Here is a 57671-nt window from a genome sequence, read left to right as displayed (position 1 = left end):
CCGGTGTAGCTCGCTTGCCATCGGCCGGATGGCAGCTTGCGCAGCGCGCCGAACGCTCGGCGGGACCGCTTCCTTGCCATGCGCATCCCCTCAGATCGTGCAACTTCGGTGCAAGGAACTATTGCACACAGGGGTATTGCTGTCTACGTGTGGGTAGGTCTATAGTCCAAGTCATCGCAGGTCACGAGCATGAATCCCCTGGTCGGGGCGCATGCAACGTGGAGCGCATTCCATAGGTTCGAATCCTACTGGGGGCGCCACGGCGCCGAAGGCCCGTCTCCTGCCGCGGCAGGAGACGGGCCTTCGTCATACGTCGGGCAGGTCGCCGGGGGCCGCTCCGCCGTCCGAGTGCACCCCTGAGGGCGCTTCGCCACTTTAAGTAGTTGAAAACTACTCTGCGTCGTGAACTCACGATCGGAGCCCCCGTGCCTGCCTCCACCCCCCGCCGTGTCCTGAGCGTCCTCGCGCTCCCCCTCGCCACGCTGCTCGCCGTCGCCGGCCCGGGGACGCCCGGTCCCGCGGAGGCGAGCCCCCGCCCGCAGCCGGCCCGGTCGACCGCGCCGACGCCGTCGGCCGCGACCCTGGACCCCGCCGGGTTCTACCTCGTCACCATGGCCGCGCCCCCCGCCGCCACCGCGCCCGCCACCCGGCCCGCCACGAGCCAGCGGCTCCAGGTCCACGCCGCCGCCACCCAGGCCTACGCCCGCGACCAGCTGGGCCGCCAGCGCGCCGCCGCCGCCCGGGCGCACGCGACGATCTCCCGGCAGCTCACGCTCGCCACGAACGGCTTCACCGCCGCGCTGGACCCCGCCCAGGTCACGGCCCTGCGCAAGGACCCCGCCGTCGCCCGGGTGCAGCCAGTCCGTGCCCGCCGGGCCGCGGTCTACCGCACGCCCGACACGCTCGGCCTGACCGGGGCCACGGGCGTGTGGAGCCAGGTCGCCCCCGCCCCGACCGCGCCCCTGACCGCCGGCCAGGGAGTGGTCGTCGGCGTGCTCGACACCGGCGTCTGGCCGGAGAACCCGGCCTTCCGCGGCGCCGCCGTCGCCACCAGCGCGAGCAGCACGCCCGGGACGGCCTGGAGCACCGACGGCAACGCGACCGTCACCGTGCCCAAGGTCGGCGGCGGTACCTTCACCGGCAGCTGCACGGGTGCCGTCCCCGGGCAGGTCACCGAGGCCTGGCAGCCGACCCTGTGCAACCAGAAGCTCGTGTCCGCGCGCGCCTTCCCGACCCACTACCCGTCCTACGCGAAGTCCCCCGCGACCAGCACCACCGCCCCGGACTACTGGTCACCGCGGGACAACGACGGCCACGGCTCGCACACCGCCTCCACCGCCGCGGGGGCCGATGCCGACATGGGCTCGGCCTACGGCCGCAGCGCCGGGATCGCCCCCGGTGCCTCCCTCGCGGTCTACAAGGTCTGCTGGGACTTCGCCGGGACCGATGCCGACGGTGACGGCGCCACCGACAACTACTGCCTGGACGACTCCACGGTCGCCGCCGTGGACCAGGCGGTCGCCGACGGGGTCGACGTCATCTCCTACTCGGTCTCCGGGGCCACCGACGAGGTGACCGACCCGGTGTCCGAGGCCTTCCGCGCGGCCGACGCCGCCGGCGTCAGCGTGGTCGCGGCGGCGGGGAACTCGGGCTCGGCCGCCGGGAGCGTCAACCACGTCGCGCCCTGGGTGACGACGGTGGGCGCCTCGGCCTACACCGCGCCGTACGCCGTGCAGGGCTTCTCCGGTCGCGGGCCCACGCCGGTCGCCGAGGGCGGGCTGCTGAAGCCGGACCTGACCGCGCCGGGGGCCGCGGTCGTGGCCGCCACGGTGCCTCCGGACTGGTCCCCGACCGCGGCCCCCGCCTGGCAGACCCAGTGGGGCACCTCGATGGCGACCCCGCACGTGTCCGGGCTGACGGCCCTGCTGCGGGCACGGCACGCGGGCGACCCCGCGTGGACGACCAGCGCGATCCGCTCGGCGCTGATGCTCACCGCGCGGGCCACCTCCACCCCCGACCCCTTCGCCCAGGGAGCGGGCTACGTCAACCCCGTCGACGCGCTCGACCCCGGCCTGCTGCTGGACGTCACCCCCGAGGAGCTGGCGGGCTTCGCGGCCACCCAGGGGACGGTCACCGGGCGCACCCCGGTCGCGGCCACCGACCTCAACCTCGCCTCCATCGCGGTGGCCCGGCAGGGCGGCCCCGTCACCGTGCGGCGGACCTTCCGCGCCACACGACCCGGCACCTGGACGGTCAGCGGCAGCCTGGCCGGCTACCGCGTCACCGTCCCCGCGAGCATCACCGCCGCCGCAGCCGGGGCCCTGGCCCCCCTCGACGTGACCCTGCAGCCCGCGGGCGCCACCCCCGGCTCCTGGGCCAAGGGGACGCTGACGCTCACCCCCACCAGCGGCCCCACCCTGCACCTGCCCCTCGTCTCGCGCCCCGGCTTCGTGCAGCCGCGGGAGCTGCGGGCGAGCGGCCGCAGCGGCCGGGTGCCGCTGCGGGTCGCCAGCCCCACGGCCGGCCGGTTCACCCCGACCGTCGGCCTGGCCACGGGCGTCACCGGCACCGCCCAGGTGGCCGACGGCGCCTGGTGGACCGGCCCGACCTTCACGGTGCCCGCCGGGACCCCGCACCTGCGCGTCGTCGTGGACGGGGTCCCCGAGGAGGACCTGGACCTCTACCTCCAGGTCCTCGACGCCACCGGGACCTGGACGGACGTGGCGTCCTCTGCCGGCACCGGCGCGCACGAGCAGGTCACCGTGAGCAGCCCGACCCCGGGCAGCTACCGTTACCGGGTCGCGGGCTACGCCGTCGGCAGCAGGGGGACCTTCACCCACAGCCGGTATGTCGTGACGACCACGCCGCTGCCGGCTCCTGCCGTCGCGACCTTCACCGTCAACCCGCGCACCTCGCTGCTGCAGGGGGGCCTGACCTCGACGCCGTGGGCGGTGTGGAACGGCCTCGAGCCGGGCCGCAGCTACCTCGGCTACGTGCTCTATCCCACGTCCGTGGCCGCGACCACCATCGTGATCACCACCTGATCCCGGGTGGCGCCCCGAGCCCGTCAACGAGGCAGGTGGGTCCGCGGCGCCATCCGGGCACCCCGCCGGGGCCGCCCGCCCCGCGTCGCCAGCACCAGCCGCACCACCCGGTGGCGGTGACCGGCATACGGGCGCAGCAGCTCTGCCAGCCCGTGGTCGTCCAGCTCGCGACCCAGCACCGCCCACCCCACGTCCTTGGCCACGTGGTAGTCCCCGAAGCTCACGGCGTCCGGGTCGCCCAGCGCCCGCTGGCGCACCTCCGCCGCGGTCCACGCCCCGATGCCCGGGACCGTCCGCAGCCGCCGGTGGGCCTCGCGCAGGTCGAGCCCGGTGATCTCCTCCAGGCGGGGCGCGACGGCGAGCGCCCGTACGACGGTGTCGGAGCGGGCGGCGTCCACACCCGCCCGCAGCCAGACCCAGGACGGCAGCTGCCGCCATACCGCGACCGAGGGGGCCACCACCAGCCCCAGGTCGGCGCCCGGCCCCGGCGCCGGCTCGCCGTGGGACCGGACCAGCCGGCGGTAGCCGCCGAAGGCATCCTGCCCGGTCACCCGTTGCTCGATGATCGCGGGCACGAGGGCCTCCACGACCAGGCCGGTGCGCCCGATCCGCAGCCCCGGGGCGCTGCGCACGGCGTGGGCCACCACGTCGTGGACGGGTTCGAGGCCGGAGGCGTCGTCGTGCTCACCGACGAGGGCAGGCAGGGCGTCCAGCACCCAGGCCGCGCCCGGCCCCCAGGCCTCGCCGAGGACCTCCGGGCCGACCCGGCGCACGTGCAGCGTCGCCGGGCCGTCCGGGGTGCGCAGGGCCCGCCACCAGCCACCGGCTCCACGTCGGCCGGTGGGATCCCCTCCACCCCGCTGCAGGACCCCCAGGGTGGCGTCCAGGTCCAGGGGGCGGTCGAGCCGGATCCGGCGCACTCACCGCCGCCGGAAGGTCAGGCGAAGCAGGGCATAGGGACCGTCCGCGTCCGGACCCCCGTCGCGGGCGACCCGCGCCAGGTGCGCCAGCCGGTGCCCGAGCTCGCCGTCGAGGTCGCCGACGAGCACCAGGCCGAGGTCGTGGGCCCGGGCGACCAGGGCGCGCAGGTCGGCCCGCCCCAGCGCGCCGTCCGCACCGTCGTCACCGACCGGCACCGTGGTCACCACCGCGCCCCCGGGACGCAGGACCGCGGACGCCCGCTCGAGCAGGTCGTCGACGTCGTCGGCGCGCACCCGCGCCGGGTGCACCCGGACGACCAGGTCGGCACCGCCCGCCTCGGCCGGGAGCTCGCGCGCCACGGGGAAGCCCACGGCCCGGCACCAGCGCGAGACCGCCGAGCGCGGCGCCCCCAGGTCCACGACCAGGCTGGTGCGGCTGCCGGTGTCGACCAGCCGGACCGCGGCCGCCAGGACACCGAGCGCGGCCCAGGCGTCCAGCTCGTCGAGCACCATCGGCAGCCCCAGGTCGTCGGCGAGGCGGGTGTGCTCGTGGGCCTGGTCGACCGAGGAGAGCAGATCGGTGGGCAGCACCCACTCGGGCAGCGCGGCACCGGTCAGCCTCACCCGAGGGCCCGCCTCGGCCCGGGACTGGAGCAGATGGGCCGCCCCCGCCACCACCACCGCGCTCGCCGCGACCCCCGCCGCACGCCCGAACAACCGCGCCCGTCCTGCGTCCATCGACCGTCCTCCTCGCTGCTGGCGCCACCCTAGCCCGGTCTGGCTAGGGTGGCACCGTGCCGACCCTCGCCGACGCCGTCCAGGTCCTGCAGTCCGGGGACACCAGCCAGCCCGCGATCACGTGCTACGACCGCAGCGGGGGCCCCACCGACGGCGAGCGGATCGAGCTCAGCGGGCGGGTGCTGCTGACCTGGGCCGCCAAGGCCGCCGGTGCGCTCCAGGACGAGCTGCTGGTCGAGCCCGGCACCACGGTGGGGCTGGCGCTGCCGCCCCACTGGCGGGTCGGCTACTGGGCGCTGGCGACCTGGTGGGTGGGCGCGACGCTGGTCACGGGCCCACAGGCCGCCACCGCGGACGTGCTGGTCACCGACGACGTCGCGCTGGCCGCCGACCACCACGGGGAGCAGGTGCTGGTGACGCTCGCCGGGCTCGCGCGGTCGCACCCGGGCCCGGTCCCGGCCGGGGTCATGGACGAGGCGCGCGAGCTGGCGTCCTGTCCCGACCGCTTCGTGCCGCTGCTGCGGCCCGCAGGGGCCGACCTGGCGTGGCGGGCCACCGACCGCGCCAGGACGTATGCCGAGGAGCTGCCGGGCCGCACGGGGCGCGCGCTGGTGGTGGCGAGCGGGGCCGAGACCGAGAGCTGCCTGCGGTCCATGGTCGAGCACTGGGCGGGCGGAGGTTCCGTCGTGCTGGTGCGCTCGGCGGACGCGGTCGTCCCGGCCGCCGACGTGGCGGCGATCCGGGTGGCCGAGCGCGTCACCGACTAGTCATCTCGGGCCACCCACCTGCGGGTCTCCTGGTCACCAGGGCGTCGGCTGCCACCGCCCGGGTGCGAGGCCGGGGTGGCCTCGGCGTCACACGAACCTCACCAACCCCCTGGACCTCACGAGTCACATGCCTGTCATTAGTCCAAAGGCGGCATCGCGGCATCAACGGGTTCCACATCACGTCATGGTGTGATCAGATACTCTCCGTAGTCATTCAGTCACTAAAAGTAGTAATGACTCCGGGGCGTACCAGCCACCCACCCCTCCCCTGACCGGGAGGGCCACCCGGGACCGCCCCCACCCCGGGTGTTGGAGAGATCACTCATGCGTATTGCTCACCGCGCGCTCGGCGCGGGACTGACGGCGGCCACCTGCGCCGCCACGGTCCTCGCCGGCGCTCCCACCGCCCAGGCTGCCGAGGTCTACACCCGGCCCGCCGACGGGACCATCGAGATCACCGGGCGAGGCTTCGGCCACGGCCGGGGCATGTCGCAGTACGGCGCGATGAATGCCGCCCGCCAGGGCCGCACCTGGCAGCAGATCGTCAGCCACTACTACCCCGGCACCACGGCCGCCTACCTCGCCAACCCCAGCGTCCGCGTGAGCATCGCCGGCAAGGTCGGCAGCACCCTGCGCGTGGCCCCCGAGGCCGGCCTGGTCGCCGACGACGGCGCCGGCCAGGTCGTCCGGCTCGCCACCACCAACTGGGGCGTCCCGCTCACGTCCTGGGAGGTCGCCCGCCCCGCCGCCGGTGGCACCAGCACCACCGCGACGCTGTGGTTCACCACCGCCCTCGGCAAGCGCTACGCGCTGCGCTCCACGAACGCCGGGCTGTGGACGATCCGACCCGCCGACGGCACCGTGACCGCGCTCACCCCCACGCTCAAGCCCGCGGCGACCTACCTCGGCACGGCCACCGGTCGACGCACCGGCACGACGATCACACCGGTGGTGACCACCAGCATGGAGAACTACGTCCGCCAGGTCGTGCCCTTCGAGAGCCCCGGCAGCTGGCCGGTCGCCGCGCTGGCCGCCCAGACCGTCGCCGCCCGTTCCTACGCGGCCGCCGCCCTGCGCCGCCCGTGGGCCGCGACGTACGACATCTGCGACACCCAGGCCTGCCAGGTCTTCGGCGGCATCACCGCCGAGACCGCGAACAGCCGCGCCGCGGTCGCCACGAGCGCCGGGACCATCCTCACGTCCGCCGGAGTCCCCGCCCTGACCGAGTTCGGCTCGTCCAACGGCGGCCAGCGGGTCTACGGGCTCAAGAGCTACCTGCCCGGCACGTCGGACGCCTTCGAGACCGGCCTCGCCCCCACCACCAACACCTGGACCACCTCGATCCCGGTCACCCGTCTCGAGCAGGCCTACCCGGCCATCGGCACCCTGCGCACCCTGACCGTCCTCACCCGGGACGGCAAGGGCTACTGGGGCGGCCGCGTCCTCACGCTGCGCCTCACCGGCACCAAGGGCTACGTCGACCTCACCGGAGACCGCTTCCGGTCCCTCGTCGGCAGCTCCGCCCTGCGCTCCACCTACTTCCTGCCGATCTCGGCCTGACCTCACCCGTCCCCCAAGGAGGAGATGACATGACCGGCACCCGCGCCACCCTGATCAAGGGCTCTGGACTGCTGACCGCCGCCATGGGGCTGAGCTTCGGCTTCGTCGCCCTGCCCAGCATCACCGGCCCGGCCTCCGTGCCCGCCGCGGTCCCCGCCCGCAACACCCCGGTCACGCCCGGGACCACCACCCACCCGCTGAACGGCGCCCCGCAGACCTCGGTCGCCGCCGCCGGCCCGCAGACCAAGGTCATCGACCAGGCGACCCTCCCGCGCGACAAGGACGGCAAGGTCGTGATGCCCGCCGGCAAGGTGGCGCTGGACCCGGCCCTGGAGGCCGGACAGGCCGACGACACCGTGGTGGACCTCGCGGCCACCGGTGACCTGGTGGGCATCACCTGGCCCGCCTCCACGACCGTCGCCCCCCGGGCCACGGTCGCCGTGCGCGCCAAGAACGACCAGGGTTGGCAGGACTGGCAGGAGCTGACCGTCGACGCCGTGCGGGACCAGCGCACCGGCACCGTCCGCAAGTACGGCACGGACCCGCTGTGGGTCGACGGCGCCACCCGGGTCCAGATCCGGGTGGCCCCCGAGGCCAAGGCCCTGCTGCGGACGGCGTCCCTGGCGGCGATCACCTCCCCCACCACCGCGGCCGACGCCCAGCTGACGCCGCAGGCCACGCCGGGCGCCGCGAGCGCGGCCTACGCGCCGGGCTACATCTCCCGCGCCGGGTGGGGTGCCAACGAGTCGCTGCGCAAGGGCTGCGTCCCGACGATCAACCCCACCACCCAGGTCGTCGTGGTCCACCACACGGCCGGCACCAACGGCTACACCGCCGCCCAGAGCGCCTCGATCCTGCGGGGCATCTACGCCTACGACACGAACTCCCTGGGCTGGTGCGACGTGGCCTACAACATGGTCGTCGACAAGTACGGCCAGAAGTTCGAAGGGCGCTACGGCGGCCTCAACCGCCCGGTCAAGGGCGCCCACGCCGACTCCTTCAACACCCGGACCTTCGGCATCTCCATCCTCGGCAACTACGACGTCGCGTCGGTCCCCTCGGCCGGCATGTGGGCCCTGAAGCAGGGCATCGCCATGCGGCTGTCGCAGTTCTACATCAACCCCTACGGCAAGACGACGATGTACTCCGAGTACAACGGCACCACGTCGCGCTTCCCCAAGGGAGCGGCCTACTACGCCAACAACATCGCCGGGCACCGCGAGTCGAGCTACACCGCGTGCCCGGGGCGCTACCTCTACCCGCGCCTCGGCGAGCTGCGCACCGGTGCCGCCGCTCTGGCCGGGTGGACCGGATCGGGCTACAACTCCCCGATCTACAAGCGCTACGTCGCCGGCGGCGGGGCCGCGAAGTACGGCTACGTCAACGTCGGCGAGAGCCTCGTGTCCGGGATGCAGCGCACGGCCTTCACCTCGGGCCGGTTCTTCTACTCCACGCCCGCCGGCGTCAAGATCATCGGCCCCGGCATCAACACGACGTGGATGGGCCTGGGCGGGTGGACCTGGGCGGGCTACCCCACCACCGACGAGGTCTCGACCGCCAACGGGTGGTACGTCCACTTCAGCCGGGGCATCACCGTCACGTCCAACCGGTCCGGCCTGCGGTCCTACACCGGCGGCGCGATCCGCGGCTACTGGCTCAAGCGTGGCGGCATGTGGGGCTCCCTCGGCGCCCCCACCGCGGCGATGCAGACCATCCCCGGAGGCTGGCAGCAGCAGTTCGCCGGCGGTCTGATCAAGGCCGACCGGGCCACGGGCGCCGTCTGGCTGGCCTGACCCCGTCAGCACCGACGCCGAACCCCGCCGACCTCCTCGGGCCGGCGGGGTTCGGCTGCGCGAGCCAGAGCGGCAGGTCCGCCTGCGCGGGTCGCCTCAGGACCGGCAGGGGCCCACGCGGTAGACCGTCACGGTGCCCTCGTGCCCGATCGGCGTCAGGCCGGGGCGGTTGGTCAGGCTGTTGAGACCAAGATACTTCCACGGGCGGCGGAGCTGGTCGTCGGACCAGAACAACCTCGTGTCCTCCGTGGCGTAGCCGATCTTGAGGCGCTTGACCGCCCGGCATACCTCCCGGTCCGTGGCGAGCTCCTTGAACCGCGCGGCGACCAGCTTGCGGTCCGCGTCGAGCGAGGTCGTCAGGTGCGGGATGACGGACTCGCGGCCGCTCAAGGGGCCGGCGAGCGCGGCGCCGTTCCAGGGATTGCCGACGACCCGTTCGCCGTCGGCGACCCCCGGGCGCAGGGTCTGCTGGTAGAGCACGGCCTCGTCCCGGTCCACGAGGGTGGTGTTCTCCTTCTCGGGGTAGTAGCCCTTGCGGATCGTCTCGGCGACGTCGTCCAGGGCCAGGCCGCCGGGCAGCGCCCAGACGACGGCGGCGAGGACGCCGATCCCGGCCCCCCACTGCCACACCACCGAGCGACCGGGCATCACCTGCAGGTGCCGGCCGGCCCGGTGGGGCCGCTCGGAGTACCACGCGTCCAGGGCACCCAGCAGCTTGTCGCGGCACCAGACCAGGCCCAGCCCGACGAGGGGCGCGGCGGTGATCGGCAGCAGCGCGACGATGCGGTACTGGTCGTTGTACCAGAAGCTCGTGAGGTCCTTGGAGATCGGCTCGTCGGTGCCCGCGGCCAGCATGTAGAGGTAGACGACCACCCCGTGGGCCAGCGGCACCCACAGGGTGTGACGCTGCTGGCAGGCGCGCACCGCGCCGAGCACGGCCAACGCTCCCATCACCCAGGACGACGGCGAGCCGGGCGACCCCAGGGCGAGCGCGTTGCCGAAGGCCTGGGCCAGGGTCATCCCGGCCGGCCAGTCGAAGGACATCGTGCTCTTGAGCGCCGGGATCTGCAGGACCCGGGCCCACAGGGGCGGCACCACCAGCACGACGGCGAGCACGATCAGCAGCACCCACAGCGGCCCCAGCCGCCGGGTCCGCCACAGCCGGGACAGGCCCCGGGCGACCGCGGCGGCGAGCACCGGCACGGCGAGCGCGAACGCCGCGAAGACGCTTCCCGGGTGGGCGTAGTAGAGCCCGCTGGCGCTCAGGAACCCGGCGACGACGGCCGTGGCGATCGGGATGGTCGGCGTCGCCGCCTGGGCCAGCGAGATGACCACGAGCGCGAGGACCGCGGGGAGCACGGCGATGCCCAGCATGTTGGGCCACAGGACGCCCCACTTCATCAGCAGCGCCGGGAAGAGCGGGATCGAGCAGGCGGCGACGACCGAGGCGAGGATGCCGTAGCGATGCCGGGCCAGGACCACGTGGGCGAGCAGCGCCACCGAGGGGATCCAGCACAGGGCCCCGATGACCACCGCGAGGACGTTGGCGGCGACCACCGCGTCCACCCCGGTATGCCGGACCAGCAGGCCCGCGATCGCGTGGAACAGCGGCGGGTAGAAACCGGGCCGCCCGGTCGTGTTGGCCGTCGCCGCGACGGTGGCGGGGCTGGCCGAGCCGAGGCTCCCCACCCGCTCCACGGCGTTGATGTGGAAGACCCCGTCGTAGCTCTGCTGCACCGACTCGACCTGGCCGATGGTGTGGATCGCGACGGCCGCGAGCCAGGTCGCGCCCAGCGCCGCGGTGACCCCGAACACCGCCAGGTCCACCAGGCTGCGACGCTCCACCGCCTCCGGCGGCAGTTGCAGCAGCCGCGGCGCCCAGGTGCGTGCCGCGAGCCACAGGGCGCCGGCGACGACGGCGACGACGAGGGTGCCGACCGCGACGGCGATCCAGGTCCAGCTCAGGTGCAGGCTCGCTGCCAGCGGGATGGCCCAGCCGATGGCGGCCAGGGACAGCAGCGGTGCCGCGCCGAGCAGGGGCTCCCGGCGCAGCCCGAGAGCGGCGCCGACGACCAGTCCGGGCACCGTCACCAGGACGGCGGCGAGCAGCAGGGCGGGCCAGACGGCGACCCAGGACATCTCAGCCCTCTCCGCGCAGGTGGGCCACGGCCTCGCCGATCGGGCCGTCGTGGACCAGACGCCCCCGCTCGAGGACGACGCCGCGGTCGCAGACCCGCTGCACCATCTCCAGGTCGTGGGTCACGACGACGAGGGTCTGGCCCATCTCCTTGAGCGCCGCCACCCGGTCCAGGCACTTGCGCTGGAAGGGCTCGTCACCCACGGCGAGGATCTCGTCGATGAGGAAGATGTCCGGCTCGGAGTGCGCCGCGACGGCGAAGGCCAGGCGCAGGAACATGCCCGAGGAGTAGAACTTCACCTCGGTGTCGATGAACTTCTCGATCTCGCTGAACGCGACGATCTCGTCGAAGCGCTCGTCGATGGTGGCTTCCGACATACCGAGGATGGAGCCGTTGAGGTAGACGTTCTCCCGACCGGTCAGGTCCGGGTGGAAGCCGGCGCCGACCTCGATGAGCCCGGCGATCCGGCCCCGGATCCCGACGCTGCCGCGGTCTGGCAGCATCACGCCGGACAGCAGCTTGAGCAGCGTGGACTTGCCCGACCCGTTGAAGCCGAGGAGCCCGACGGACTCCCCCTGCGCGACCTGCAGGGACAGGTCGTCGAGGGCGAGGAAGGTCTCCGACAGCTCGCCCTTGCGGCCGCGCACGGTCCACATCGCCCACTCCTTGAGGGAGTGGGAGTGGCGCAGGGTGAAGCGCTTGTCGACGTGGTCGACGTCGATGACGGTGAGGTGGTCGGCCATCTAGAGCTCCTGGGCGAAGCGGCCTTCGAGCCGCCGGAAGACCATCTGACCCAGCCCCACGACCAGGCCGGACAGGGCGAGGCCGAGGAGGCTCCACCAGGGCCAGCTCGGCGGCATGTCGGCGGTGACGCCGCGGGTGGGGATCCAGAAGGCGTAGTGGATCAGCTCGACCGCGGCGGTGAGCGGATTGACCTGGTACAGCGCCCACAGCCACGCCGGCAGCGCGTCGTGGACCTTCTGCCAGGTGTAGAGCACCGGCGACAGCCAGGTGGCCATCATCACGATGAGGTCGACGAAGTTCTCCGCGTCCCGGAAGAGCACGTTGACGGCGCCGAAGAGCAGCCCCAGACCCAGGGCGAGGAGCCCGGTGATCAGGATCGAGCCGGCTGCGGCGAGCAGGTGCAGCGGACCGGGCCGCCACCCCACGAAGAGCGCGCCGACGAGCAGCACGACCAGCTGGGGCACGAAGTGGATGAAGGCCACCCACACGCTCGCCACCGGGAAGAGCTCGCGCGGCAGGTAGATCTTCTTGACGAGGTCGGCATTACGCACGATCGAGCGGGTGGTGTTGCCGAAGATCTCGTTGAAGAAGTTGACCATCACCACGCCGCTGAACATGTAGATCACGTAGTTGTGGATCGCGGCCTCGAGGCGCAGGAACTTCCCGAGGGCGAGCCAGAACACGAAGATCTGCACGGCCGGCTTGACGTAGGACCACAGCAGCCCGAGCACGGACCCGCGGTAGCGGACCCGCATCTCCTTGCGGACGAGCAAGGAGAGCAGGAACCGCCACCGAGGTATGTCGAGCAGCCCGTTCGAGCGCCCGGGGGCGACCAGAGGCGCGTCCGCGAGCGCGGTGGAGGCCGGGCTCATCGCTCCTGCTGGTCCCCGCCGTGCGCCGCCTCGTCCTCGCCGGGCGCCGCGCCGTGACGCGCGCGGTAGCCGGGATCGGTCCGGTCCAGGGACTCCTGGTCGGAGCCCTCCTGAGCGACCGCCGGGGCACCCTCGGACGTGGTCGACGCGGTGCCCTCGGAGGCACTCTCCTGGTCGATGCCGAAGGTCTTGGCCCAGGCCTCCATCGACGTCAGCTGGGCCGCGCGGGCTCGATACTGCTCGCGCAGCTGCTTCCACTCGCTGTACAGCCGGGCGCGCAGCATCGAGCTCTCGGCCATCAGGGCCTTGAAGGTCTGGGGATCGCGCTTGTACCACGCGGCCCCGGTGCCGTCGGCCTTGGACACGAGCGCCGAGTCGTACTGCGACAGGATCCAGAACTTGCTCTGGTAGTGCGGGATCGAGGCCTGCGGGCGCTCCTGCGACTTCGCGCTGGTGGGCAGCAGGTGACGGGCTGCGGTCTTGAGCGCGAACGGTGCGACGGTGCGGGCGTTGGGCTGCTGGGGCAGGCGTCCCTTGCGAGCCGGCTTGCTCCGGTCGACCAGCGGGTAGGCGTCGGGGTCCGCAGAGTAGCGCGAGTCGTCGAACTCCTTGGCCATGGCGCGCAGCTGGGGCATCGTGCCCTCGATGGACCGGTGCAGGTGGTCCGGGCCGCTGAGGATGTCCTTCATGGCCTTCACCCGCAGCGACTGCGGGTAGTACTGCGAGGAGATCGTGTGCTTCACGTCGTTGAAGAAGAGCTCGCGGACCAGGCGGCCACCGTGGTCGTAGGGCGAGTGCAGCAGACCGACGAGCAGGCGGTTGCGCTCGTGGTAGTACGCCTGCCAGTCGACGGCGTCGTCCTTGTCGATCCAGGACACGTGCCACACCGCGGCACCCGGGAAGGACACCGTCGGGTAGCCCGCCTCGCGGGCGCGCAGGCCGTACTCCGCGTCGTCCCACTTGATGAAGATGGGCAGGGACAGCCCGATCTCCCGGATGACCTGGGTGGGGATGAGGCACATCCACCAGCCGTTGTAGTCGACGTCCGCGCGGCGGTGCATGAAGGCGGTGGCGCGCAGGTTGGAGCGGGACAGGTCGTGCCGCTCCTTCAGGCCCGGCAGCGAGCCCCACAGGAAGCGCCAGCGGTTGACCTCCTCGCCGAAGGCGTGCAGCACCGAGCGGTTGTGCAGGTCGAACATGTGGCCGCCGACGATCGTGGGCACCCGGCAGTAGCCGGCGAAGTCCAGCGCCCGCAGGATGCCCTCGGGCTCGATGTTGACGTCGTCGTCGAGGACCATGTGGTAGTCGCTGCGACCGGCCTTGACCGACTCGTACATCCCGCGCGAGAAGCCGCCGGAGCCGCCGAGGTTGCCCTGGCGGATGAGGCGCAGCTGGTCACCGAGCGCGGCCGCCGCGGCGGGCCAGGTGGGCTCGTCCTCGACGAGCTGGCTGCCCTGGTCCACGACATACACCATGTCGATCCGCCGGCGCAGCTCCTCGGCCTCGGACAGCGCCTGGATCGTCTTGGCGCAGTAGTCCGCCCGGTTGAAGGTCGTGATGCCGATGCTCAGGGTGCCCGGGCGCGGCGGGGTGCCCGCCACCTGCCAGTCGGCCTCCTCCAGGACCAGGCCGGACTCGCCCGCGACCAGGTCGAACCAGTACCACCCGCCGTCACCGAAGGTCTTGAGGTCCAGCTCGAAGGTCGTCTGCTCGTCCTGGCCGGACACCGTGCGGGTCGCCACGCGCTGGGCGCGACCCGTGGCGTTGGAGCGGTAGACGAGGACCGAGCCCTCGCCGCTGGTGCGCACGCGCAGCCGCACCTGGTCCACGACGGTCCAGGCCCGCCAGTAGCTCGCCGGGAAGGCGTTGAAGTAGGTCGCGAAGGAGGTGCGCAGGCCGGCGGGCATCCGCACGCTGCGGCGCGACAGGATCTGCTCGCCGCGCAGGGTGTCGCCCACGGCGTTGCTGGTCGACACGGCGGTCGCCTCGGCCATGGCGGCCTGCGCCTCGGTCAGGCCGGCCGACTCGGCGGCGCTGACCGCGGCTCGTCCGAAGTCGAGGTAGAGCGGCAGCGTGTCCTCGTCGGAGGCCAGGGGCATGACCACGCGGGCCACGGTCGCCCAGCCGGTCTCCTCGTTCGGGACGGCGTGCGCGCCCAGGTCGGTGGTGGTGCTCATGCGTCGACTCCTCCGCTGACGAGCTCCTCGCCCCGCTCGAAGTGGGGGGCGAGCTTGTTGTCGACCATGCTGAGCGCTGCTCCGATGGCCATGTGCATGTCGAAGTACTTGTAGGTGCCCAGACGTCCGCCGAAGAGCACCCCGCGCTGGGCCTTGGCCAGGTCGCGGTAGCGCAGCAGCTGCTCGCGGTCCTCGGGCGTGTTGACCGGGTAGTACGGCTCGTCGTCGCCGGTGGCGAAGCGGGAGTACTCGCGGTGGATGATCGTCTTGTCCCGAGCCATCTCCCGCTCCGGGTGGAAGTGGCGGAACTCCAGGATCCGGGTGAAGGGCACGTCCGCGTCGGGGTAGTTCATCACCGGGCAGCCCTGGAAGTCACCCACGTCCAGGCGCTCCTCCTCCAGGTCGATGGTGCGCCACCCGAGGCGCCCCTCCTGGTAGTCGAAGTAGCGGTCGACGGGGCCGGTGTACACGACCGGCACGTTGCCCGCCACCGCGTCGCGGGAGAGCTCGTGGCTGCTGTCGAAGAAGTCGGTGTCCAGGCGGACCTCGATGTTCTTGTGGTCGGCCATCCGCTCGAGCCAGGCCGCGTAGCCCTGCGCGGGCAGACCCTCGAAGCGGTCGTTGAAGTAGCGGTTGTCGTACGTGAACCGCACGGGCAGGCGGCTGATGATGTCCGCCGACAGCTTCTCCGGGTCGGTCTGCCACTGCTTGGCGGTGTAGTGCGCGATGAAGGCCTCGTAGAGCGGGCGGCCGATCAGCGACACGCCCTTCTCCACGAAGTTCTCCGGCGTCTTGTCGCCGAGCTCGGCGGCCTGCTCGCGGATCAGGGCTCGCGCCTCGTCCGGGCCGTAGGCCGCGCGGAAGAACTGGTTGATCGTGCCGAGGTTGATGGGCATCGGGAAGACCTCGCCGCGGTGGCAGGTGTAGACCCGGTGCTGGTAGCCCGTGAACGAGGTGAACCGGTTGACGTAGTCCCACACCCGCTCGTTGGAGGTGTGGAACAGGTGAGCGCCGTACTTGTGCACCTCGATCCCGGTATCAGGGTCGATCTCGCTGTAAGCGTTTCCGCCGACGTGCGAACGACGGTCGAGTATCAGAACCTTCTTGTCGAACCTCTCGGCCACCTGCTGGGCCACGGTCAGGCCGAAGAGTCCGGCCCCGACGACGACGAGGTCATGGTTCACGCGGTGCTCCCAATGGTGCGTTCCGGCTGAGTTTCGCCTCACCCTACTTCACGCCCACGAACGCTCATGCGGCGCGGGGAGGCGTGTCCGGGGCGGGGCGAGCCGCGGGCCCGCGGCGCCTGCGCCGCACCCGGGCGAGCACACCGTAGGGTGTGCGTCGTGAACGAGGACGTGTGGCTGGTCGTGCCGCTGTACAACGAGGCGGCGGTCATCGGTGACGTGGTGTCCCACGCCCGCCGCACCTTCCCCAACGTGGTCTGCGTGGACGACGGGTCCAAGGACGACTCGGCCCGCCGGGCCCTGGCCGCCGGTGCCCGGCTGGTCCAGCACCCGATCAACATGGGCCAGGGCGCGGCCCTGCAGACCGGCTTCGAGTTCGCCGTGACCGATCCGGGGATGCGCTACGTCGTGACCTTCGACGCCGACGGCCAGCACCAGGTCGACGACGTCCTGCAGATGCTCGACCGGATCCGCCGCGACGACCTGGACGTGGTCTTCGGCAGCCGGTTCCTGGACGAGCGCACCCGTCCGAGCGCGCTGAAGCGCCTGGTCCTGCGCGCGGCCGTGGCCTACACCAACCTCAGCACGGGCACCCGCCTCACCGACGCCCACAACGGCCTGCGGGTCCTGTCGCGCCCCGTCGTGGAGCGCATCGACCTCACCCAGAACCGCATGGCCCACGCCTCGGAGATCGTCGCGCAGATCGGGGCGATGCGGCTGGACGGTCGTCCGGCGCGGTATGCCGAGGAGCCGGTCCACATCCTCTACACCGACTACTCCCTGGCCAAGGGCCAGTCGCTGTGGAACTCCGTCAACATCCTCGTGGAGCTGATGTTCAAGTGAGGTCGCTGATCCAGCTCGCGCTGATCGCCGCCGTCGTGGCGGTCGTCTTCCGACTGACCACCGCGCGCGGCGCCCGCACCCAGGCCATCCGCCGGCTCGGGATGATGGCCTTCGGCGCCTTCGCGGTGTGGTCCATCCTGGTGCCGGGCGTGTGGACCCGGGTCGCCCGTTTCGTGGGCGTCGGCCGAGGCACCGACCTGCTGCTCTACTCGTTGGTGGTGGCCTTCCTCGCGTACGTCGTGAGCACCCAGCTGAGGTTCCGCGAGTTCGACGTGCGCTTCACCCGGCTCGCCCGGCGGGTGGCGCTGGACGAGGCCACCCGCCGGCACCCGGAGGTGGCCGGCGGCGGCCGGGCCGTCGCCGAGGACCGACACGGCGCGATCCCCTCCAGCACGCCCGCGGCCACGGCGGCTACGGTGATGCGTCCTCAGGACGACAACGACCCCGACCACGAGGCCCCGACTGCTCATGACGCACGCTGACGACCACGAGCCACGCCGCCCCGGGCGCCCCGCCGAGGACGAGACGGAGTCCTACGTCATCGACACCCGCCGCAGCCGCCGCCGGGTGAGCGCTCCCCGCAACCCGCTGGGTGGGTCCGCCCGCCGGACGGGCGGACCCCGCCAGGAGCGGCCGGATCGCGAGCCGGAGCTGGACGACCGCGGGGAGGCCTCCTCGGCATACCCCCGCCCGGGCTCCCCGGCGGGTCGGCCCGGCGAGGCCGGTCCGGACGGGACGCGTCTGATGCCTTCGGACCCGGCGGAGCCCGCGGCTCCGGCCCGGCCGCGGCCGCCCGCGCGACCCGGTCAGCCGGGTGGCCCGGGTCGTCCCCCGAGGGGTCGTCCGGGTGGCCCGGCGGGGCGCGGGGCCTCGGCGGTGCCGCGGCCGCCGCGCCGTCGACGCCGTCCCCCGGTCCTGGCGCTGGCGGCCCTGGTGCTGGTCGCCTGGCTCGCCTTCCTGGTCGTCACCCCGCTCCACGCCTGGAGCACGGTGTCGAACGTCGACGTCACGCCGGCGGGTGAGCGGCCGTCCCGGGTCAAGGGCTACAACTACCTGCTCGTGGGGTCGGACTCGCGCCAGGGGATGACGGCCGAGGAGGAGAAGGCCCTGTCCACCGGTGACGCCGAGGGTCAGCGCACCGACTCGATCATCCTGGTGCACGTCTCGGAGACCGGGCAGAAGTCCGCGATGGTGTCGCTCCCCCGCGACTCCTACGTCCCCATCCCCGGGCACCGCAAGAACAAGATCAACGCCGCCTTCGCGCTCGGCGGTCCCAAGCTCCTGGTGGCGACGGTCGAGGGCGTGACCGGCATCCGTGTCGACGGGTACGTCGAGATCGGCTTCGGCGGCTTCGCCAAGGTCGTGGACTCCCTCGGCGGCGTGGACATCGACGTGCCCTTCGTCATGAACGACGAGAAGGCCGGGATCAACCTCCAGAAGGGGCCGCAGACGCTGGACGGCGCGCAGGCCCTGGGCTTCGTCCGGTCCCGCTACACCGATCCCGAGGGTGACCTGGGGCGGGCCAAGCGCCAGCGGCAGTTCCTCGGCGCGATCATGCACAAGGCCGTCAGCCCGGCCACGGTGCTGCTGCCCTGGCGCTACTGGGGCTTCAGCCACGCGGCGGCCGGCGGGGTCAAGGTCGGCGAGGGCACCGGTGTCGGCGACCTGACCAAGGTGATGCAGGCCCTGCGCGGGGCCTCGACCGGCGACACCCTGTCCCTGGTCGTGCCCATCTCCGACCCCGGCTACCACACCTCCGCGGGCGACGCCGTGAAGTGGGACAGCGAGAAGGCCCGGGCGTTCTTCGCCGCGATCAAGAACGACGAGGCGGTGCGCTGACCCCCGCCCGGTCCGCGTGACGACGGAGCCGCACCACCCCTCGGGGCAGGTGCGGCTCCGTCGTGTCGGCAGGAGGTATGCCGGGGCAGGGCCTCAGCGGTCACCGCGCTGCGCGAGCACCGCGCGGTAGGCGACCCGCCGGATGCCCTCGGGGACGATCCGGTAGACCCCGCGCACCAGCACGTTGCGGACGCACTGCGCGGGCGTGGTGAAACCCATCCGCAGGAAGCGCCGCTGCAGCGCCAGCTCGGTGCGCAGCATCGACCAGCCGCCCCGGCGGGCGTAGGCCCCCTCCCCCACGCGGTAGCACAGCAGCGGCTCGGCGACGTTGGCCACCCGCGCCCCGCCCTGGATCATCCGGGCGAAGAGCAGGTAGTCCTCCATCTGCTTGAAGTCGGAGTAGCCACCCGCCGCCTCGACCGCGCGCCGGCGGTAGACGACCGTCGGGTGGTTGAAGGGCTGCGCCATCCGCGAGGACGCGACGATCCGCTCCTCGGACAGCGGGGGCACCCGGGTGCCGACCACGTCGTCGCGACCGGTGCCGATCTCCAGCATCCCCGAGCCCACGCAGTCCACCCCGCCCTCGACGATCGGCACCTGCACCGCGAAGCGGGTGGGCAGCGAGATGTCGTCGGCATCCATCCGGGCCACGACGTCGTGCGCGCAGCGCGCCATACCCTCGGTGAGAGCGACGCCGAGCCCGCGGTTGACGGGCAGCCGCACCAGCTCGACCGGGACGACCGACCGGGCGACCAGCTCGTCGATGGCGGCCTCCAGCGGTGGCGGCACCGGGCCGTCCTGCACCAGCACCACCTGGGCCGGCCGTCGGGTCTGCTCCACCGTCACCGAGTCGAAGGCCTCGGCGAGATGCCTCGGGTCGTCGGCGCGGTAGACGCACATCAGCACGCTGAAGCCGTGCGCCTCGGGCTGGTTCACTCCTGATCCTCCTCCTGCGACGGGGCCGCCGGAGCCACCGCCGCGGACAACAGCTCCTCGGTCGGGCGCGGCCCGCGCCGCACCCCGTCCCACAGCCCCCGGCCCAGACCGTCCAGCAGCACCCGCCGGTCCGTGGACCGGGCGAGCGTGCGCCCCCAGCGCACCAGGGAGGACCCGCCGTACACCGCCTTCTCCCACGGCGTCAGCGAGCGCGACCGGGTCCACATCCAGACCTTGTTGCGCACCTCCCAGTAGAACCGCGGCCCCGGGTCGGCGTCGGTGGCGCCGAAGGTCTTCGTCTTGTGGACGACGACCGAGGTGGGGCAGGCGATCCCGTGCCCGCCGCGGACCAGGCGCGTGGAGTACTCGAAGTCGTCGTTCCACAGGAAGTAGTCCGCCACCGGCAGCCCGCGCTCGCGCACGACCGCGGCGTCGCACAGCAACGACACGAAGCTCGCGGACCGGACCGGCAGGCAGCCGATCTCGGCGGCCGCGGCGGACTCGGCGGGGCTCGCGAAGGGTGAGCGGCGGGGCGTGTTCATCGGGTGGTCGCGCCCGTCGGTCCACACCACCCGGCTGGCCACGATCGCGGGGATGCCGAGCGGGTGCTCCTCGCGGGCGCGGACGAGCTCGGCGAGGGCCGTGGGGGTGGGGACGGTGTCGTCGTCCATCACCCACAGCGCGTCGCAGCCGAGCTCCAGGCCCCGGCGCAGGCCGAGCGCGAAGCCGCCCGCACCGCCCGCGTTGTGCCGGGCCGTGGTGACGTCCAGCGTCGGGTCACCCGCGGCCCGGGCGGCCAGCAGCTCGCCGGTGCCGTCGTCGGAGGCGTTGTCCACCACCACGACCCGCGTCGGCGGATGGGTCTGGGCGGCGAGCGCGTCGAGGGTCTCGGTGAGCAGGGCCTTGCGGTTCCAGGTGACGACCACCGCCACCACACGCGTCGAGAGGTCCATGACTCAGCCCTCGAGGATCTGCCTGGCCATGACCAGGCGCTGGATCTGGTTGGTGCCTTCGTAGATCTGGGTGATCTTGGCGTCGCGCATCATCCGCTCCACGGGGAAGTCCTTGGTGTAGCCGGCCCCGCCGAGGGCCTGCACCGCGTCGGTCGTGACCTTCATCGCCACGTCGCCGGCGAAGCACTTGGCGGCCGCGCCGAAGAAGGTCAGGTCGGCGTCGCCGCGCTCGGACCGCGCCGCCGCGACGTACACCAGCTGTCGGGCCGCCTCGAGCTCCATCGCCATGTCCGCCAGCATGAACTGCAGACCTTGGAACTCCCCGATGGCCTTGCCGAACTGCCTGCGCTCCTTGACATAGGCCAGCGCGCAGTCGAGGGCGCCCTGGGCGATGCCGACGGCCTGGGCGCCGATGGTGATGCGGGTGTGGTCCAGGGTGCGCAGGGCGATCTTGAGGCCCTCGCCGACCTTGCCGACACGCCGGTCGTCACCGACACGCACGTCGTCCAGGTGCAGCTCGCGGGTGGGCGAGCCCTTGACGCCGAGCTTGCGCTCCGGCTCGGAGAAGCCGACGCCCTCGTCGCCCTTCTCGACGACGAAGGCCGTGACGTTCGCGCCGCGGCGGCCGTCGGGGTCGGTGACCGCGAGGACCGTGTAGTACTCGGAGACACCGGCGTTGGTGATCCACGCCTTGGTGCCGTGCAGGACCCAGTCGTCGCCGTCGCGGCGGGCGCGGGTGCGCATCCCGGCGGTGTCCGAGCCGGCCTCCCGCTCGGACAGGCCGTAGGAGAACATCGCCTCGCCGCGGGCCAGCGGCGGCAGGTAGCGCGCCCTGACCTCCTCGGAGCCGGCGAGGACCAGCGGCAGCGAGCCGAGCTTGTTGACCGCGGGGATGAGCGAGGAGGAGGCACAGCCCCGGGCGACCTCCTCGATGACGATGCAGGTGCCGAGGGCGTCCAGGCCCACTCCGTCGTACTCCGGCGCCACGTGCGGTGCGTGCAGGTCGACCTGGCGCAGCGCGTCGTAGGCGGCCTGCGGGAAGATCCCCTCCTCGTCCACCTGGGCCGCGGCCGGGGCGATCTTCTCGGCGACCACCTGGCGCAGCATCGCCCGGAGCTCCTCGTGCTCCTCGGTGGTCCGGAACAGGTCTGCGGGGATCTTGGCTGGCACGCTCGGAGCCTACCGGTGGGGGTGCGACCCGCCGACCGCGCGGCTCCGTGTCGCGGGCGGGTGACGTGGCACGCGAGCAGGTATGACGGACAGCGGTCCTCGGTATGTCTGCGCCATACCGGGTCGGTCCGGCCCGGTCACGCACGAGACGCAGGAGGCCCCGCCATGACCGATCCGACCCGCTCGGACGACCCGACCGCCACCGACACGGACCGGGTGTTCGACCAGGAGCAGCAGGGGCATCTCTCCCAGGAGCAGGCCGCGGCGCAGGCCCAGGGCCTGGATCCGGCCGCCGGGACGCCGACCGAGGACGCCGGGGGCCCGGCCCGCGGCTCCGGCGAGGCCGACGACGACCAGGCCCCCGTCGACCAGGACGACCCCGAGCTGAGCGGTGCCGACCTGCCCGAGGACCAGGCGGACGGGCAGGGTCCCACCGTCGAGCCCGGCGCGTGAGCGCCGCGGGTGACCGGCCGGCGCTGAGCCGGCTGGTCGGTGACGTGCAGGTCTTCGCCCGCGAGGTGTGGGGCCGACGTCCCTTCCTGCGCACCCACGGGGAGAGCGGCGAGGACTTCGCCGACGTGTTCGGCCCGGACGCGGTGGACGAGCTCGTGGCCCGGCGCGGGCTGCGAGCGCCCTTCCTGCGCCTGGCCAAGGACGGGTCGCCGCTGTCCGACTCGCTCTTCACCACCGCCGGCGGGGTCGGGGCGAGCGTCACCGACCAGGTGTCCGACGACCTGCTGCACGAGGAGTTCGCGAACGGCGCGACCATCGTCGCCCAGGGCTTGCACCGCACCTGGCCGCCGTTGCTGCACCTGGCCCAGCAGCTCGCCGTCGACCTCGGGCACCCGGTGCAGGTCAACGCCTACATCACTCCGCCGCAGAGCCAGGGCTTCGCCGACCACTACGACGTCCACGACGTCTTCGTGCTGCAGACCTCGGGCCGCAAGCGCTGGGTCCTGCACGAGCCGGTCCTGGAGGCGCCGCTGCGCCACCACCCCTGGGCCGCTCGGCGCGGCGCGGTCGAGGACAGGGCGCGGCGCGAGCCCACGCTGGACGTGACCCTGGAGCCGGGCGACGTGCTCTACCTGCCGCGGGGCACGATCCACGCCGCCTCGACCTTCGGCGAGATCTCCTCGCACGTCACCATCGGGGTCCACACCTGGACGCCGTATGCCGCTGCCGAGGTGATCACCGAGCTCGCCCTCGAGCGCGCCGCGGCCGACGTGGTCGTGCGGCGCTCGCTGCCGGTCGGGGTCGACATCACCTCGGACACCTCGGGATTCGCCGACGCCCGGGCCGCGCTGGTCCGCGCGGTCGAGGAGCTCGACGACGCCGCCATCAGTCGGGCGCTCGCCCGCCGCGACGAGCGCAGCCGTCGGCTGGCGCCCCTCTCCCCGATCGCGCAGGTGCAGGCCGGCCTGGACCTGCACGAGGCCAGCATGGTCCGGCTGCGACCGCACCTGTCGGTGGCCGTCGAGCCGGTGCCTGCCGACGACGCGCAGCTGATGCTGACCAGTCGTCGTGGGACCCAGCGGGTGCCCGCCGCCCGTCGCGAGGCCGTGGACGCCCTGGTGGCCGGCGGGCCGGTGCCCGCGGGCGAGCTGGGCCTGGAGACCAGCCGCACGCTGCTGCGGGCGGGTGTCGTGCTGCCGGCCTGACCGCGGCGGCCCCGGGCTCACCTCCGGGTCGAGTCCCCGGCCGGCTGCGGGCGAAGCGGCCCCGACCACGGCGTCACGTGGTCGGGGCCGCTTCGTCATGCCCGGGACCGGTTGCCTCGCCCTCGTGCTGGCCGGCGCGGCCGGGTGGCCGCGGCCCCCACTGCCGGGGCTGGTCCGGTGGCGGCGGGCGACCCGGGGGGTGGTCGATTCGGTGACGGATGGGCGAGATGGAGGGGTTTCCACCCTCCTGGCAGTTGCTTGAAGTAGTTTTACTTATACACACAGTGACTACTGTCAGGAGTCCCGCTATGCCCGCACACCCCACGCCCCGCCCGGGACGGGTCGCTCCCCTCGCCATCGGCGCCGTGGCCGTCACGCTGGGTCTTGCCGCTGTCGGCAGCCCTGCCCAGGCGGCGGGCAAGGGCCCCGACCGGCTCGCGATCGCCACCGCCGACCTCACGACGCCCCGCACCGCCCGCCCGGCGGCCGGCGCCCGCGCCGCGCTGGACGCCCGCACCCGCGACACCGCCCCGCGGGTGGCCGGCGCCGCACGTCGCGCCGCCACCACCGCCAAGGGCCGGCCGAGCAGCGTCGGCACCACCCAGGGCGTCCCCGCCGGCTGCGCCCCCCTCGGGCTGCAGGCCGACCAGCTGCGCGACCGCACCTGGATCCTGTGGAGCACCACCGACGCGTCCGGCGCCCCCGTGGTCTCGGGCACCGCCACGGTCTCTCGGCTGCGCGAGGGCTCGACCACCTGGCAGACGGTCGGGACCGTCCCCGCGACCGCCGGCGCGATCCTCGACGGCACCCAGTCGCCCGCAGGCCCCGCGTCGTACCGGATCACCACCACCGTCAACGGCACCGCCTTGACCTGCGAGATGGCCGACGCCGCAGGCGAGCCCGTGACTGGGCTGAGCATGTTCCCCGACGCCGGCCCCGGTGTCCCCGACTTCGCGTCCGCCACCACCGCCACCGCGAGCCTGCAGCTGCAGAACGACAGCTCCCTCGCGATGCCGCTGGAGCCCTCCTCCAGCCTGCCGGACACCGTCACCCCCGCCTTCAGCCCCGACGGGCAGTGGCTCGCCTACAGCCGCTGGACCGACGGCTCGCGCACCGGCGCCGACCTGGTCCTGCAGCGGGCCGACGGACGCGGCACCCCCAGCCTGCTGCGCGGGGCCGCCGCCGACGCCGCCGCCCCGGTCAACCTCGAGCCGAGCTTCTCCCCCGACGGCCGCTGGTTGTCGTGGGTGCGCTACGCCCCGGACACCGCCGGGCGCTACGTCCCCCGCGACATCCAGATCCGCGACAACGCCACCGGCACCGTCCGCACCCTGTCCAAGGCGTACGGCGCAGCCACGTGGGACCGTGACAGCGCCACCCTCGTCGCCGCCGACGTGCTCACCCCCACGGGCGGCCTGGTCACGATCGACGTGACCTCCGGGGCCGTCACGGCCCTGTCGGGCACCGCCGGGGGCTACGACCCCACCGTCACCCGGACCGGTCAGATCGTCTTCGCGTTCGACACCGGCACCGCGCGCGGGCTGCGGACCCGCACCACCACCACCGCGACGGGCACGGTGTCCACCCGCTACTCCGCGGGCGCCGGTGCCTCCCTGAGCAACCCCCGCGTCACCCGGGACGGCTCGGCGGTCTACTTCCGGATGGACCTCGACCCCGACACGACCCCCTCCTCGGGCGACGAGACCACGGGCGTCTACCGGCTCGTCGGCAGCAGCGCCTTCCCCGACATCACCGCGGTGGGTGGCACCGCCGCGGACCAGGCGTCGGTGGCCGTGAGCTTCGACCTGCGGATGGCGCCCGGCAAGGGCACCTCCGACCTGAACGGCGACGGCGCGAACGACCTGGTCGGCAAGGACGCGTCGGGCAACCTGTGGCTCTACGCCAACACCCGCGTGGACAGCGCCCCGCTGCGCACCCGCACCCAGATCGGCGTGGGGTGGAACGTCTTCAACCTCGTCCTGACCCCCGGCGACCTCACCGACGACGGGATCGGCGACATCCTCGGCCGCGACGCCTACGGCAACCTCTTCCTCTACCCGGGCAGCGGCGCCGGCACGGTGCGCGGCAAGGTCCAGGTCGGCAAGGGCTGGACGGGCTACACCATCGTCTCGGTCGGCGACTGGGACCGGGACACCCACGCCGACCTCGTGGCGCGCGACTCCGCCGGCGCCCTGTGGCTCTACCGCGGCTCCGGGCGCACCCACGTCCCCAACGTGCTCTTCGGCAGCCGGGTCCAGATCGGGACCGGCTGGTCCGGGCTCAACGCGATCGTGGGCGTCGGGGACGCCAACTACGACAACAAGGCCGACCTGCTGGGCCGGGTCGCGAGCACCGGGCGGCTGGTGAGCTACTTCGGGCCCGGCGACGCGTCCCGCAACTACGGCGCGTCCACCACCAACACCACGTCGTCCTTCGCGTCGTTCTCCCAGATCGTCGGCGCGGAGCGCTACTCCGGCTACGGCACCAGCCTGGTGATGGTCGACTCGGCAGGCAACATGCAGGACGTGCTGTTCACCGGGGACGGGCAGCTGGCCTATCCCTACAGCACGCAGCAGATCGCGACGGGCGGCTCGGCCTTCCGCTGGGCGCCCTGACCCCGAGCTCGCGGCCCGCCTCCCCCACCCGGGGCGAGACGCAGGAGCCACCGGACACGGCGGGGGTGGTGCACCGAGGCAGGGTGCACCACCCCCGCCGGCGTCCCCGGCTCGGTCTCGGACGCCCTCTCAGGCGCGTCGGGAGCGCAGCCTCTCGCCCTTGGCGCGGGCCTGGTCGCGCAGGTCGGCCTGGAAGGCGACCATCGCCGCGCGCACCCGCCGGGCCTCGTCGTCGGTGCCGGCGCCGATGATCCGCGCGGCCAGCAGGCCGGCGTTGCGGGCGCCGCCGATGGACACGGTGGCGACCGGCACCCCTGCCGGCATCTGCACGATCGACAGCAGCGAGTCCATCCCGTCCAGGTGCTTCAGCGGCACCGGGACCCCGATCACGGGCAACGGCGTGACCGCGGCCAGCATCCCGGGCAGGTGGGCGGCCCCGCCGGCGCCCGCGACGATCACCTGCAGGCCCCGCTCGGCGGCGGTCTCGCCGTACCGGATCATCTCCGTGGGCATCCGGTGCGCCGACACGACGTCGGCCTCGTAGCCGATGCCCAGCTCGTCCAGCGCCTGCGCCGCACGCTCCATCGTGGGCCAGTCCGAGTCGGAGCCCATCACGAGCCCGACCACGGGGCGGGGGGATTCGGTCATTCGGTCACCACTCCTTGCAGGTAGTCGCAGGCATGCCGCGCACGCTCGCGCAGGTCGTCCAGGTCGTCGCCGGACACGTCGACGTGCCCGATCTTGCGTCCCGGTCGCACGTCCTTGCCGTAGAGGTGGAACTTCATCTCGGGGTCGCGCGCCATCAGGTGCAGGTAGGTGCGGTAGAGCTCGGGATGGTCGCCGCCGAGGACATTGCCCATCACCGTCCAGCGCGCCCGGGAGCGGGTCGACCCGAGCGGCAGGTCGAGCACCGCGCGCAGGTGCTGCTCGAACTGGCTGGTGACCGACCCGTCGATGGTCCAGTGACCGGAGTTGTGGGGGCGCATGGCCAGCTCGTTGACGACGTATGCCGGTCGCTGCGCTCCGTCCGCCCCGACCTCCCGCGTCTCGAACAGCTCGACCGCCATCACCCCCGTGACGTCGAGCTCCCCCGCGATCCGCAGCGCCGCCTCGGCGACGAGGGAGGACAGCGTGTCGTCCAGGTCGGGTGCGGGAGCGAGGACCTCGGTGCAGATGCCGTCGACCTGCACCGTCTCCACGACGGGCCACACCGCGGCCTGACCGGACCGGGAGCGGGCGACGAGCACGGCGAGCTCACGGGTGAAGTGGACGGCCTGCTCGGCGAGGAGCCCGTCGGACAGGCCGCCCTCGCCCGCCGCGACCTGCTCGGCGGCCGCGTCCAGCCAGTCCTGGGCCTCGTCGGCCGACGCGACCAGGCGGACGCCCTTGCCGTCGTAGCCGCCTCGCGGGGTCTTGAGCACCACCGGCCATCCCACCTCGGCGCCGAAGGCCTCGAGCTCGTCCCGGGTCCGCACCTGCGCCCAGCGCGGGCAGGGGATACCGAGGTCGGTGAGCCGGCGGCGCATCACGAGCTTGTCCTGGGCGTGGACGAGAGCCGCGGGCCGCGGCTCCACGGTCACCCCGGCGGCCTGCACGGCCCGGATCACCTCCGAGGGCACGTGCTCGTGGTCGAAGGTCACCACGTCGCACCGCCGCGCGAAGGCCACCACGTCGTCGACGCTCGTGTGGTCGCCCACCGGGGAGCTCGGCACGACGAGGGCCGCGGCGGCGGTGTCGGACTCGGCGAGGACGGACAGGGTGACGGCCAGGCCGACGGCGGGCGGCGCCGACATCCGGGCGAGCTGGCCGCCGCCGATGATCCCGACGACGGGGAACCCACCGGGGGCACGAAGAGGAGCGGAGGTCACGGCGCACAGACTACGGGCTGTGGCCGCGCGCCCACGCGATCACCCCGAGATACCGCCCTCTGCCGCGGGATTCGGCATCTACCAGCCGGTACGGCTAGGGTCCGGGCCTCATGGGAGGCAGGCGGCAGGGGCGGACGCAGGGGTCACGCCGCCGACGGGTCCTCACCCGCCGCTCCTCCGGGGTCGAGGTGTGGCTGCCCGAGCCGGACCCGAGACACCCCGCGCAGGCCCCACGACCGGCGCCGTCCTCCCGCCCCACGCCGCCCCCACGACCGGCGCCGTCCTCGCGTCCTACGCCGTCCTCGGGCGGCCGTCGACCGGATCCGCCCCGTCGGGCCGAGCCGGGTCGGGTGTGGCCGCCCGAGGCCGCCGAGCCGCCCCGCCGGCGCCGACGCCGCCGCCGGGCCCCCCGTCCCTCCCGCGGCCGTCGGCCGGAGATCCAGGGCCTGCGTGCCCTGTGCATCGCCCAGGTGCTCTGCTACCACGCCTGGGGCCTCGGGTCCCCCGTCGGCGTCGACGTCTTCATCACCATCTCGGCCTACCTCATGACCGGCGCCTTCCTGCGCCGGGCCGAGGGGGGTCAGACCCCCTCCGTCGTGGAGCGCTGGGTGCTGACCTTCAAGCGGCTCCTGCCCCCGCTCGTGGTCACCGTGATCGCCTCCGTCCTGGCCGCGCTCGCCCTGCAGCCGCAGAACCGCTGGCACGGTGTCCTGTGGGACGGCCTGGCGTCGGTGACCTACTGGCAGAACTGGCGCCTGGCCGCCCTCGCCGCGGACTACTTCGCCGAGGACCACAGCGCCGCGTCCCCGCTGCAGCACCTGTGGTCCATGTCCATGCAGGGCCAGGTCTTCCTGCTCTGGCCGGTGCTGATGGCGAGCTGCCTGCTGCTGGCCCGGCGCCTGGGCCGCGGGGTCCGCTCCGTCGTGGCCCTGACCTTCGCCCTGGTCGCCGCGGGCTCGCTGGCCTGGCTGCTGCTCGCGGCCCCGGCCGGGGGTGCGGTCTACTTCGACACGCGCGCCCGGCTGTGGGAGTTCGCCCTCGGCTCCGCCGTCGCCGCGGTCGCCCCGTGGGTGCGGCTCCCCCCGAGGGCGGCACGGCTGACCGCGGGTGCGGGGCTGGTCGTCCTCCTGCTGTTCTTCACCGTGCACCTCGGCAGCTACCCGGGCCCGGCGGCGCTGGGCCCCATGCTCGCGGTGAGCGCCATCCTGGTGACCGGCCAGGGCGAGGGCCGGGGCCGGGTCGCCGAGCTGCTGTCGGCGCGGCCGCTGATGTGGGTGGGTGACATCTCCTACTCGCTCTACCTCGTCCACTGGCCGGTCTTCGTGAGCTACCTGGTCGCGACGGACCGGCAGCGGCTCGGGCCGTGGAGCGGGCTGCTGCTCATGGCCGTCTCGCTCGGGCTGGCCCAGCTGCTCACCGTGCTGGTCGACCGGCCGGCCCAGGCCTTCCCCCGGCGTGGGCCCTCCCTGCGCCTGCAGGCGGCGATGGTGGCCGGCAGCCTGGCTGTCGGCCTGGTCCCGCTGCTCGGGGGTCAGGCGATCCTCGAGCGCAGCCACGCCCAGCAGGTCCAGGCCGCCGCGTCCGAGGCGGGCTCGGGCGACCACCCGGGGGCCCGGGCCCTCGCACCCGGCGCCCCGGCCCCGACCTTCGGCGCCCCGCCGATCCCCGGCCCGCTGGCCCTGTCCCAGGAGTGGGTCCCGGGCTTCCCCGGCCCCTGCTCGGCCCGGCAGACGGCCCGGCTCGCCGGCCTCAAGACCGGCTGCGGCGTCCTGGCCGCCACCCGTCCGGGCGCCCGCAAGGTCCTCGTGGTCGGCGACTCGCACACCGAGCAGACCACGGTGCCGCTGGTGACCGAGCTGGCCCGCCGGCACGGGTGGCAGGCGACGTCCTACCTCACCGGGGGGTGCGCCTTCGGGCAGGTGCGTCACTACGCCGGGTCCTGCGCCCGGCGCAACCAGGCCGTCCTCGACCTCATCGCCCAGGACCGTCCCGACCTGGTCTTCCTGCACACGACCTACGCGGTGGCCGACTCCCCCGCGGAGGAGCTGCGTCCCGGGGTGGAGCCGCTGGTGCGCGACCTCACCTCCCGGGGGATCACGGTGGTCGGGCTGCGCGACAACCTCCGCTCCACCCGGCACCTGTACGAGTGCTCCTCCTCGCGGCCGGACCGGGGGGCGACCGGCGGGTGCGTCCTGGACCGGACCCGCCACCTGGCCGCCGTCGACCCGGGCCGGGCGCTGGAGCAGATCCGCGGCTACCACCACCTGGACCCGACCGACCTGTACTGCGTCGGCACCCGCTGCCCGACCATCATCGGCAACGTCTTCGTCTACCTCGACCCCCACCACCTGACGGCGAGCTACTCCCGCACGATGGCCCCCCTGCTCGCCGATCGGGTCGACCGGCTCCTGCAGCTGCGGTGACGGCCGTTCAGCGCACGGTCATCCCTGGTCGCACCCCCTGTCGGCGCCAGGACAGGTCGGGTACGGTGCGACCGTGACTACCCCCTCGTCCCCCGGTTGCAGCGTGTCGTCGAGGTGCTCTGGCGCGAGGTCGCGAAGTTCGGCGCCGTCGGGCTCGTCGCCTTCGTCGTCGACGTCGGCATCTCCAACGCCCTGTGGGGTACCCAGGCCAGTCCCGGCCCGATGCACGACAGCGCCACCAAGGCCAAGTGCATCGCCGTGGCCGTGGCGACGGTCGTGGCCTACCTCGGCAACCGCTTCTGGACCTATCGGCACCGGCGCCGGCCGGCCATGGCGCACGAGTTCGCCATGTTCCTGTTCTTCAACGTCGTCGGCATGGCGATCGCCGCCGCCTGCCTGCTGGTCAACGACTACGTGCTCGGGCGCACCGACGCGCTGTCCCGCAACATCGCCGGCAACGGCGTCGGCCTGGTGCTGGGCACCCTGTTCCGCTTCTGGGCCTACCGCACCTTCGTCTTCCGCGACGAGCGCCCGGGCGACCCGGAGCCGCTCGCGCCCGAGGTCGCCGGCACCCGGGCCGAGGAGCCGAGCAAGCCCACCACCACCGTCGCCTGAGGGCTCGCACCCCGCACCGACGGGTCGGCGCCCGACGGCTGCTGCCGCGGGCGCCGACCGGCGCGGGTCAGACCCCCGGCCAGCGCGGGGTGCGCTTCTCGGCGAAGGCCCGCACGCCCTCGGCCCGGTCCCCGCTGAAGGCCGTCGCCCGCCAGCAGCCGTCCTCGATCTCCAGCCCGGCCACGAGGTCCACGTCGGTGCCGAGGCGCATGGCCTTCTTGGCGTTGCGGACGCCCACCGGCGAGTGCTGCGCGACGACCTGGGCGATCTCCAGCGCCCGGTCCCGGGCGGTGCCCGCCTCGACGACCTCGTCCACCGCCCCGAGCGCCGCGGCCTCGTCGGCCGTCGTCCGGGCAGCGGTGAAGATCATCCGCGCCGCGCGGGACCAGCCGACGCGACGGGTGAGCAGCTGGGTGCCCCCGCCGCCGGGGATGACGCCGACGGAGACCTCGGGCAGGCCCACGGTGGCCCCGGACCCGCACACGATCAGGTCGCAGGACAGCGCGATCTCGAAGCCGCCGCCCAGCGCGAAGCCGTCGACCGCAGCGACGGCGGGCACCGGGAGCGCCAGCACCCCGCCATACGCACCGCGGGCCACCGGCCGCTGCGCCATCAGGTCGGCGTCGGTGAAGCCGTTGCGCTCCTTGAGGTCCGCGCCCACGCAGAAGGCCTTGGGGTGGGTCGACGTCACCACGACCGCGCGCACCTCCCCGGTGAGCGCCAGGTCGGCGAGCGCCCGGGTGGCCGCGCCCAGGTCGCGGGCCATGGCCGTGGAGACGGCGTTCATCGCCTCGGGCCGGTCGAGGGCGAGCTCGGCGACGTGGCCCTCCTGCCCGTGGCGGGTGATGGTGACGTTGTCGAAGGTCGGCGTGGTCATCGGCGAGGCTCCTGTCGGGCGCGGGTGATGGGGGCGGGGCCGCGTGGTGCGGCGTCAGGGGTGCCGCGGCAGCGGGTGAGGTATGGCGGGCCGCAGCGCGTCCAGGGTCGAGGCCGGCACCGCCCGCTGCAGCAGGGAGGGGGTCACCACCCCGACGCCGCGCAGGGTGCGGGTGCGTTGCCGTGCGGTCCGCAGCTCGGGCACGCCGGTGAGCAGGCTCGCGAGGTGGTCGTCGACGAGGACCTTGCCGGAGGGGGCGACCGCGGTGAGCCGGGCGGCGCGGTTGACGGTGTCGCCGAAGACGTCGCCGAGCCGGGAGACGAGCTTGCCGTGGGCGAGGCCGACGCGCACCGGCGGGAGCAGCTCGTCGTGGCGGATCTCGTCGACGAGGTCGAGGGCGAGCCGGGCGCCGTCGACGGGGTCCTTGGTGACGAAGAGCACCTCGTCGCCGACGGTCTTGATGACCCGGCCGCGGTGGGTGGTGATGACGTCGGAGCACAGGGCCTCGAAGCGTTGCACGACCTGGGCGAGCTCCCGCTCGGACAGGCGTCGCACGAGCGAGGTGAACGACACCAGGTCGGCGAATCCCACGCAACGGCGCAGTCCCTGGGTGCTGACGGTGGGGTCGGCGTCGGCGACCATCCGGGCCGTGGCGGCGGCCAGGTGTCGCCGCCAGGCGTAGACGAGGAGCGGCTCGAGGGCGTCGGCGAGCTCGGCGACCTTCTCCGCCGCGGCGATGGCGGTGGCCTCGTCGGGCTCGGCTCGGGTGGAGTCGTGGCCCTCGTCGGCCACGGCCGCGCGGCGCAGCTCGACGTCCCCCTGGGCCCAGGGGGAGAGGAACTCGGCGAGGACCGAGCACTGCCAGACCGAGAGCCGGTCCGCGGTCCGGGCGAAGGCTCGGGTCAGTCCCAGCGCGGTGTCCTCGTCGATCTGCCCGCTGCGCACCAGCGCGGCCATCTGGCCGATGGCGTCGAGGTCGTAGCGCGAGAACACGGTGTCGTCCTGCGGGCTGACGGGGAAGCCCAGGGCCTTCCAGAACTTCTCGGCGGTGCGCACCGAGACGCCGACGGTGCGGGAGACCTCACGGCGGTCGCGGTCCAGGGGCCCGCCGAGGATCTCGGTCTGGACGGTCTCCAGGCGCGGGTCGAGGCGGGCCTGGGCCTGCGAGAGGGACCGGGGTCGGCCTGTGGCCTCACCCATGGCTGCCTCCTCCCGGCCACGCCCACGTCGGCGCGCCGGGACCATCTTGCCTCAGTCCGCGAGGCGCGCGTGCACGACGTCCCCGGCCGCATGGGCCGTCTCGCCGACGTCGGTGCGCACGACCAGGCGGCCGGCGGCGTCGACGCGCTCGGCCCGCCCGTGGCGCACCGAGCCGTCCGGGAGGCTGATCGCGACCTCCCGGCCGATCGTCGCGCAGGCGTCGGCATACTCCCGGACGAGCGTGGGCAGCCGTGCGGGGAGCGCCCACTGGGCGTGACGGCGGCCGAGGGCCGTGAGCACCGCGACGACCACGTCCTCCCGCCCGACGTCCAGGCCGCACAGGGCGAGCGAGGTCGCGCGCTCCACCGGCAGGTCGCCCCGCTGCTGGTGCACGTTGATCCCCAGACCGAGCACGGCCAGGCCCGCCGCGGGCACGAGCTCGCAGAGCACGCCGCAGACCTTCCGCTCGTCGTCGGTGGTGACCAGGACGTCGTTGGGCCACTTCAGCACCGCGTCCGGCAGGCCCAGCGAGACGAGCCCGTCGCGGACGGCGAGCCCGGTGAGGAGCGGCAGCCAGCCGAGGTCGGCAGCCCGCGCGACCGGGGCCGGGACGCAGGCCGACAGGGTCACCGCCATCCCGGGCGGCGTCTCCCAGGAGCGCGTCAGCCGCCCGCGACCGGCCTGCTGGTGGTCCGCGGTCACGACCTGCCAGGGGCGGGGGTGACGGACGAGCTCCGCGTTGGTGCTGTCGACCCGGTCCAGCACGGTCACCCCCAGCCAGGGGGACGAACCCCCGTCCGGACCAGCGGACATGGCGTCGGTCACACGTGCGGTCAGGGCGTCTTCTCGGAGGGCGGAGGTCACGACCCCAAGGCTATGGTGACTGCCATGGCTGACGCTCCCTCCACCCCTCCGGCCGAGTTCGACCTGGCGACCACCGCGGGCCGTCTGGCCGACCTGCACCACCGCAACGACCAGGTGCGACGCGGTGCCTCCGACAAGGCCGTCGAGAAGCAGCACGCCCGCGGCAAGCAGACCGCCCGCGAGCGGGTCGAGGCCTTCCTCGACGAGGGCTCCTTCGTCGAGCTGGACCAGTACGCCCGACACCGCTCGACGGCCTTCGGCCAGGACAAGGTCCGCCCCTACGGCGACGGCGTGATCACCGGCTACGGCACGGTCGACGGTCGCCAGGTGTGCGTCTTCGCGCAGGACTTCACGGTCTTCGGCGGGTCGCTCGGCGAGGTCTTCGGCGAGAAGATCGTCAAGGTCATGGACTTCGCCATGAAGATCGGCTGCCCGGTCGTCGGCCTCAACGACTCCGGCGGCGCGCGCATCCAGGAGGGTGTCGCCTCCCTCGGGATGTATGGCGAGATCTTCCGCCGCAACGTCCTGGGCTCCGGCGTCATCCCGCAGATCTCGCTCATCATGGGCCCCTGCGCGGGCGGCGCGGTCTACTCCCCCGCCATCACCGACTTCACCGTCATGGTCGACCAGACCTCGCACATGTTCATCACCGGCCCGGACGTCATCAAGACGGTCACCGGCGAGACGGTCGGCATGGAGGAGCTCGGCGGTGCCTCGGCGCACAACGCCAAGTCCGGCTGCGCGCACTACATGGGCTCCGACGAGCAGGACGCGATGGACTACGTCAAGGAGCTGCTGAGCTACCTGCCCAGCAACAACCACGAGGACCCGCCGGTCTTCGACCACGAGGTCGACCTGGCCCCCACCGAGCTGGACGTGGCCCTGGACACGATCATCCCGGACTCGCCCAACATGCCCTACGACATGCACGAGGTCTTCACGGCGATCCTGGACGACCAGGAGTTCCTCGAGGTCCAGTCCCTGTTCGCGCCCAACATCATCACCGGCTTCGGCCGGGTCGAGGGCCACAGCGTCGGCATCGTGGCCAACCAGCCGATGCAGTTCGCCGGCTGCCTGGACATCGACGCGTCCGAGAAGGCCGCCCGCTTCGTGCGCACCTGCGACGCCTTCAACGTGCCGGTGCTGACCTTCGTGGACGTGCCCGGCTTCCTGCCCGGCACCGACCAGGAGTGGAACGGCATCATCCGCCGCGGCGCCAAGCTGATCTACGCCTACGCCGAGGCCACCGTGCCGCTGGTCACCGTGATCACGCGCAAGGCCTACGGCGGCGCCTACGACGTCATGGGCTCCAAGCACCTCGGTGCCGACGTCAACATCGCCTGGCCCACCGCGCAGATCGCCGTCATGGGTGCGCAGGGCGCGGTCAACATCCTCTACCGCAAGGAGATCGCGGCGGCGCAGGCCGAGGGGCGCGACGTCGAGGCGGCGCGGGCGCAGTTCATCAAGGAGTACGAGGACCACCTCGCCAACCCCTACGTCGCGGCCGAGCGGGGCTACATCGACGCGGTCGTCGCGCCGCAGGACACCCGCCGCAACGTCGTCCAGGCGCTGCGGGCCCTGCGGACCAAGCGGGAGACCCACCCGCCCAAGAAGCACGGCAACATCCCGCTCTGACCGGCGCCGAGCCGCACCCCCGTCCGCGAGACCCCCGAGCGATCCCAGGAGCCCGCATGAGCGAGACCACCACCACCGCTCCAGAGGCGACCCCCGAGGAGCAGCCGGCCGCCGTACCCCCGCTGCTGACCGTCACCAAGGGCACCCCGACGGACGAGGAGCTCGCCGCGCTGCTCGTCCTGCTGGCCGCCGCCTCCGGAGGCGAGACCGACGACGAGGGCCCCCAGCACGGCATCTGGGCCAGCCGCGCCCGGAACCTCGGCGTGTCCTCGCTGGGACACCGCCGTCGCTCCTCGTGGGCGTGGCGCTCCGCGCGCTGAACTGCCCGTCTGCGTCGACCCGGCCTCGGCCCGCGTGCCCCGCTCCCCCGAGCGCGGCACGCGGGCCGTAGCCGTGCCAGGTCCGACCAGGTGGGCTACGGTCGGACGGGTGAGCACCCCCAGGACCGCCAGCCCCACCGCCGTCGACCGCATCGCCGAGGAGTTCGTGCGCGAGAGCCTGGCTCTCAGCCCGCTGCTCGCGACCTACATGGGGGTCGTCGGCCACGACGACGAGATCGACGACTTCTCCCCCGACGGGCTGCGCCGGCGCTCGGAGCTGCGCGCCCGGACCCTGGCCGCCCTGGCTGCCGTCGAGCCGCAGACCGACGCCGACCGCGTCACGGTGGCGGCGATGACCGAGCGGCTCCAGCTGCAGGAGGAGGTCTACGCCGCCGGTCTGGAGGAGGCCTCGCTCAACGTCATCGGCTCGCCGCTGCAGGACATCCGCGCGGTCTTCGACGTCATGGCGCACCAGTCCGTCGAGGAGTGGGCGACGATCGCGCTGCGCATGGCCCGGGTGCCCCTCGCCCTGGAGCAGTACCAGGAGTCCCTGCTGGCGGCCCGCGAGAAGGGCAACGTCTCCAGCCGCCGGCAGGTGGAGGCCTGCCTCCAGCAGTGCCGGGACCTGGTGGCCCCCGACGGCTACTTCGACGGCTTCCTGCGGGGTGCGCTGGCCCCCTCCGTGGCTCTGCCCGCCGAGCTGCGCGAGCGGCTGGGCAACGAGGTGGGCGCCGCCCGCGCGGCCTACGCGCGCATGGCGGACTTCCTGCGCGACGAGCTGCTCGACGACGCCCCCGAGCAGGACGCGGTCGGCCGCTCGGTCTACGAGCTGTGCTCGCGCATGTTCCTCGGTGCGACCGTCGACCTGGAGGAGACCTACCGCTGGGGTCAGGAGGAGCTCGCCCGGATCACCGCCCAGATGCAGGAGGTCGCCGAGCAGGTCCGTCCCGGCGCCACCGTCGCCGAGGCGATCGCCGCCCTGGACGCCGACCCGGCATACACCCTCCACGGCACCGACGCGCTGCGCGAGTGGATGCAGGGCAAGGCCGACGAGGTGATGACCATGCTCGACGGTCGCCACTTCGACATCCCCGAGCCGGTGCGGCGGATCGAGTGCTGCATCGCCCCCACCCAGACGGGCGGGATCTACTACACCGCGCCGTCGGACGACTTCTCCCGGCCCGGCCGCATGTGGTGGTCGGTGCCCAAGGGGGTCACCACCTTCTCCACCTGGCGCGAGCTGACGACCGTGTACCACGAGGGCGTCCCCGGCCACCACCTCCAGCTGGGCCAGGCCGTCGCCAACCGGGAGCAGCTCAACTCCTGGCGACGCCAGCTGTGCTGGACCTCGGGGCACGGCGAGGGATGGGCGCTGTATGCCGAGCGGCTGATGGCCGACTTCGGGCACATGGACGACCCGGGCAACCGCATGGGCTGGCTGGACGGACAGTCGCTGCGGGCCGCCCGCGTGGTCCTCGACATCGGGGTGCACTGCGGTTTCGAGGCACCCGCCGAGGTCGGCGGCGGCGCCTGGACCTATGACAAGGCCTGGGCCTTCCTGCGTGCCCACTCCACCATGGACGAGGCCTTCCTGCGCTTCGAGCTGGACCGCTACCTCGGGTGGCCGGGCCAGGCGCCGGCCTACAAGATCGGCGAGCGACTGTGGCTGCAGCTGCGCGACGAGGTCCAGCAGCAGGAGGGAGAGTCCTTCTCCCTCAAGGACTTCCACCGCCGGGCTCTCGACCTGGGGGGCCTTCCCCTGGACGTGCTCCGCGACGCGGTGCTCGGCACCCTGTGACCTGAGCGGGCAGCGGCGGGCGGGAGCCCGCGGGGCGCGCCGCCGCCCGCGCCCCCGCCCGCCGCGGCACCGGGGCGGGGCAGGTCCTGGCTGGCAGGATGACGCCGTGGAGATCCTCACCCTCGTCGTGGGCCTGGCCCTCACGGTCCTCGCCGTCACCACCCTGTCCGACCGCTGGGGCCTGTCCGCGCCCCTCGTGCTCATCCTGGTCGGACTGATCGGGTCCTACCTGCCCTTCGTGCACGAGCCGATGCTCTCCCCCGAGCTCGTGCTGGTGGGGATCCTGCCGCCGCTGCTCTACACCGCGTCGCACAACACCTCCCTGGTCGACTTCCGGGCCAACCTGTCCGCCATCGGGTGGTTGTCGATCGGGCTGGTGCTCTTCACCGCCCTCGGGGTCGCCCTGGTGGTGCAGGGAATCCTCCCGGTCCCCTTCGCCGCAGCCTTCGCGATCGGCGCGGTGGTGGCGCCGCCGGACGCCGTCGCCGCGACCGCCGTCGCCAAGCAGATCGGGCTCCCGCGACGCGTGGTCACCGTGCTGGAGGGTGAGTCCCTGGTCAACGACGCCACCGCCCTGGTGTCCCTGCGCACGGCGACCCAGGCCCTCGTCGCCACCGTCTCCGTGGGCGCCGTGCTGCTGGACTTCGGTCGCGCGGTGCTCGTCGGCGTCGGGGTCGGCCTCCTGGTGGCGGTGGTCGCGAGCCAGGTGCTGCGGCGCACCACCGACCCGGTCGCCACGACGGCGCTGAGCTTCCTGCTGCCCTTCATCGCGTTCGCGCCGGCCGAGGAGCTGCACGGCTCCGGGGTCCTGGCCGTCGTCGTCGCGGGCCTGCTGCTGGGCCACGAGGCGCCCGTCGTGGAGACCGCGCAGTCCCGGGTGACCACCCGCGTCAACTGGCGCACGATCACCTACCTGCTCGAGAACTCCGTCTTCCTGCTCGTGGGCCTGCAGACCCGCTCCATCGTCAGCGCCGCAGGCCGGTCCAGCCTCGGCTGGGGCCGGGTGATCGGCGTGTGCGTCGCCGCCCTGCTGGCCGTGATGGTGCTGCGCGTCGTGTGGATCATGGCCACACGCTTCGTGGTCCGCGCCCGGGGCCGGGCGGGCACCCCGACCACCGAGGCCGCCGTGGTCGCCTGGGCCGGGATGCGCGGCGTGGTGACCCTCGCCGCCGCGCTGTCCCTGCCCGCCGCCACCCCGCACCGCGAGGTCCTCGTCCTGGTCGCGCTGGTGGTCACCGCGGGCACCCTGCTGATCCAGGGCCTGACCCTGCCGCTCGTGGCGCGCCGGCTCGGCGTGCACGGGCCCGACCCGCGCGAGGACGCCCTGCAGGAGGCCACGCTCTACGCTCGCGCGGTGGCTGCCGGGCACCGGGCGATGCGGGAGGTGGTGACCCCGGAGACCGCCGAGCTGCTGGACCAGCTCCGGGCGCAGTCCGAGCAGCGGGTCAACGCCGTCTGGGAGCGGCTGGGCGGCTGGCGCCAGGGGCAGGAGACCCCCTCGGAGGCCTATCGCCGCCTGCGCACGGTGGCCCTGCACGCCGAGCGTGAGGAGGTCCTCCGGGCCCGCGCCGAGGGGACCGTCGACCAGGAGGTCATCGCCTCGGTCCTGTCCGCGCTGGACGTGGAGGAGAGCTCGCTGGTGCGGGTCGAGGACCGCGCCCGCCGGGTCCGCGCCGCGCTCACCCCGGCCCTGCCCTCCGCCCCGTGCGAGCACCTCGCCGCCGCGCCCTGCTACGTCGAGCCCCGGACCACGGGCGAGTGCATCGGCTGCCGGGCCGAGGGCACGGTCCCGGTCCACCTGCGCCTCTGCCTGACCTGCGGGTACGTCGGCTGCTGCGACTCCTCCGCCGGCCGCCACGCCACCCGTCACTTCCAGGCGACCGGGCACCCGGCGATGCGCTCCTTCGAGCCAGGCGAGTCCTGGCGCTGGTGCTACGTCGACGAGCTGCTCGCCGCCGGGCAGGAGTGAGGATGGCGGCGACCCTCGTGCTGGTGCACGGCACCCGGATGAGCTCGCAGTTCTGGCGGGACTACCCGGCGCTGCTGCCCGGCGTGCGGATCGTCACCCCCGACCTTCCCGGTCACGGGGCCCGGGTCGGCGAGGAGTTCACCTGGGACTCGGCGCTCGCGACGATCGACGACGCGGTCCAGGACACGAGCGGGCCCGTGGTGCTGGCCGGACACTCCCTGGGCGGCTATGTCGCCATGGCCTGGGCAGCCCGGCACCCGCGCCGGCTCGCCGGGCTCGCCCTCGTCGGGTCCTGCGCCATACCGCGCGGTCCCGGGCTGCTGGCCTACCAGGGCTTCGCCCGGCTGGTGCCCGTCGTCGGCCCGGCCCGGGTGGCGCGGGTCGCCAACGCCCTGATCACCCGGCTGGCCTCCGGACGAGACCTGACCGGGATCGTCGACGACGGCGAGGCCTACGCCGCCCTGCCCACGGCGTGGGCGGCCGTCACCGCCCACGCCCGACCCGAGCTGCTGGGCGAGGTCACCTGCCCGCTCCTGCTGCTCAACGGCAGCCGGGACCAGCTGCGGCTCCACGCCCGAGCCTTCGCCCGGGCCGCCGTCTGCGCGGCGGAGGTGCGCGTGGTCACCGTGGCGGGCGCCACCCACGTCCTGCCGCTCACCCACGCGCCCCGCTGCGCCGCCGAGCTGCAGACGCTCCTGGACCGGGCCGGTGACCGCTAGGGTCACGCTCATGCCGGTGCCCCTGGTCCTCGCCTCCGCCTCCCCCGCCCGTCTCGCCACGCTGCGGGGCGCCGGTCTCGCGCCATACGTCCAGGTCTCCCAGGTCGACGAGCCCGCCGTGGTGGCCCGGGTCGAGGCCGGGCGCGGCCCGCTCTCCCCCGCCGACCACGCCCTGGTGCTCGCCGAGGCCAAGCGCGACGACGTCGCCGGTCGCCTGCACGCCCAGGGCTGCACGGACCGGCTGGTCCTCGGCTGCGACTCGGTGCTCGAGCTCGACGGTCGGGTCCACGGCAAGCCCGAGCTGCCGCAGGTCGCGACCGATCGCTGGCGGACCATGCGGGGCCGCTCCGGAACCCTGCACTCCGGCCACGCGGTCACCGACCTGCGCACCGGCAGGTCGATCAGCCGGACGGCCAGCAGCACCGTCGTGCACTTCGCCGAGCTCACCGACGACGAGATCGAGCGGTATGTCGCCACGGGCGAGCCCCTCTGGGTCGCCGGCGCGTTCACCGTCGACGGCCTGGGTGGGGCCTTCGTCACCGGCATCGAGGGCGACCACCACAACGTCGTCGGGGTGTCCCTGCCGCTGCTGCGCGAGCTGCTGCTGGAGCTGGGGGTCGGCTGGTTCGACCTGGAACGCGTCACCCCCGACGGGGACGTCTGACCTGCCCAGGTCGCCCCTGACCCGGCGTCGGCGGCGACGGCGGGAGCGCCACGACTCCCGTCGGAGGCGATGCGGGTCACCGCCGGCTTCCCCCAGGAGGAGCCGACCCCCCGGCCTGCAGGTCGTCGACCTGCCTGCGGGCGAGGACGCCGTCTGCTGCGTGCCTCGCGGCGCGGGGCGGGCGTCGGGGCCTCCTGGCAGGCGCTGGTGCAGCGCGTCGAGGCCACCGGACAGGTGCCGGACGTCGGCTGCTGCGAGGACGACGTCCGCCCCCCGTGATCCCGGGGGTCCACCCTGCGCCGTGGCGGCGGGTGGACCCCTGGTCAGCCGTCCGAGACCTGGGCATCGCCCCCTTTCGTCAATCACCCGTTCGGCGCAACTCAGACGTACAGTCTGGACATATCCGCCGCGAACGGGTGTGATCGTCCAATCAGCCTTGGACCGACGTCTGGCGTTCGACGACCAGCCTCGTCCCTGTGGCACCTCCCCCCGTCGGCACCCCCCATCGGCCGGCGGCCTCGAGAAAGACGCACCAGATGAAGCGTTTCACCGTCGCAGCGACCTTCACCCTCGCCTGCGCCACGGCCATCACCCCGATCGCCCTCACCTCCGGCGCCTCGGCAGCCGGTGGCGACAACGGCGGCCGCCAGGCCGTCCTCCTCGCACCCTCGGCGCGCGCCTCGGCCATGGCCTCCGCGCAGGACTCCGCCGGTGAGATGGTCAAGGCTCTCGGCCTCACCTCCGACGACTCCTTCAAGGTCAAGGCCATCGTCAAGGACGCCGACGGCTCGACCCACGTCCGCGTCGACCGCTTCTTCAAGGGTGTCAAGGTCGTCGGTGGCGACCTGATCGTCCACCGTGACAAGTCGGGCAAGGTCACCGGCCACGACGGCATGTTCACCGGCAAGATCACCGTGGGCACCAAGCCCTCCATCGCCAAGGCGACCGCCGAGACCAAGGGTCTGGCCGCCGCCAAGGCCGAGGCCAGCGCCAGCAAGCAGAAGCGCGGGCTCAACCAGGCCGCCCTGGCCGGCAACACCCTGGTCATCCACGTCGACGACAAGGGCACCCAGAAGCTCGCCTACGAGGTCAAGACCACCGGCTTCGCCGGCGACCGGACCCCCTCGCGCATCAAGTCCTACATCGACGCGGACACCGGCGCGACCATCTCCTCCTACGACGAGATCGCCTTCGGCTCCGGCAACGGCGTCTTCGTCGGCAGCGTCACCCTGAGCACCACCTCGTCCGGGGGCAGCTACCTGCTGAAGAACCCCACCACGGGGAACTACACCACGGACGCCAACAACCAGAAGATCAACGGCACCACGTTCACCGACCCGGACGACACCTGGGGCAACGGCTCCAACTCCAACCGTCAGAGCGCCGGTGTCGACGCGCAGTTCGGTGCGGACAAGACCTTCGAGTACTACAAAAAGGTGATGGGTCGCAACGGCATCTGGGACAACGGCACCGGTGCCCGCTCGCGCGTCCACTACGACAACAACTACACCAACGCCTTCTGGGACGGCAGCCAGATGACCTACGGCGACGGTGAGGGCAACAACGCGCCGCTGACCGAGATCGACGTCGCCGCCCACGAGATGAGCCACGGTGTCACCGAGAACACCGCCGGTCTGGCCTACGAGGGCGACGCCGGTGGTCTGAACGAGTCCACCTCGGACATCTTCGGTGTCGCGGTGGAGTTCTACGCCAACCTGCCCAAGGACAAGCCGGACTACTACATGGGCGAGCTGATCAACCTGCGGGGCGACGGCACCCCGCTGCGCTACATGGACAAGCCCTCCAAGGACGGCGTCTCCTACGACTGCTGGTCCTCGAGCGTGGGCAGCGCCGACCCGCACCACTCGTCCGGCCCGGGCAACCACTGGTTCTACCTGGCCTCCGAGGGCTCCGGCGCCAAGACCATCAACGGGATCAACTACAACAGCCCGACCTGCAACAGCTCCACGGTGACCGGCGCCGGCCGCGAGAACATCGAGAAGGTGTGGTACCGCACCCTGTCGACCAAGCTCACCTCGACGTCCACCTACAAGGCCGCTCGTGAGGGTGCCATCAAGTCGGCCATCGAGCTGTACGGCGAGAACAGCCAGGTCTGCAAGTCGGTCGAGTCCGCGTTCAGCGCGATCGCGGTGCCCGCGGGCACCGCCAAGTGCGGCACCGGCACCCCGACCCCGACCCCCACCGGCACCGCGACCCCGACGACCTCGCCGTCGCCGACCGGCACGGCCACGCCGACCAGCACCGGGACCGCGACGCCGACCTCCACGCCGCAGCCCGGCGGCAGCGTCGTCACCAACGGTGACTTCGAGGCCGGCCAGTCCGGCTGGACCGGCTCGTCCGGCCCGATCACCGACAACACGGGTCGCAAGGCGCACTCCGGCAGCTGGAAGCTCTGGCTCGGTGGCAACGGTTCCAGCGGCACCGAGTACGAGCAGCAGACCATCAAGGTCCCGGCCGGTTCGCCGAAGCTGACCTACTGGGTGGCCATCGACACCGCGGAGACCTCGTACTACTCCAAGTACGACACCGCCAAGGTCCAGCTGATCGACGACGGCACCAAGGTCGCCTACACCGTGGCCAGCTACTCCAACCTGGACAAGACCTCCGGCTACGTCCAGAAGACCATCGACCTGTCCTCGTACGCAGGCAAGACGGTCACGTTGAAGTTCACCGCCACCGAGGACTCCCTCAACCAGACCTCCTTCGTCTTCGACGACGTCGCGGTCCAGTGACCGGAGCCTGACGGCACCCCGCTCGACGCGAGCGCCCCGGACCTCACGGTCCGGGGCGCTCGCCCGTCGACGGCAGCGGACAGCAGCCCGAGCAGAGACGGCGGCCGCGCACCCGACGGGTGCGCGGCCGCCGTGGCGTGGAGGCGGTCGCCGCCGGTCAGACCGGGGAGATCCCGGTGTGTCGTGAGGTGAAGTAGCGCGAGCGCCCCGAGGCGTAGCCGAGCCGGTGGATGATCTGGGCCCGCAGGTCCTCGGGCTCGCAGATGTCGTCGATCACCAGGTCCGCCGCCAGGCGCTCGAGGTCGATGTCCTTCTCGTACTCCTCGCGTCGCGCTCGCACGAAGGCGTCGCGGTCGGCACCCTCGGGGATCTCGGCGATCTTGTTGGCGTAGACCGCGTTGACCGCGGCCTCGGGGCCCATCACCCCGATCCGGGCGGTGGGCAGGGCGATCGTCGCGTCGGGGGCGAAACCCGGGCCACCCATGGCGTACAACCCCGCGCCGTAGGCCTTGCGGACGACGACGCACAGCTGGGGGACGGTGGCCGCGGACACGGCATACACCATCTTGGCGCCGTGGCGGATGATCCCGCCGCGCTCCACCTCGGAGCCGATCATGAATCCGGGCACGTCGGCGAGGTAGACGATCGGGATGGAGTAGGCGTCGCAGGTGGTGATGAACCGCGCGGCCTTGTCCGCGGAGTCGCTGAACAGCACGCCACCCTTGACCGCGGAGTTGTTGGCGACGAATCCCACGGTCTGGCCGGCCACCCGGCCGTAGCCCACCACGAGCTCTGCCGCGAAGGTGGGCTTGACCTCGAAGAACTGCTCGTCGTCGACGAGCCGGTCGATGACCTCGTGGATGTCGAAAGGCACCGACTCGACCTCGGGGATGTCCGCCCGGGTCAGCGGCTGGGCGGGCTCCTCCGCGTCGAAGACCGGGGTGGGCGAGCGCCAGGAGAGCGGCATGTAGGAGAAGTACTCCCGCGCCAGCTCGATGGCCTCCTCGTCGTCGTGGGCGAGCAGGTCTCCGACGCCGGACACCGTGCAGTGCATGCGGGCCCCGCCGAGGTCCTCGAGGGAGACCTTCTCCCCCACGACCATCTCGGCCATGCGCGGGGACCCGAGATACATGGAGGCATTGCCGTCGACCATGATCACGATGTCGGTGAAGCTGGGGATGTAGGCCCCGCCGGCCGCGGACGGCCCGAAGAGGCAGCAGATCTGAGGCACCTTGCCGGACAGCGCGACCTGGTTGTGGAAGATCCTGCCCGCGCCCCGGCGGCCCGGGAACATCTCGACCTGGTCGGTGATCCGGGCCCCCGCGGAGTCCACGAACCAGAACACCGGCAGCTCCTCGCGCAGGGCCGTCTCGGTGGCGCGGACGATCTTTTCGACCGTGCGGGCGCCCCACGAGCCGGCTTTGACCGTGGGGTCGTTGGCGACCACGATCGCGGGCCGTCCCTGGACCAGACCGCGCCCGGTCACGACCCCGTCGGCGGGCAACCCGCTCGCCGTCGCGTTGGCATAGCGCCCGTCCTCGACGAAGCTCCCCTCGTCGAAGAGCAGCGCGACCCGGTCGCGGACGTAGAGCTTGCCCTGGGCGGCGAGCTTGTCGGCGGCCTTGGCGGGCGGGGTGGCGGAGGCGGCGTGGGCGGCGGCGAGGCGCGCGCGGACGTCGGCAACCTTGGGATCCGGCTGGTGAGCCATCAGGTGTCCCTTCGGGTGCGGTCGACGGTGCGACCGACGGGTGCGATCAGGGGTATGACGACATGCTGGCGTGCCACGGGCAGACGCGCCACCGTGCCCCCGCGCGGTGGTCGGGCCGGGCGACGACGCCTGACCGGGCCCGACCACCCGGGGTTGGCCTCAGGTGGTGGGCAGGCCCAGGCCGCGGCCGATGAGCATCCGCTGCACCTCGGAGGTGCCCTCGCCGATCTCCAGGATCTTGGCGTCGCGGTAGAACCGCGCCACGGGGTACTCCTCCATGAAGCCGTTGCCGCCGAAGATCTGCGTGGCCATCCGGGTGGAGGTCACGGCCGCCTCGGAGGTGTACAGCTTGGCGATGGCCGCGGCCTGCTTGAACTCCTGCAGGCTGCGGCGCCCGGCGTCGAGCTCGTCCTTGAGCCAGGCCGCCTTGTAGGTCAGGTTGCGGGCGTTCTCCAGCATCACGGCCATGTCGGCGAGCTGGAAGGAGACGCCCTGGTTGACCCCGATCGGCCGGCCGAAGGTCAGCCGCGTCCTGGCGTAGGCGACCGATTCCTCCAGCATGCGCGCGATGCAGCCGACGGCGAGGGCGGCGATGGCCACCCGACCGTCGTCGAGGGTGGCCAGGAACTGGCCGTAGCCCTTGCCGCGGGTGCCGAGCAGGTTGGCCTCGGGGACGTGCACGTCGGTGAAGGACAGTCCGTGGGTGTCGGAGATGTTCCACCCGAGCTTGTCGTACGGCGGGGCCACGTCGAAGCCGGGGGTGCCGCTGGGGATCATGATGGCGCTGATCTCGGCCTTGCCGTCCTCGCGGGTGCCGGTGCGGGCGGTGACGGTGACGACCGAGGTGATGTCGGTGCCGGAGTTGGTGATGAAGCTCTTGGCGCCGTCGACGACCCACTCGCCGTCCACCAGCTCGGCGCGGGTCCTGGTGCCGCCGGCGTCCGAGCCCGCGTCCGGCTCGGTCAGCCCGAAGCCGGCGAGGGCGCGACCCGCGGCGAGGTCGGGCAGCCAGCGCTCGCGCTGCTCCTGGGTGCCGAAGGTGAGGATCGGGTTGATGCCCAGGCCGACGCCGGCCTCGAGGGTGATGCCCATGGACTGGTCGATCCGGCCGAGCTCCTCGATGGCGAGGCAGAGATAGGTGAACTCGCCGTCGCTGTGCTCGCCCTTGTGGCCTCCGAACTCCTCGGGGACGACCAGGCCGAAGAGGCCGAGCTCGCCCATCCTGGGGATCAGGTCGGCGGGGAAGTGGTGCTCGCGGTCCCACCGGGCGACGTGCGGGGCGATCTCGCCCTCCGCGAAGTCGCGCACGGTGCGACGGAAGTCCTCGTGGTCCTGGGTGAGCTCGAACACGGCGACGCTGCCTCTCGACGGGCTGATGGGGACGATGGGTTGCTTGACGTTGACGTAAACGTAAAGCACGATGCAGGGCATGACAACCCCGGACGAGTGGTCGATCGCGCAGATCGCGGCCGACTTCGGGGTGACGCATCGCACCGTCCGCCACTACGAGGACCTGGGCCTGCTCTCCCCCGAGCGGCGCGGCACCCAGCGCGTCTACCACCGCCGCGAGCGCACCCGGCTCGGGCTGATCCTGCGGGGCAGGCGACTGGGCTTCCCCCTCGAGGAGATCCGCACCATCGTCGAGATGTATGACGAGGCGCAGGGCCCGACCTCCCAGCTGCGCTACGTCCTCGACCAGATCGACGACCGCCGGGAGGACCTGCGTCAGCGCCTGGAGGACCTGCGCGCGTCGATGGCCGAGCTCGATCGGTTCGAGCAGCGCTGTCGCGAGGAGCTCGCCCGGCGCGAGGTGCACCGGGGCCCGGGACCGGCCACCCCGGGGTCGGCACCAGACACCTCCCCTCTTTCGGGCTAGTTATCTCTCTTTGAGTGTGTCCGCTGCGGCGGTCCGCATACGGTCGACGGGTACGCCCACGACCTGAAGGACCTGCATGTCTTCCACGAGCCCGCGACTGCTCGCATCCGCCGGCACGCTGCTCGCTCTGTCCCTGGTGAGCGTGTCGCCCGCACGGGCAGCAGCCCCCAGCGACCCCGCCGTCCCCGCCCCGGGCGGTCGGTCGGCGCTGCCCGTGAGCCTCGACCGGGCCGGAAGCACCTTCACCTCCCTCGCCGCCCCCCTCGAGCTGGACACGGACGGCGACGGCACGCGGGACACCGTGGCCTACCAGCTCACCCTGACCCCGGAGATCGAGCAGGCCACCCGCCTGCAGGTGCGCCAGACCCGGTCCGCGACCGGCACGCGGGCCGCCCGGATCGCCCTGGCCACCGCGTCCCGCGACCAACGGCTGGCCCTCGGCCGACAGGTCCCCGGCGCCGCGGCGCTCGACGCCGATCTCCTCGACCGGGTCGTGGCCGACGCGGCGCAGGTGGCCATCTGGCACCAGGGCGCACCCGTCCAGCCGGCCGCCCGTCCCTACGCCACCGGTCCGACGGGCATGGACCTCGCTGCCCTGGCCGCCGTGCACGTCGCGGTCTACCGCGCCCTGCTCGACACGCCGGTCGGCGGCAGCGCCGGCCCCGAGCTCGTCGTCACCGCCCCCTCCGGGGTGGAGGGTCGTCTGATCCCCGTCGCGGGCACCGCGCCCCTCACCCGCGCCGTGCCCGCCCTGGGCACCGCGCTGCCCGGCAGCACCCCGGCGCCGCGCGCGACCACGGCACCCACCACCGCGCCGGGCGCGACCCCCATCGCCGCACCCACGCCGGCACCCACCGCTCCCCCGGCCCCCACCACGCCGGGCGCCACCCCGGCACCGACGCCGACCTCCCCGGCCCCCACCGCGGGCGCGCCGACCGCGGCACCGACGACCCCGCCGACGGCGACCGCGTCCCCGGCCCCCAGCCCCACGCCCACCGCGCCGCGCCGCCCGGTCTCGCCGGCGCTCCCGCCGGCCTCGGCCGCCCTGCAGCCCGCACGACAGACGGCAGCCCCCGTGCCCGTCGCCGTCGTCCTGCCCGGTGACCCGACGACCGGCCCGCAGCGCCGCGACGTCCTCGCCCTGCCCTATGCCTTCGACACCGACGGCGACGGGACCCGCGACACGACGGGCTTCACGATGGAGCCCGACCTCGCCGTCCCGACGACCACCTCGGTGACCCTCAGCGGCACCGAGGGCTGGAGCAGCAACAGCCTGCCGTCCGCCGTCCCGGACCCGGCCGAGTGGTCCGCGATCCGCGACCGGGTCGCCACCCTCACCGGTCTGGCCGCCACCGCCGACGGCCGGGAAGCCCTGCTGCACCGCGCCGGGGTGGACCTGCCCGCCCAGCCCGTGGGCGAGCGGGACGCCCTGGTGCTCCAGGCGGTCCAGGTCACGGTGTGGCAGCTGTCGTCCGGCGTGCGACCGGCCGACGACTACACCTATGCCGCCGACCCGCAGGTCCCCGTCAGCGGCGACCGGGCGGCGCTCGGCAAGGCCTTCCGCACCCTGGTGGGACGCCTCGCCGCTCTCCCGGCCGAGGCATCCAGCGCGGCCGAGGTCTTCCGCGTCGACGTGCCCTCGGTCACCCGGGCCGAGGCCGCGCCGACCGTGACCGGCGGCCGGTCGGCGGTGCGGGCCGCCGGCGCCTACCGCGCTCCTTCCCTCGTCGTGGGCACCGCCCGCCCGGCCCGGGTGCAGGCTCTGCCCGCCGCCCTCCCGGCCGCGCCGGCGCCGAGCGTCGGTGCCCTGCCGCCCGCGTCCGACAAGTACTCCTCCTGCCTGGCGCTCAAGCGCACGGACATCAGCAAGCAGGACGCGGACTACCGCACGGCTCTGGACAAGGACGGCGACGGGATCGCCTGCGAGAGCAACGCCCAGGACGGCCCCGTCGATCTCGGTCGCCCGGCCGGCACCGCGGCCTCCGTGCCCGCCGTGGTCCCGGCGGCCGCCACCCCCCAGAGCCCGACCGTGGTGCCCACCTCCGCGTCCGCCGCCACCGCCAGCGCCGGCGGCGGCACCGGGATGACCTGCCCCGACTACGCCGCCCAGGGCGTCACCGACATCGCGTCGGGCGACCCGCGCTACACCGGCTCCCTGGACGCCGACAGCGACGGGATCGCCTGCGAGGCCGGCGGCGAGGGCGCGGCGACCGGTCAGCAGCTCGCCCAGACCGGTGCCGACGTGGCGACCCTGCTGGGCGGCGCGGGCGCGCTGCTCGCGGCGGGCGTCGGTCTGGTCCGCGTCGGTTACCGCCGCCGCCCCGCCCAGGGGGGCTGACCCGGCGCCACCGGTCGACCACGGACCGGCAGGGCGCTGACCTCGCCGCCCGTGCCGCGCAGCGGACGACATACGACCGGCAGGACCGCGCGCCGCGGCCGACGGTGCCCCGATCGTGATGTGCCACAAGGGGTTCCTGGCATCACGGCGTGCCGGACACGGGCAGAATGTCCGACATGGCCCGACCGAACAGTCCCGCCCGCCTCTCCCTCGCGGCGTTCGTGGCATCCGTCGCTCTCGCCGGGTGCGGCGACGCCAGCCGGACCACGACCTCGGCGTCCTCGGTCACGGCGAGCTCCGTGGTCCCCGCCGCCACGGTCACCGTCACCTCCACCACCGCCCCCCGCCCCACCGTCACGGTCACCCGGACCGAGGACGCACCGCCCGCGCCCGTCGCCGAGACCACCAGGACCGTGGTCACCGAGCGCGTCGGCACCGTGGCGGCGGCCGGCGTGGCCCCCGCGGGCGACGTCAAGGGCGGACGGATGCTGCTCATCCTGGACTCCTCGGGGTCCATGGCGGCGAGGGACGCGGCAGGTCGCAGCCGGATGGAGGGCGCCCAGGCGGCGCTGCGCTCGGTGATCGACGGGCTGCCCGACGACGCCCAGGTCGGGCTGCGGGTCTACGGCTCCCGGGTGCGGGTCTCGGGCAAGGCCGCCCCGGGCTCCCCCGCCTGCACCGACAGCCGCCTGGTGGTGCCGGTGGGCCGGCTCGACCGCCGGGCCATGAAGGACCAGATCGCACGCTTCGCGCCCTACGGCGACACCCCGATCGGCTACACCCTCGAGCAGGTGGTCGGTGACCTGGGCCGCAGCGGGCAGCGGTCGGTGGTGCTGGTGTCGGACGGCGAGGAGTCCTGCTCCGGCGATCCCTGCGCGGTGGCCAAGCGGCTGTCGACGGAGGGGATCGCCATGAACGTGCACACCGTCGGCCTGGAGGTCGGCGAAGCCGCCAAGCGACAGCTGCAGTGCATCGCGGAGGCCACGGGCGGCAGCTATCACGACGCGACCAGCCAGGACCTCACCCGGACGATCAACGAGACGGTGACCACCGCGCGCGGCACGGGCCGCACCTGGGGCACGTCGAGCACCCACCGGGGCCCGGAGCCCGGAGCCCTCGGCGCCACCATCGTGATCGTGTTCCTGCTGTGGCTGCTCACCCGGAGCAAGAGCTAGCGCGCCGCCCGCTCGCAGATCCCCACCCTCGGCGGGCGACGTGTCACGATAGGTGACATGCATGCGCTGATTGCCGAGCTGCCCGCCGTGGCAGCCGCGACCTCGACGACGACCGGCCGTGACGTCGCCATCGCCCTGCTGCTGGTCGGTCTCATCGCCTGGCTGCTCAACAACTGAGCCCCGCCGACGCAGATCACACTGCGCACGACGGGCCGCCGCGCGCGGGCCGTAATAGGCTCCGGACCATGGCCTCCATCACCAAAGTCCTGATCGCTAACCGTGGCGAGATCGCGGTCCGCGTGGCCCGCGCCTGCAAGGACGCGGGCATCGCCTCGGTCGCCGTCTACGCCGAGCCCGACCGCGACGCCCTCCACGTCAAGGTCGCCGACGAGGCCTACGCCCTCGGTGGGTCCACGCCCGGCGAGTCCTACCTCGTCCAGGACAAGCTCCTCCAGGTCGCCTCGGAGGCCGGCGCCGACGCCGTGCACCCCGGCTACGGGTTCCTGTCCGAGAACGCCGACTTCGCCCAGGCCGTGATCGACGCCGGCCTGACCTGGATCGGCCCGCCACCGGCCGCCATCGACTCCCTCGGCGACAAGGTCAAGGCCCGCCACATCGCCACCAAGGCCGACGCGCCGCTCGTGCCGGGGACCAAGGACCCGGTCGAGTCCGCCGACGAGGTCGTGGCCTTCGCCCAGGAGCACGGGCTGCCGGTCGCCATCAAGGCGGCCTACGGCGGCGGCGGACGCGGGCTCAAGGTCGCCCGCACCATGGAGGAGATCCCCGAGCTCTACGACTCGGCCGTCCGCGAGGCCGTGACGGCCTTCGGTCGTGGCGAGTGCTTCGTCGAGCGCTTCCTGGACAAGCCGCGGCACGTCGAGACCCAGTGCCTCGCCGACCAGCACGGCAACGTCGTCGTCGTCTCCACCCGCGACTGCTCGCTGCAGCGCCGCAACCAGAAGCTCGTCGAGGAGGCGCCCGCGCCGTTCCTGTCCGACGAGCAGAACGCCGAGCTCGTCCGCGCCTCCAAGGCCATCCTCAAGGAGGCGGGCTACCACGGCGCCGGCACCTGCGAGTTCCTCGTCGGCCAGGACGGGGTGATCTCCTTCCTGGAGGTCAACACCCGTCTGCAGGTGGAGCACCCGGTCTCCGAGGAGGTCACCGGCATCGACCTGGTCCGCGAGATGTTCCGCATCGCCGAGGGCCAGGAGCTGGGCTACGACGACCCGCAGGTCCACGCCCACTCCATCGAGTTCCGGCTGAACGGCGAGGACGCGGGCCGCAACTTCCTGCCCGCCCCGGGCACGGTCGCCCGCTTCGAGCCCCCCGCCGGCCCCGGCGTCCGCCTGGACACCGGCATCGTCGAGGGCGACGTCATCGGCGGCAACTTCGACTCCATGCTGGCCAAGCTCGTCGTCACCGGTGCCACCCGCCAGCAGGCGGTCGAGCGGGCCCGCCGCGCGCTCGACGAGTTCCAGATCGACGGCATGCCGACGGTGCTGCCCTTCCACCGCAAGGTCGTCCGCGACGAGGCCTTCGCCCCGGCCGACCCGCAGCAACCGTTCACGGTGCACACCCGCTGGATCGAGACCGAGTTCGCCAACGACATCGAGCCCTTCTCGGGCGGCGCGGCCGACGCCCCCGAGTCCGACGAGCGCCAGAAGGTCGTCGTCGAGGTCGGCGGCAAGCGCCTGGAGGTGTCGCTGCCCGGCAACCTCTCCCTCGGCGGGAGCGGCTCCGCGTCTGCTGCCAAGAAGAAGGCCCCCCGCCGCGCCGGCGGCGGTCGAGCGGGCGGCGCCGCGGCGTCGGGTGACTCGCTCACGGCGCCCATGCAGGGCACCATCGTCAAGATCGCGGTGGAGGAGGGCCAGCAGGTCCAGGCCGGCGAGCTCGTCCTGGTGCTCGAGGCGATGAAGATGGAGCAGCCGATCAACGCGCACAAGGCCGGCACCGTCACCGGCATCGCCGCCGCGGTGGGCGAGACCGTCTCCAACGGCGCTGTCCTCATGGAGATCAAGGACGCCGAGTGACCTGCCGTCGGTAGTCGGCTCGGCCGGACCTCGGTGTCCAGGCCGCAGCGACCGCCCCCCGGCGGGTCCAGCGCGAGCGGGCCCGGCATACCCCGCCAGAGAGGGTATGCCGGGCCCGCCGTGGTGAGTGCCCACCCGGTCGCGCGGTGCCGAGAGTCCTCCCCGACGTGCCGGGGCGGGAAGGCTCCGCAGGAGCCGGGGCCGGGGCCGGGGTCAGCCCCGCAGGGCGGCCACGATGGCCTTGGCGAAGGCCGGGATGTCGTCCGGGTTGCGGCTTGTGATGAGGTTGCCGTCGGTGACGACCTCCTCGTCGACCCACTCGCCGCCCGCGTTGCGGATGTCGGTCTGGACGCTGGGCCACGACGCCAGGCGGCGGCCCCGGACCACGTCGGCCTCCACGAGGACCCACGCGGCGTGGCAGATCGCGGCCACCGGCTTGCCGGAGCCGACGAACTCCTTGACGAAGGACACCGCGTCGTCCTCCATCCGCAGCGCGTCGGGGTTGGCCACGCCCCCGGGCAGGACGAGGGCGGCGTAGTCGCCGACCCGGGCCTGCGAGACCACGACGTCGACCGGGCGCTTCTCGGCCTTGTCGAGGTGGTCGAAGGTCTGGACCTCACCGGCCTCGATGCTGATCAGCACGGGCTCGTGCCCGGCCTCGGTGACGGCGTCCCACGGCTGGGTGAGCTCGACGCGCTCGATCCCTTCGCCGGCGACGAGGAATGCGACCTTGGACATGGTGCTGCCTCCTTGAGGTACGAGGTGGGGGACGGTCACCCGTCCCCCACCTCGTGCCCTACCCCCGGCCGCCGGGGCCTCAGACGTCGTCGGGCCTCGCTTCGCTCACTCGGCCGTGTGCAGTCGGCGCGCCGCCTCGGCGATCGAGCCGGTCATCGACGGATAGACGGTGAAGGTGTGCGCGACCTGGTCGACGGTGAGGCGGTTCTCCACGGCCAGGGCGACGGGGAAGATCAGCTCGGATGCCTTGGGCGCCACCACGACCCCGCCCATGAGCAGCCCCGACGCCTTGCGGGCGTAGAGCTTGACGAAACCGTCGGTGAACTGGTCCATCTTGGAGCGCGGGTTCGTGGCCAGCGGCATCATGATCTCGCGGACGTCGAGCTCCTGGTCGGCGATGTCCTTGGCGGACACGCCGACCGTGGCGATCTCGGGGTCGGTGAAGATCGTGGCGGACACGCCGTGGAGGTTGAGCGGCTGCACGGCATCGCCCAACGCGTGCCACATCGCCGTGCGCCCCTGCATCGCCGCCACCGACGCGAGCGGCAGGGCGGCCGTGCAGTCGCCAGCGGCATAGATGCCGTTGACGCTGGTGCGCGACACCCGGTCGACCTCGATGTGTCCGGACTCGGTGAGCTGGACCCCGCACTCGGCCAGGCCCAGGCCCTCGGTGGCGGGCACCGAGCCGACGGCCATGATGCAGTGGCTGCCCTCGACCGTGCGGCCGTCGGTGAGGGTGGCGACGACACGGTCACCCACCCGCTCGACGGTCTCGGCGCGGGAGCGGTTGAGCACCACCATGCCGCGTCGGCGGAAGACGTCCTCGATGACACGGGCGGCGTCGGGGTCCTCGCCGGGCAGGACGTGGTCGCGCGAGGAGATCAGCGTGACCTTGCTGCCCAGCGCGAGATAGGCGTGGGCGAGCTCGGCGCCGGTGACGCCGGAGCCGACGACGACGAGGTGCTCGGGCACCTCGGGCAGCGCCCAGATCTGCTTCCAGGTGAGGATCCGCTCGCCGTCGGGGCGGGCGCTCGCGAGGACCCGCGGGGTGGCGCCGACCGACACGAGCACGACGTCGGCGTCGAGCATCTCCTCGGCGTGGTCGCGCTCGACCCCGGGCTGGTCCTCCTCGGTGACGTGCTCCGGCGCCGTCGCCACGACGGGCGTCACCGACACCTTGCCGGGCGCGACGAGTCGACCGACGCCCTTGAGGACGGTGATGCCCTCGCTGACGAGGCGGGCCTCGATGTCCTGCGACTGGCGCACCGCCAGGCGCAGGATCCGGGCGTTGACGTCGGCCAGGTCGGCCACCGCGACGTCGTCGGCCTCCAGGTCCGAGCTCCGCCCGGTGGTGGGGTCCTCGAGGTGCACCCCCATGTCCCGGCTCTGCGACATACGCGTCATGAAGCTCGCGGTGGAGATCAAGGCCTTGCTGGGGACGCAGTCGGTGAGGACCGCCGCACCGCCCAGGCCGTCCCGGTCGACCACGGTGACGGTGGCGCCGAGCTGAGCAGCGACGAGGGCTGCCTCGTAGCCCCCCGGGCCACCACCGAGGATCACGACAGACTGGTTGCGTTCGATCACGGGTCCATCCAACCATCACGACGCGTGTGCCGGGGCACGGACCTTGCGTGACCGACGTGTCCCGATTCCCTAGCCTGGGTTCCATGAACCTGGGCGTTGACCTCGGCACCACCCGCACGATCGTCGCCACCGCCGACCGGGGCAACTATCCGGTCGTCACCTTCTACGACGACGACGGAGACGCGAGCGACCACGTCCCCTCCCTCGTGGCCCGCGACGGGGACCGGCTCCGGCACGGCTTCGACGCCCTGCGCGCCGCCGCCGACGGGGCCGAGCTCACCCGCTCCTTCAAGCGGGTCCTGTCCGACCCGCTCGTGACCGCGCAGACCCCGGTGGTCGTCGGCGGTCGCCCGGTGCCGGTCCTGCAGCTGCTCACGACCTACCTGCTCGCGCTGCGCACCCAGCTGGTCGAGCGCTCCAGCCTGTCGCCGCACCTGACCCACGACAGCGAGCTCCGCGCCGCGATCGGGGTGCCCGCCCACGCGCACGGGGCGCAGCGCTTCCTGACGCTGGAGGCCTTCCGACGGGCAGGCTTCACCGTGGTCGCCATGCTCAACGAGCCGTCCGCGGCGGGCTTCGAGTTCACCCACCGCCAGGCCCGCGCCCTCTCCCGCACCCGGACCAAGGTCGTGGTCTACGACCTCGGCGGAGGGACCTTCGACGCGTCGGTGGTGGACGTGGCCGGCACCCACCACGAGGTGCTCGGCTCGGCGGGGCTCAACCGCCTGGGCGGCGACGACGTGGACGAGGTGATCGCGACCCTGGCCGCCGAGCGTGCCAGCACGAGCCTGGCCGTGCTGCCGCGGGCCGCCCGGGCCGCTGTGCTCGACCAGACCCGGGACGCCAAGGAGCGGCTCTCCCCGCAGACCCGCCGGATGCTGCTGGACGTGGCGGGGCGCGACGTCACGATCGACGTGGCCGAGGCCTACGAGCGGGTGGCCCCGCTGGTGCAGCGGTCGGTGGACTGCATGGCCCCGCTCGTGGACGGCATCGACGACGGCGGTCTCGCGGGGATCTACCTCGTCGGCGGGGGCAGCGGGCTGCCCCTCGTGCCGCGGCTGCTGCGGGAGCGCTTCGGACGCCGCGTGCACCGCTCCCCCATGCCGGCCGCCTCCACCGCGGTCGGGCTCGCCATCGCCGCGGACGGCACCGAGGGCTACTCGCTGCGCGACCGGCTGGCACGCGGCTTCGGGGTCTTCCGCGAGCTGCGCGACGGCGAGGCCTTCTCCTTCGACCCGATCTACGGCCGCGAGGACGTGCTCGACCCCTCGGCCGCGCGGGTGGTGACCCGCCGCTACCGCGCGGCGCACAACCTCGGGTGCTACCGGTATGTCGAGCACTCCGGCCTCACCCCGAGCGGCGACCCCTCCGGGGACCTGATGCCCTTCGCCGAGGTGGTGTTCCCCTTCGACCCGACACTGCGGGACGGCCGGGGCCTGGGCGGCGCGACCGTCGAGCGACGTCCCGGGGGGCCGCTGGTCGAGGAGCGCTACGTCCTGGACGAGCACGGGATCGTCCAGGTGAGCCTGACGGACCTGGAGACGGGCTATGCCCAGACGCACGCCCTCCGGGTGGGGTTCTGACCCGCCCACTAGGGTTTGACCCATGAGCCATGACCTGCGCGATCCCGCCACCGATCCCTTCGAGGTGGCCCGCGCCGCCGCCGCCGTCATCGCCGAGCGCACCGGCGGCGAGGAGCACGACGTGGCCCTGGTCCTGGGCTCCGGCTGGGGCGGCACCGCGGACCTGATCGGCGAGACGCTGACCGTCGTCGACAACGCCGACGTGCCGGGCTTCACCACCTCCGCGGTGGTCGGCCACAGCAGCACCATCCGGTCCGTGGCCCTGGGCGACACCGGGCGTCGCGCACTCGTCTACGGCACCCGCACCCACTACTACGAGGGCAAGGGGGTGCGGGCCGTGGTCCACGGGGTCCGCACCGCCGCCGCCGCGGGCTGCCGCACCGTCGTCCTCACCAACGGCTGCGGGGGGCTGCGCCCGGAGTGGGCACCGGGCACCCCGGTGCTCATCAGCGACCACATCAACCTCACCGCGCACTCCCCGCTGGAGGGCGCGACCTTCGTGGACCTCACCGACCTCTACTCCTCGCGCCTGCGGGCGCTCGCGCGCGAGGTCGACCCCGGGCTGGCGGAGGGGGTCTACGTGCAGTTCCCCGGGCCCCACTACGAGACGCCCGCCGAGGTGCGGATGGCGCGCACCCTCGGCGGTGACCTGGTCGGCATGTCCACCTCCCTCGAGGCGATCGCCGCCCGCCACGCCGGTCTGGAGGTGCTCGGCGTCTCCCTGGTGACCAACCCCGCGGCCGGCGTCTCGGACCAGGCGCTCTCCCACGAGGAGGTCCTCGAGGCGGGCCGGGCCGCGTCCGACCGGTGCGGTCGGCTGCTCGCCGACGTCGTGACCCGGATCGCCCAGCGCCGCCCCGCCGACCACGAGGAGCGTCGAGCCGTATGACGAACCGCACCGACGCCGCCCGCGCCGACGCGCTCGCCGCCCTGCTGGCCACCGCCCGCACCTGGCGCGACGACGATCCCGACGAGACCACCCG

Annotated in this window: 46 protein-coding genes (2 of these 46 cut by a window edge); 26 read left to right on the top strand and 20 right to left on the bottom strand. The window is 73.3% G+C overall.

Annotation, left to right across the window (positions count from 1 at the left end; genetic code table 11):
* Nucleotides 1-80: the 5' portion of a tyrosine-type recombinase/integrase gene (locus tag MM438_RS04520; RefSeq protein ID WP_241451340.1), read on the bottom strand. 1072 nt of this gene lie to the left of the window's left edge; 80 of the gene's 1152 nt are visible here — the first part of the coding sequence; the start codon lies at nt 78-80; the stop codon falls past the left edge of the window.
* Nucleotides 81-425: 345 nt separating this feature from the next.
* Between MM438_RS04520 and MM438_RS04515 the strand changes: the two genes are divergently transcribed.
* Nucleotides 426-3044 (top strand): S8 family serine peptidase, encoded by a 2619-nt coding sequence (locus tag MM438_RS04515; protein WP_241451339.1) that lies wholly within the window; start codon nt 426-428, stop codon nt 3042-3044.
* Between the two features lie 23 nt (nt 3045-3067).
* Here the strand turns inward: MM438_RS04515 and MM438_RS04510 are convergent, their stop codons facing one another.
* Nucleotides 3068-3964, bottom strand: a complete 897-nt coding sequence (locus tag MM438_RS04510; protein ID WP_241451338.1) for a DNA-3-methyladenine glycosylase family protein — start codon at nt 3962-3964, stop codon at nt 3068-3070.
* Complete coding sequence (locus tag MM438_RS04505) at nt 3965-4702, bottom strand: hypothetical protein (RefSeq protein WP_241451337.1); 738 nt, start codon at nt 4700-4702, stop codon at nt 3965-3967.
* A gap of 56 nt (nt 4703-4758) precedes the next feature.
* Here MM438_RS04505 and MM438_RS04500 point away from each other — a divergent pair, with 56 nt between their 5' ends.
* The 3 genes from MM438_RS04500 to MM438_RS04490 all read left to right on the top strand — a co-directional run bounded on the left by MM438_RS04500 (nt 4759) and on the right by MM438_RS04490 (nt 8822).
* Nucleotides 4759-5469: a TIGR03089 family protein gene (locus MM438_RS04500; RefSeq protein ID WP_241451336.1), complete on the top strand. Its 711-nt coding sequence runs from the start codon at nt 4759-4761 to the stop codon at nt 5467-5469.
* Between the two features lie 324 nt (nt 5470-5793).
* Nucleotides 5794-7029, top strand: coding sequence for a SpoIID/LytB domain-containing protein (locus MM438_RS04495; protein WP_241451335.1), 1236 nt, complete (start codon nt 5794-5796; stop codon nt 7027-7029).
* 29 nt (nt 7030-7058) lie between these two features.
* Complete coding sequence (locus MM438_RS04490) at nt 7059-8822, top strand: N-acetylmuramoyl-L-alanine amidase (RefSeq protein WP_241451334.1); 1764 nt, start codon at nt 7059-7061, stop codon at nt 8820-8822.
* A gap of 96 nt (nt 8823-8918) precedes the next feature.
* Here the strand turns inward: MM438_RS04490 and MM438_RS04485 are convergent, their stop codons facing one another.
* Genes MM438_RS04485 through glf form a run of 5 tightly spaced genes read right to left on the bottom strand, consistent with a single transcriptional unit; the run spans nt 8919 to nt 15979 of the window.
* Nucleotides 8919-10961, bottom strand: coding sequence for a DUF6541 family protein (locus MM438_RS04485; RefSeq protein WP_241451333.1), 2043 nt, complete (start codon nt 10959-10961; stop codon nt 8919-8921).
* A gap of 1 nt (nt 10962) precedes the next feature.
* The gene (locus tag MM438_RS04480; RefSeq protein ID WP_241451332.1) at nt 10963-11703 is read right to left on the bottom strand and encodes an ABC transporter ATP-binding protein; all 741 of its coding nucleotides are present in this window, start codon (nt 11701-11703) and stop codon (nt 10963-10965) included.
* Complete coding sequence (locus MM438_RS04475) at nt 11704-12576, bottom strand: ABC transporter permease (protein ID WP_241451331.1); 873 nt, start codon at nt 12574-12576, stop codon at nt 11704-11706.
* Nucleotides 12573-14753: a glycosyltransferase gene (locus MM438_RS04470; RefSeq protein WP_241451330.1), complete on the bottom strand. Its 2181-nt coding sequence runs from the start codon at nt 14751-14753 to the stop codon at nt 12573-12575. Before MM438_RS04470 ends, MM438_RS04475 begins: the two co-directional genes overlap by 4 nt.
* Entirely contained in the window at nt 14750-15979 is a 1230-nt protein-coding gene (gene glf, locus MM438_RS04465) for a UDP-galactopyranose mutase (protein WP_338155500.1), read from the bottom strand. Before glf ends, MM438_RS04470 begins: the two co-directional genes overlap by 4 nt.
* Before the next feature lie 117 nt (nt 15980-16096).
* Here glf and MM438_RS04460 point away from each other — a divergent pair, with 117 nt between their 5' ends.
* Genes MM438_RS04460 through MM438_RS04450 form a run of 3 tightly spaced genes read left to right on the top strand, consistent with a single transcriptional unit; the run spans nt 16097 to nt 18619 of the window.
* Nucleotides 16097-16780, top strand: a complete 684-nt coding sequence (locus tag MM438_RS04460; protein ID WP_241451328.1) for a glycosyltransferase family 2 protein — start codon at nt 16097-16099, stop codon at nt 16778-16780.
* On the top strand, nt 16777-17262 hold the full coding sequence (locus MM438_RS04455; protein ID WP_241451327.1) for a DUF2304 domain-containing protein: 486 nt from the start codon (nt 16777-16779) through the stop codon (nt 17260-17262). Before MM438_RS04460 ends, MM438_RS04455 begins: the two co-directional genes overlap by 4 nt.
* Nucleotides 17249-18619, top strand: coding sequence for an LCP family protein (locus MM438_RS04450; RefSeq protein ID WP_241451326.1), 1371 nt, complete (start codon nt 17249-17251; stop codon nt 18617-18619). Before MM438_RS04455 ends, MM438_RS04450 begins: the two co-directional genes overlap by 14 nt.
* 93 nt (nt 18620-18712) lie before the next feature.
* On the opposite strand, the gene MM438_RS04445 is transcribed toward MM438_RS04450, so the two are convergent.
* Genes MM438_RS04445 through MM438_RS04435 form a run of 3 tightly spaced genes read right to left on the bottom strand, consistent with a single transcriptional unit; the run spans nt 18713 to nt 21678 of the window.
* Nucleotides 18713-19555 (bottom strand): glycosyltransferase, encoded by an 843-nt coding sequence (locus MM438_RS04445; RefSeq protein ID WP_241451325.1) that lies wholly within the window; start codon nt 19553-19555, stop codon nt 18713-18715.
* A complete protein-coding gene (locus MM438_RS04440; protein ID WP_241451324.1) occupies nt 19552-20508 on the bottom strand; it encodes a glycosyltransferase in 957 nt (318 codons plus the stop codon). Before MM438_RS04440 ends, MM438_RS04445 begins: the two co-directional genes overlap by 4 nt.
* A gap of 3 nt (nt 20509-20511) precedes the next feature.
* Nucleotides 20512-21678: an acyl-CoA dehydrogenase family protein gene (locus tag MM438_RS04435; RefSeq protein WP_338155499.1), complete on the bottom strand. Its 1167-nt coding sequence runs from the start codon at nt 21676-21678 to the stop codon at nt 20512-20514.
* A 165-nt stretch (nt 21679-21843) separates the two neighbouring features.
* Between MM438_RS04435 and MM438_RS04430 the strand changes: the two genes are divergently transcribed.
* From MM438_RS04430 to MM438_RS04420, 3 genes are all read left to right on the top strand, one after another.
* Nucleotides 21844-22131 (top strand): hypothetical protein, encoded by a 288-nt coding sequence (locus MM438_RS04430; protein ID WP_241451323.1) that lies wholly within the window; start codon nt 21844-21846, stop codon nt 22129-22131.
* Nucleotides 22128-23336: a cupin domain-containing protein gene (locus MM438_RS04425; RefSeq protein ID WP_241451322.1), complete on the top strand. Its 1209-nt coding sequence runs from the start codon at nt 22128-22130 to the stop codon at nt 23334-23336. Before MM438_RS04430 ends, MM438_RS04425 begins: the two co-directional genes overlap by 4 nt.
* Before the next feature lie 308 nt (nt 23337-23644).
* Nucleotides 23645-25951 (top strand): FG-GAP repeat domain-containing protein, encoded by a 2307-nt coding sequence (locus MM438_RS04420; protein ID WP_241451321.1) that lies wholly within the window; start codon nt 23645-23647, stop codon nt 25949-25951.
* Nucleotides 25952-26080: 129 nt separating this feature from the next.
* On the opposite strand, the gene purE is transcribed toward MM438_RS04420, so the two are convergent.
* Together purE and MM438_RS04410 are read right to left on the bottom strand one after the other, a co-directional pair.
* Nucleotides 26081-26599 (bottom strand): 5-(carboxyamino)imidazole ribonucleotide mutase, encoded by a 519-nt coding sequence (gene purE / locus MM438_RS04415; protein WP_241451320.1) that lies wholly within the window; start codon nt 26597-26599, stop codon nt 26081-26083.
* Nucleotides 26596-27819 carry a 5-(carboxyamino)imidazole ribonucleotide synthase gene (locus MM438_RS04410; protein ID WP_241451319.1) on the bottom strand — a complete coding sequence of 408 codons (1224 nt, stop codon included), beginning with the start codon at nt 27817-27819 and terminating at the stop codon, nt 26596-26598. The genes purE and MM438_RS04410 overlap by 4 nt, the downstream gene beginning before the upstream one ends.
* Nucleotides 27820-28169: 350 nt before the next feature.
* On the opposite strand from MM438_RS04410, the gene MM438_RS04405 reads away from it, so the two are divergent.
* Nucleotides 28170-30242, top strand: coding sequence for an acyltransferase family protein (locus MM438_RS04405; protein ID WP_241453288.1), 2073 nt, complete (start codon nt 28170-28172; stop codon nt 30240-30242).
* 96 nt (nt 30243-30338) lie between these two features.
* Nucleotides 30339-30857, top strand: coding sequence for a GtrA family protein (locus MM438_RS04400; protein ID WP_241451318.1), 519 nt, complete (start codon nt 30339-30341; stop codon nt 30855-30857).
* A 67-nt stretch (nt 30858-30924) separates the two neighbouring features.
* Here the strand turns inward: MM438_RS04400 and MM438_RS04395 are convergent, their stop codons facing one another.
* From MM438_RS04395 to MM438_RS04385, 3 genes are read right to left on the bottom strand one after another with little or no spacing between them, the layout of a single operon-like run.
* A complete protein-coding gene (locus MM438_RS04395; RefSeq protein ID WP_241451317.1) occupies nt 30925-31734 on the bottom strand; it encodes an enoyl-CoA hydratase/isomerase family protein in 810 nt (269 codons plus the stop codon).
* A gap of 54 nt (nt 31735-31788) precedes the next feature.
* On the bottom strand, nt 31789-32934 hold the full coding sequence (locus MM438_RS04390) for an adenylate/guanylate cyclase domain-containing protein (protein ID WP_241451316.1): 1146 nt from the start codon (nt 32932-32934) through the stop codon (nt 31789-31791).
* A gap of 51 nt (nt 32935-32985) precedes the next feature.
* Nucleotides 32986-33798: a biotin--[acetyl-CoA-carboxylase] ligase gene (locus MM438_RS04385; RefSeq protein WP_241451315.1), complete on the bottom strand. Its 813-nt coding sequence runs from the start codon at nt 33796-33798 to the stop codon at nt 32986-32988.
* A gap of 24 nt (nt 33799-33822) precedes the next feature.
* Between MM438_RS04385 and MM438_RS04380 the strand changes: the two genes are divergently transcribed.
* From MM438_RS04380 to MM438_RS04350, 7 genes are all read left to right on the top strand, one after another.
* Entirely contained in the window at nt 33823-35433 is a 1611-nt protein-coding gene (locus MM438_RS04380) for an acyl-CoA carboxylase subunit beta (RefSeq protein WP_241451314.1), read from the top strand.
* 56 nt (nt 35434-35489) lie between these two features.
* Nucleotides 35490-35753 carry an acyl-CoA carboxylase epsilon subunit gene (locus MM438_RS04375; protein WP_241451313.1) on the top strand — a complete coding sequence of 88 codons (264 nt, stop codon included), beginning with the start codon at nt 35490-35492 and terminating at the stop codon, nt 35751-35753.
* A 109-nt stretch (nt 35754-35862) separates the two neighbouring features.
* Nucleotides 35863-37551: a DUF885 domain-containing protein gene (locus MM438_RS04370; protein ID WP_241451312.1), complete on the top strand. Its 1689-nt coding sequence runs from the start codon at nt 35863-35865 to the stop codon at nt 37549-37551.
* 106 nt (nt 37552-37657) lie between these two features.
* Entirely contained in the window at nt 37658-39520 is a 1863-nt protein-coding gene (locus MM438_RS04365; protein ID WP_241451311.1) for a Na+/H+ antiporter, read from the top strand.
* Nucleotides 39521-39522: 2 nt separating this feature from the next.
* Nucleotides 39523-40239 carry an alpha/beta fold hydrolase gene (locus tag MM438_RS04360; protein ID WP_241451310.1) on the top strand — a complete coding sequence of 239 codons (717 nt, stop codon included), beginning with the start codon at nt 39523-39525 and terminating at the stop codon, nt 40237-40239.
* A gap of 10 nt (nt 40240-40249) precedes the next feature.
* Nucleotides 40250-40903, top strand: a complete 654-nt coding sequence (locus MM438_RS04355; protein WP_241451309.1) for a Maf family protein — start codon at nt 40250-40252, stop codon at nt 40901-40903.
* Nucleotides 40904-41439: 536 nt separating this feature from the next.
* Complete coding sequence (locus MM438_RS04350) at nt 41440-43656, top strand: M4 family metallopeptidase (protein WP_241451308.1); 2217 nt, start codon at nt 41440-41442, stop codon at nt 43654-43656.
* Between the two features lie 157 nt (nt 43657-43813).
* Here the strand turns inward: MM438_RS04350 and MM438_RS04345 are convergent, their stop codons facing one another.
* Both MM438_RS04345 and MM438_RS04340 read right to left on the bottom strand, forming a co-directional pair.
* Nucleotides 43814-45364, bottom strand: a complete 1551-nt coding sequence (locus tag MM438_RS04345) for an acyl-CoA carboxylase subunit beta (RefSeq protein WP_241451307.1) — start codon at nt 45362-45364, stop codon at nt 43814-43816.
* A 159-nt stretch (nt 45365-45523) separates the two neighbouring features.
* Nucleotides 45524-46714 (bottom strand): acyl-CoA dehydrogenase family protein, encoded by a 1191-nt coding sequence (locus MM438_RS04340; protein WP_241453286.1) that lies wholly within the window; start codon nt 46712-46714, stop codon nt 45524-45526.
* Between the two features lie 79 nt (nt 46715-46793).
* On the opposite strand from MM438_RS04340, the gene MM438_RS04335 reads away from it, so the two are divergent.
* From MM438_RS04335 to MM438_RS04320, 4 genes are all read left to right on the top strand, one after another.
* Entirely contained in the window at nt 46794-47240 is a 447-nt protein-coding gene (locus MM438_RS04335; protein WP_241451306.1) for a MerR family transcriptional regulator, read from the top strand.
* 76 nt (nt 47241-47316) lie between these two features.
* Nucleotides 47317-49578: an excalibur calcium-binding domain-containing protein gene (locus MM438_RS04330; protein WP_241451305.1), complete on the top strand. Its 2262-nt coding sequence runs from the start codon at nt 47317-47319 to the stop codon at nt 49576-49578.
* Between the two features lie 176 nt (nt 49579-49754).
* Nucleotides 49755-50753 carry a vWA domain-containing protein gene (locus MM438_RS04325; protein WP_241451304.1) on the top strand — a complete coding sequence of 333 codons (999 nt, stop codon included), beginning with the start codon at nt 49755-49757 and terminating at the stop codon, nt 50751-50753.
* Between the two features lie 245 nt (nt 50754-50998).
* Entirely contained in the window at nt 50999-52783 is a 1785-nt protein-coding gene (locus tag MM438_RS04320; protein ID WP_241451303.1) for an ATP-binding protein, read from the top strand.
* 213 nt (nt 52784-52996) lie between these two features.
* Here MM438_RS04320 and MM438_RS04315 read toward each other — a convergent pair whose 3' ends face one another.
* Both MM438_RS04315 and MM438_RS04310 read right to left on the bottom strand, forming a co-directional pair.
* A complete protein-coding gene (locus tag MM438_RS04315) occupies nt 52997-53521 on the bottom strand; it encodes a type 1 glutamine amidotransferase domain-containing protein (RefSeq protein WP_241451302.1) in 525 nt (174 codons plus the stop codon).
* 105 nt (nt 53522-53626) lie between these two features.
* Nucleotides 53627-55105 carry an NAD(P)H-quinone dehydrogenase gene (locus MM438_RS04310; protein ID WP_241451301.1) on the bottom strand — a complete coding sequence of 493 codons (1479 nt, stop codon included), beginning with the start codon at nt 55103-55105 and terminating at the stop codon, nt 53627-53629.
* Between the two features lie 83 nt (nt 55106-55188).
* On the opposite strand from MM438_RS04310, the gene MM438_RS04305 reads away from it, so the two are divergent.
* The 3 genes in view from MM438_RS04305 to MM438_RS04295 are tightly spaced (at most 22 nt apart) and all read left to right on the top strand, a layout consistent with a single transcriptional unit that may run on beyond the window.
* A complete protein-coding gene (locus MM438_RS04305; RefSeq protein ID WP_241451300.1) occupies nt 55189-56688 on the top strand; it encodes an Hsp70 family protein in 1500 nt (499 codons plus the stop codon).
* Nucleotides 56689-56710: 22 nt separating this feature from the next.
* On the top strand, nt 56711-57577 hold the full coding sequence (locus tag MM438_RS04300) for a purine-nucleoside phosphorylase (RefSeq protein ID WP_241451299.1): 867 nt from the start codon (nt 56711-56713) through the stop codon (nt 57575-57577).
* Nucleotides 57574-57671, top strand: partial view of a phospho-sugar mutase gene (locus MM438_RS04295; RefSeq protein ID WP_241451297.1) — the beginning only. The gene runs 1609 nt beyond the window's last position; 98 of the gene's 1707 nt are visible here — the first part of the coding sequence; it begins with the start codon at nt 57574-57576; its stop codon lies off the right edge, out of view. Before MM438_RS04300 ends, MM438_RS04295 begins: the two co-directional genes overlap by 4 nt.

Origin of the sequence: Arsenicicoccus dermatophilus, assembly GCF_022568795.1 — a bacterium.
Lineage (GTDB): Bacteria > Actinomycetota > Actinomycetes > Actinomycetales > Dermatophilaceae > Arsenicicoccus > Arsenicicoccus dermatophilus.
This window is presented reverse-complemented; position numbering and strand designations above follow the sequence as displayed.

Coding starts and splice junctions, on each gene's coding strand:
- MM438_RS04505 (WP_241451337.1), bottom strand. CDS start 4,702: ATGGACGCAGGACGGGCGCGGTTGTTCGGGCGTGCGGCGGGGGTCGCG.
- MM438_RS04495 (WP_241451335.1), top strand. CDS start 5,794: ATGCGTATTGCTCACCGCGCGCTCGGCGCGGGACTGACGGCGGCCACC.
- MM438_RS04490 (WP_241451334.1), top strand. CDS start 7,059: ATGACCGGCACCCGCGCCACCCTGATCAAGGGCTCTGGACTGCTGACC.
- MM438_RS04485 (WP_241451333.1), bottom strand. CDS start 10,961: ATGTCCTGGGTCGCCGTCTGGCCCGCCCTGCTGCTCGCCGCCGTCCTG.
- MM438_RS04480 (WP_241451332.1), bottom strand. CDS start 11,703: ATGGCCGACCACCTCACCGTCATCGACGTCGACCACGTCGACAAGCGC.
- MM438_RS04475 (WP_241451331.1), bottom strand. CDS start 12,576: ATGAGCCCGGCCTCCACCGCGCTCGCGGACGCGCCTCTGGTCGCCCCC.
- MM438_RS04470 (WP_241451330.1), bottom strand. CDS start 14,753: ATGAGCACCACCACCGACCTGGGCGCGCACGCCGTCCCGAACGAGGAG.
- MM438_RS04450 (WP_241451326.1), top strand. CDS start 17,249: ATGACGCACGCTGACGACCACGAGCCACGCCGCCCCGGGCGCCCCGCC.
- MM438_RS04440 (WP_241451324.1), bottom strand. CDS start 20,508: ATGGACCTCTCGACGCGTGTGGTGGCGGTGGTCGTCACCTGGAACCGC.
- MM438_RS04430 (WP_241451323.1), top strand. CDS start 21,844: ATGACCGATCCGACCCGCTCGGACGACCCGACCGCCACCGACACGGAC.
- MM438_RS04420 (WP_241451321.1), top strand. CDS start 23,645: ATGCCCGCACACCCCACGCCCCGCCCGGGACGGGTCGCTCCCCTCGCC.
- purE (WP_241451320.1), bottom strand. CDS start 26,599: ATGACCGAATCCCCCCGCCCCGTGGTCGGGCTCGTGATGGGCTCCGAC.
- MM438_RS04395 (WP_241451317.1), bottom strand. CDS start 31,734: ATGACCACGCCGACCTTCGACAACGTCACCATCACCCGCCACGGGCAG.
- MM438_RS04390 (WP_241451316.1), bottom strand. CDS start 32,934: ATGGGTGAGGCCACAGGCCGACCCCGGTCCCTCTCGCAGGCCCAGGCC.
- MM438_RS04380 (WP_241451314.1), top strand. CDS start 33,823: ATGGCTGACGCTCCCTCCACCCCTCCGGCCGAGTTCGACCTGGCGACC.
- MM438_RS04375 (WP_241451313.1), top strand. CDS start 35,490: ATGAGCGAGACCACCACCACCGCTCCAGAGGCGACCCCCGAGGAGCAG.
- MM438_RS04360 (WP_241451310.1), top strand. CDS start 39,523: ATGGCGGCGACCCTCGTGCTGGTGCACGGCACCCGGATGAGCTCGCAG.
- MM438_RS04355 (WP_241451309.1), top strand. CDS start 40,250: ATGCCGGTGCCCCTGGTCCTCGCCTCCGCCTCCCCCGCCCGTCTCGCC.
- MM438_RS04350 (WP_241451308.1), top strand. CDS start 41,440: ATGAAGCGTTTCACCGTCGCAGCGACCTTCACCCTCGCCTGCGCCACG.
- MM438_RS04345 (WP_241451307.1), bottom strand. CDS start 45,364: ATGGCTCACCAGCCGGATCCCAAGGTTGCCGACGTCCGCGCGCGCCTC.
- MM438_RS04335 (WP_241451306.1), top strand. CDS start 46,794: ATGACAACCCCGGACGAGTGGTCGATCGCGCAGATCGCGGCCGACTTC.
- MM438_RS04330 (WP_241451305.1), top strand. CDS start 47,317: ATGTCTTCCACGAGCCCGCGACTGCTCGCATCCGCCGGCACGCTGCTC.
- MM438_RS04325 (WP_241451304.1), top strand. CDS start 49,755: ATGGCCCGACCGAACAGTCCCGCCCGCCTCTCCCTCGCGGCGTTCGTG.
- MM438_RS04320 (WP_241451303.1), top strand. CDS start 50,999: ATGGCCTCCATCACCAAAGTCCTGATCGCTAACCGTGGCGAGATCGCG.
- MM438_RS04315 (WP_241451302.1), bottom strand. CDS start 53,521: ATGTCCAAGGTCGCATTCCTCGTCGCCGGCGAAGGGATCGAGCGCGTC.
- MM438_RS04305 (WP_241451300.1), top strand. CDS start 55,189: ATGAACCTGGGCGTTGACCTCGGCACCACCCGCACGATCGTCGCCACC.
- MM438_RS04300 (WP_241451299.1), top strand. CDS start 56,711: ATGAGCCATGACCTGCGCGATCCCGCCACCGATCCCTTCGAGGTGGCC.